Genomic DNA, 57091 nt, shown 5'->3' on the forward strand with positions numbered 1-57091 from the left:
GAAATGCCTAGGCGATCGCCTTCGAGGTCTTCCGTGCCTCGCGGCGGAGGTAGGCCGCGAGGATACCGAGTGCCGCCGGCGTCATGCCGTCGATCCGGCCGGCTTGGCCAACGGTGAACGGCCGCGCCTTCTCCAGCTTGGCACGGACCTCGTTGGAGAGACCCGGGACCTGCTGGTAATCGATGTCCGACAGCACCATCCCCTCGTCGCGCCGGAACGCTTCGACGTCGGCGCTCTGGCGCTCCAGATAGACGTCGTACTTCGCGTCGATCTCGAGATGGGTCGCAATGACGGGATCAATCGCCGCCAGCTCCGGCCAGATCGCGCGGACTTGGCTCCAGCCGATGTCTGGATACGCCATCAACTCGAAGGCCGACCGCCGCTGGCCATCCCGGTTCAGGGACAGGCCATGCTTGATCGCCTCGTTCGGAGTGATGCTCAGGGACTTCGACAGCATCCGGGCTGCGTTCAGGGCGTGCATCTTGGTACGGTGGTGCCGGATTCGAGCACTGCCGACACATCCCAAGGCGATTCCCTTCTCGGTCAGGCGCTGGTCCGCATTGTCGGCCCGCAACGTCAAACGATATTCAGCCCTGGAGGTGAACATCCGATAGGGCTCGCTGATCCCGCGGGTGACGAGGTCATCGATCATCACGCCGAGATAGCCGTCAGCCCGGTCGAACACCGTCAGCGCGGCCCCACTGGCGGAGAGCGCAGCGTTCAGGCCGGCCACGATGCCCTGCCCGGCGGCCTCTTCATACCCCGTGGTGCCGTTGATCTGCCCGGCCAGGAACAGACCACGCAGGCGCTTGGTTTGGAGGGTCGGATCGAGTTCACGGGGATCAATGTGGTCGTATTCAATGGCGTAGCCCGGGCGGACCATCTTCACCCGCTCCAGGCCTGGAATGCTGGCGACGATCGCAAGCTGGACCTCCTCCGGCAGCGAGGTCGAGATCCCGTTGGGATATACGGTCGTATCGTCGAGCCCTTCCGGCTCCAGGAAGATCTGATGGCCGTCGCGGTCGCCGAAGCGGACGATCTTGTCTTCGATCGAGGGGCAATAGCGCGGCCCGGAGCTCCTGATCTGGCCTGAGTACATCGGAGAACGATGGACATTGGCGCGGATCACCTCGTGGGTGGCGGCCGTGGTCCGGGTGATCCCGCACTGGATCTGCGGGGTCGTGATCCGCTCCGTCATAACCGAGAACGGCTCCGGGGGCTCGTCTCCGGGCTGCATCTCGACGGCGGCCCAGTCGATCGTGGTCCCGTCCAGACGTGGCGGAGTGCCGGTCTTGAGCCGTCCGAGGGTGAAGCCGGCACGCTCAAAGGAGCCGGAAAGACCCATGGCGGGCGCCTCGCCGACACGGCCGGCCGGCCAGCTCTTCTCGCCGAGATGGATCAGACCGCGGAGGAATGTGCCGGTGGTGACCACAACCGACCCTGCCCGAAGCTCCCGACCATCCGCCAGGCGAAGACCTGTGACGCGCCCTTCGCCCACGATCAGCTTGTCGGCCTCGCCTTCGATGACTGAAAGACCCTTGGTTTCCTGGATGGCGGTCTGCATGGAAGCCGCATAGAGCTTCCGGTCCGCCTGGGCGCGCGGACCACGAACAGCGGGCCCCTTGCGGCGATTGAGAACACGGAACTGGATGCCACCGGCGTCGCCAACCCGGCCCATCAGACCGTCGAGAGCGTCGACTTCGCGGACCAGATGACCCTTGCCGAGACCGCCGATGGCCGGATTGCACGACATCGCGCCGACAGTCGAGAAACGGTGCGTCACCAGAGCGGTCGTCGCACCCATTCGCGCGGCAGCAGCCGCGGCCTCACAGCCGGCGTGGCCGCCGCCAATCACGATGACGTCGAAACTCTCTCGCTCTGTTCGCATGGGCGGATTTCTAGCTCAGAGGCGAGAAAGCCGGAAGAGGAAACTGGGAAAGCGGGAGTGTTTCACGTGAAACACGGTTTCCTCGGCCCAATTCAATTTTGCGAAAACAACCCCATGCACAGTAGGGGAAGCGTTGAAAGGAAACTCGTTTCACGTGAAACAAAACGGCCCATTGACAGAAAACGGGCTCCCAAAAGCTGGGAGTGATCTTCCTAAGCCGATTACCTCAGCAGCGTCATCGCCGACTGGAACACGACGGCGTCACCTGCACCTGGAAGAGATAAGCTGGATTGCACCGCAAAGACGCGTTTCACGTGAAACGCAAACAATGGAACAAGAGCTAGTTCTACAATGAAGAACTAATGCTACTTTCCAATACAGAACTTCTGGAAGATGGCACCAAGGACGTCTTCGACGTCCACGCGGCCGAGCAGCCGGCCCAGGGCATAAGCAGCAGCACGCAGCTCTTCAGCGGCGAGCTCCTCACCGTTGTCTACAAGCTCAAGGCTCCGGCGCAAGCTGTTTGAGGCCCGGCTCAACACGTCGCGCTGGCGGGCCCGGGTCACCAGGGCACCCTCGGTAGTTCCGAAAAACTCCGAAGCGAATTTTACCAGCGCATCCATCAGTTCGGGGATCCCATCACCCCGGCTCGCCGAGATCCCGAACTCACCACTCGGCCGGATTCCCCCGCCCCCGCCAAGGTCGATCTTGTTGCGGACGATCCAGACCGCCCCTTCTGATCGATCGCCGCCTTCCGATTTCCGAAGTGACCGCACCGCGTCCGGATCGGGGGCTTGCTCCCCCTCGACCAGCCACAGCACGAGATCGGCATCCTCGGCTCGCGCCCGCGCCCGACGCACGCCCTCCTGCTCCACGGGGTCATCGGTCTCGCGAATGCCGGCGGTGTCGATGACGGTGACGGGATAGCCGTCGAGATCGAGCTGCACCTCGATGACGTCGCGCGTGGTGCCGGCATAGGGCGAGACGATCGCGACTTCGCGGCGGGCGAGCTGGTTGATCAGCGTGGACTTGCCGACATTCGGCTCGCCCGCGATCGCAACCACGAGGCCGTCGCGCAGGCGTTCAGAATGCCCCTGTGCCGCAAGGACTTTTGCGATTTCATCGTGAAGGGCCTCGATCGCCTTCACCGCCGGCGCCCTCAACTCCTTGGGCACGTCGCCCTCATCGGAAAAATCGATGCCGGCCTCGATCAGCGCGGATGCCTCGATGATCCGCTCGCGCCAGTCGCGCGCGCGATCCCCGAGCAGCCCCTGCAACTGGCGCAGCGCCTGGCGGCGCTGGCGGTCCGTGTCGGCATGAATGAGATCGTCGAGTCCCTCGACTTCAGTTAAATCAAGCTTGCCGTTCTCGAAGGCGCGCCGGGTGAACTCGCCCGGCTCGGCTGCGCGCGAATTCGGAATATTAGCAATTTGTTCAAAGAGCGCCGCCAGCACCGCCCGGCCGCCATGGACGTGAAATTCGGCGACGTCCTCGCCGGTCGCGCTGCCCGGTCCCGGAAACCAGAGCACGACGGCATAGTCGATCGCCTGGCCCGCGCCGTCGCGGAGCAACCGGCGGCTCGCCTGCCGTGGCGGCGGTAGCTCGCCCGCGAGCGTCGCCAGCACCGTACTGGCTTGCGACCCCGATACGCGCACCACAGCGATAGCGCTGGGCGCCCGGCCGGATGACAGCGCAAAAATGGTCTGGTCTCGCGGATGCATGGCCTATTTGTGCAGCTGTCAATGAAAAGGCAAATATCCATTTGCAGCCCGGCCGGCGGCGGGGTTTTGCTGCAGAAAATCCCGCAGCAATAGTCTTACTGCACCGCAACATAATCGCAGTATTTTGCTGCAGGAACGCCTGCCTGAACCAGGTTTCGGCTAGCGAAATTCAAGTATTATTTCTTTATATCACCACATTGGCAGACGCTGGCAACCCGTCGGCACGGCGCCCCATACTGCAATCTCGCCGCAGCAAAGCTTGCAACAAAAAGGCGCCCGAAGGCGCCCTCTGAACCTTTGCTGCACTGCACTCAGGTGTTCATGGAGTCGAAGAACTCCGAGTTGCTCTTGGTCGAGCGCAGCTTGTCGAGCAGGAAGTCGATCGCATCCATCGTCCCCATCGGGTTGAGGATGCGGCGGAGCACGTACATCTTCTTGAGCACCTGCGGATCGGTGATGAGCTCCTCCTTGCGGGTGCCGGAACGCGAGATGTCGATCGCCGGGAAGGTGCGCTTGTCCGAGACCTTGCGGTCCAGGATCAGTTCCGAGTTGCCGGTGCCCTTGAACTCTTCGAAGATGACTTCGTCCATGCGGCTGCCGGTATCGACCAGCGCGGTCGCGATGATGGTCAGCGAGCCGCCCTCCTCGATGTTGCGGGCGGCACCGAAGAAGCGCTTCGGGCGTTGCAGCGCGTTGGCGTCGACACCGCCGGTCAGCACCTTGCCGGATGACGGCACGACGGTGTTGTAGGCGCGTCCCAAGCGCGTGATCGAATCGAGCAGGATCACGACGTCGCGGCCATGCTCGACCAGGCGTTTTGCTTTTTCGATCACCATCTCGGCGACCTGAACGTGGCGCACAGCCGGCTCGTCGAAGGTGGAGGACACGACCTCGCCCTTCACCGAGCGCTGCATGTCCGTGACTTCTTCCGGACGCTCGTCGATCAAGAGCACGATCAGATAGCATTCGGGATGATTGTGCGTGATCGAATGGGCGATGTTCTGCATCAACACGGTCTTACCGGTGCGCGGCGGCGCCACGATGAGCGCGCGCTGGCCCTTGCCGATCGGGGCGACGATGTCGATCACGCGTGCAGACAGGTCCTTTCGCGTCGGATCGTCGATTTCCATGCGGAAGCGCTGGTTCGGAAACAGCGGCGTGAGGTTGTCGAAATTGACCTTGTGCTTGGACTTTTCCGGGTCCTCGAAATTGAGCGTGTTGACCTTCAGCAGCGCGAAATAGCGCTCGCCCTCTTTCGGGCTGCGGATATGGCCTTCGATGGTGTCGCCGGTGCGCAGGCCGAAACGGCGGATCTGCGAGGGCGAAACGTAGATATCGTCCGGGCCCGGCAGATAGTTCGCATCCGGCGAGCGGAGGAAGCCGAAGCCGTCGGAGAGGACCTCGACGACGCCCTCGCCGACGATGTCGGTCTCGGCGAGCGAGAGCTGCTTGAGGATGGCGAAGAGCAGCTCCTGCTTGCGCATGGTGCTTGCATTCTCGACCCCGTTCTCTTCCGCGAACGAGACGAGCTCAGCCGGGGTTTTCGACTTGAGGTCCTGGAGTTTGATTTCCCGCATTGGGGTGGTCCTGTGGGGTAACCTGAAAGAGGGGGGCGCGAGGAGGCTCTGAAATGCGGACGTGAGAAGGTAAGGTCCGCAGGACTGGCAAGGTTAAGTGCCGGTGAGGCTTCAAACCTGATGCGGTGTCCGGCCTCTGGAAAGCTCGGACACAACCACATCCGCCTGCGTTGGGTGGGATATCGACAATATAGAAAATCGCTCCCAGCTCCGCAAGCCGAAGCGCTGAGCTAATCGTCGCGCACCCTGCCTAGAACGGCTTCACGACCACCATGACGACGATGACGATCATCAGAACAGTCGGTACCTCATTGATTATTCGATAGAATTTCTGGCTCCGCGGCCGCCTGTCGGCGGCAAAATCCTTCAGCCAGCGGGAAAAAAAGCCGTGCACCGCCGACATCGCCAGAACCAGTGCCAGTTTTACGTGCAGCCAGCCGAACGAGAACCAGTGGCCGGACCATGCCAGATAGAGCCCGGCGAGCCAGGTGACGATCATGGCGGGGTTGATGATCGCCTTCAGCAGCCGACGTTCCATCACCTTGAAGGTTTCCGACTGCTTCGAGCCGATCTCGGCCTCGGAATGATAAACGAACAGACGCGGCAGATAGAGCATGCCCGCCATCCAGGAGATGACGGCGATCACATGCAACGCCTTGATCCAGAGATAGACGTCCTCGAACATTTTCTGCGCCCGGATTTGCGCCCAACGCTGGGAGCGCTGGGGATAGTAAGAACCCGTTAAGGTCTTACCCTGCACACATACCCGTCCGTAGCGCCTTCCTCAAATCTAGAATCTTAGATTCTTAAGGTTTGAGTCTTTGTGACCGTGGATTGGACTCACGCAATTCCGTCCGTGAGTTCACGCGCGCTTGTTCACATCCATCCACATATCCCGGATAGCTCTGGCGACTTCCGATAAGGCGGTCGGCTTCAAAGGCTTGTGCGTTTCTATCGGCAGCTTATCAAGGGGGTTGTCCGCGATATCCCGTTTCCATCTCGGCAGGGTGCCGGACTTGCCCTGACGGGCAGCGGTGTGAAGAAAATCGGCCGTTGTCCCGCCCCTGGTGTCGCACATCCCTTTCCGAGGGGTTAAGCTCCACAGAAATCCACAAACCACCCCAACGAAATTCAAAGGGTTTCGGTGCCGAGCTCGAACAATTATTTCCATCTCCACCTGGTCTCCGACTCCACGGGTGAGACGCTCATTACCGTGGCGCGCGCGGTCGCGGCTCAATACGCCAACGTGACGCCGGTCGAGCACGTCTATCCGCTGGTGCGCAGCCAGAAGCAGCTCGACCGCGTGCTCGACGAGATCGAGGAGGCGCCGGGGATCGTGCTGTTCACGCTGCTCGAGAAGGATCTGGTCGCCAGGCTCGAGGACAAGTGCAAGCAGATCAACGTTCCGAGCCTGTCGATCATCGGCCCGGTGATGCAGCTGTTCGAAGCCTATCTCGGCGCGGCGACCACGGGCCGGGTCGGCGCCCAGCACGTCCTCAACGCGGAATATTTCAAGCGTATCGACGCGTTGAACTACACGATGATTCATGACGATGGTCAGCATGTCGAAGGTCTCGACGAGGCCGACGTGGTCCTGGTGGGCGTGTCCCGCACCTCGAAGACACCGACCTCGATCTATCTCGCCAACCGCGGCATCCGCACCGCCAACGTGCCGCTGGTTCCAGGCATTCCGGTGCCCTCGCAATTGGAGACGTTGACGCGGCCGCTGGTCGTCAGCCTGCACGCGACGCCCGAACGCCTGATCCAGATCCGACAGAATCGCCTGCTGTCCATGGGGGCCGAGTCCGGCAGCGACACCTACACCGACAAGCAGTCGGTCACCGAGGAGGTCGCGTTCGCGCGAAAGCTGAGCGCCAAGCATGACTGGCCACTGCTGGACGTCACGCGACGTTCGATCGAGGAAACCGCGGCGGCGATCATGAAGCTCTACAGCGATCGCCAGCGCAACCGTCCCTCGGGCTAGTTTGCACGATGGGTGTGTGGCGCGGCAAATCTCCGTTGATCCTGGCCTCACAAAGCAGCGCGCGCAAAATGCTGCTCGCCAATGCCGGGCTCGAATTCGAGGCCGTGACAGCCGATATCGACGAGCGCGGCATTCAGGCCGAGTCGAGGCTTTCACACCCGCGCGAGATCGCCCTGTTGTTGGCGCGCGAAAAGGCCAAGGCTGTTTCGTCAGGTTATCCAGGAAGCTACGTGGTCGGCGCCGATCAGACGCTGGCCCTCGGCAACCGTCTCTTCAACAAGCCCGCAGGCCGCATGCAGGCGTTGGCGCAATTGCGCGATCTTGCCGGCAAGAGCCACGAGCTGAATTCCGCCGTAGCCGTGGCGCGCGACGGCAGGATCGTTTTCGAGGACGTCTCGGTCGCCCGCATGACCATGCGGGAGATGACCGAGGCCGAGCTTTCGGCCTATCTCGATGCTGCCGGCGATGCCGTCACGACCAGCGTCGGCGCCTATCAGCTCGAAGGCGTCGGCATCCATCTGTTCGAGCAGATCGAGGGTGATCATTTCACCATTCTCGGCCTGCCGCTGCTGCCGCTGCTTGCGTTCCTGCGCCACGAGCGGCTAGTTGCAGTGTGAATGACAGACTTGGCCATGGCTTGATGCGGATCCTCGGACTGACCGGCTCGATCGGGATGGGCAAATCCACCACCGCGAAATTATTCGCGGAGGCAGGTGTCCCCGTCTACGATGCCGATGCCGCCGTGCATCAGCTCTATGAGGGCGAAGCAGCCCCCGCGATCGAGGCCGCCTTCCCCGGCACCACCGTGAACGGCAAGGTCGATCGCCCCAAATTGTCGGCGCGCGTCGTACACGATCCCGCCGCCATCAAGCAGCTCGAGCAGATCGTCCACCCGATGCTTGGCGAGTCCCGGAAGAAATTCTTCGCCGATGCGGAAGCTGCCGGCGCGCCGGTCGTGGTGCTGGACATCCCCTTGTTGTTCGAGACCGGCGGCGAGAAGCGCATGGATGCCGTGGTCGTGGTCTCGACCTCGGCGGAACTCCAGCGCGAGCGGGTGCTGGCGCGCGGCACGATGGACGAGGCGAAGCTCGACGCCATCATCGCCAAGCAGATGCCAGATGCCGAAAAGCGTCGGCGCGCCGATTTCGTGGTGGATACGTCACACGGACTTGAACCGGTGCGGGCGCAAATCGCGCACATTCTGGCCGAGGTCGTTAAGATGCCGCAGCGGCGAGCCTGATTCGCCGTCCCACACGGCTTCCAAGACATGCGCGAAATCGTCCTCGACACCGAAACGACCGGCCTCGATCCCCTCCGCGGCGACCGACTGGTCGAGATCGGCTGCGTCGAGATCCTGAACCGCATGCCGACGGGACAGAGCTTTCACGTCTACATCAACCCTGAACGGGACATGCCGGCGGAAGCCTTCGCGGTGCACGGATTGTCGTCCGAATTCCTGGCGACGAAGCCTTTGTTCCACGAGGTCGCCGACGAGTTTCTTGCGTTCATCGGCGACGCCCCGCTGGTGATCCACAACGCCTCGTTCGACATCGGCTTCATCAATGCCGAGCTCGATCGCATTAAGCGTGCCGCGATCCCGCGCGAGCGGCTGGTGGACACGCTACTGCTGGCGCGCCGCAAGCATCCCGGCGTGTCCAATCGGCTCGACGATCTCTGCTCGCGCTATGCGATCGACAATTCACACCGTACCAAGCACGGCGCGCTGCTGGACGCCGAGCTGCTGGCCGAAGTCTATGTCGATCTGGTCGGGGCGCGACAGTCGCAGCTGCTGCTGGCTTCGGACACCCAGGAGATTCGCGTCAGTGCGGCCGGGGATGCGCCGCGGCGGCAGCGCCCGGTGCCGCTTGCGCCACGGATTTCGGAGGCCGAGCGCGAAGCCCATCGGGCCTTCATCGCGACACTTGGCGACAAGGCGATCTGGAACGAGTACCTGCCCGCTCCAGCCGCGGCGGCGGCCGGTCAGGCCTGACCAGCTTGACCCTGAGCGGCCATTTGCCGCTCCATGTTCTGGCGATAGAGGCCGACGAAGTCGACCGGATCCAGCATCAGGGGCGGGAACCCGCCGTCGCGCACCGCGGTCGCGATGATCTCGCGCGCGAACGGGAACAACAGGCGCGGACACTCGATCATGACCAGCGGGTGCAGGTTCTCCTTGGGCACGTTGACGATCCGAAACACGCCGGCATAAGCGAGCTCGAACGAGAACATCACTTTACCTGCGGTCTCGGCCTTGCCCTCGACCGACAACGTCACTTCGAACTCCTGTTCGCTGAGATTGTTGGCGCTGACGTTGATCTGGATGTTGATCTGCGGCGGCTGGCCCTGCTGCTGGAGCGAGCTCGGGGCGTTGGGATTTTCGAACGAGAGGTCCTTGGTATATTGCGCCAGCACGTTGAGCTGGGGAGCCTGGGCCGCCTCGGGAGGGGTGCCGTTACCATTGGTCATGAAAGTCTCTCCTTACCCGATTGGGGCTGAATTTCGCGGCGGTTGGCTAACATAGGGCCGCCTCGTTCCACAAGGACGAACGGTCCCGGATCGGGAATTCGGGCCGCGCCCGCGGCTTGGACGTACATCCTGCCTTTTCCGCGAAATTGCGCCTTAAACGATTGAAGATGCGCGATTTCCGGGCAGGATCGGGTTTCCCCTTAAGCATAAAACGCGCTACACTTGGTGCTGTGCCAAAAGGCGCCATTGGCCGGGCAAGATTTCGTGCCTACATCCCACGGACCAGACGCGGATCCAAAACGGTGATGTAGACTTGCCGTTTCCGTAGGGAACGGTCTACTGGCCGGATTGATTTTCCCGGCAACGACCCCTGAAAAGACCAGAAAGCGGATACGACGTGGACATCTACACCATCATATTCCTGGCGCTGGCAGTCTTTATTTTTCTGAGACTGCGTAGCGTGCTGGGGCAGCGCACGGGCAACGAGCGGCCGCCGTTCGATCGCACCGCCGCCCGCAATGCGCTGGGGGGTGCTCAGGACAACAACGTCGTGACCGTGCCGGGCAAGGTGATCGACCAGGCCCCGCTGGCGCCGACGGCCGAGCCGACCCCGCCCTCCGATCGCTGGAAGGGTCTGACCGAGCCGGGCACTGCGCTGGCGCAAGGCCTCGATGCCATCGTCGAGAGGGATTCCACCTTCGATCCGCGCCATTTCATCTCGGGCGCCCGCGGCGCCTACGAGATGATCGTGCTGGCCTTCGCCAATGGCGACCGCCGCGCGCTGCGCGACCTGTTGTCGTCGGAGGTTTATGAAAGCTTCGACGCCGCGATCAAGGAGCGCGAGAAGAACGAGCAGAAGACCGAGACGCGCTTCGTCTCGATCGACAAGGCCGAACTCGTCGGCGCCGAGCTGCGCGATCGTACCGCCCAGCTCACCGTGCGCTTCGTCTCGCAGATGATCTCGGCGACCCGCGACAAGGCCGGCAACATCGTCGACGGCAGCGCCGACACGGTCGCCGACATCACCGACATCTGGACTTTCGCCCGCGACACCTCCTCTCGCGATCCGAACTGGAAGCTGGTTGGCACCGGAAGCGCGAACTAAGGTCCTTCTCAAGAACAGCGCGACGGCGCTTTGCGCGTGTGCCGTCGTGCTGTCGTCGTTTTCGCTCGGTGCCGAGGCGGCGAGGCGCCACCATCGCAGCCATCATCATCACGCCCCGCAATCGCCTGCCGTCCCGCCGCGGGCCTTGCCCTATCCGCAGCTCCTCCTGCCGTTCGAAATTCCCGGCGCGCAATATCTGCCGCTGGCCTGGGCGGACGTGAAGGGTTGGGGCGACGACAATCATCTCGCCGCCTACAAGACGTTCCGTCTCAGCTGCCGGTCGATCAACGCGCAGAACGGTGCGGCCGAACCCAAGGCATTGGGTGCCTCGCTGAGCGAGCCTTGCCGGGCTGCCAAAACGCTCGATCTCACCGACGATGCCAAAGCGAAGAGCTTCTTCGAGGAGAATTTTGCGCCGCTGCGGATCTCGCGCCTCGGCGAGCCTGATGGTTTCGTCACCGGCTATTACGAGCCGGTGCTGGAGGGATCGCGCACGCAGACCGACGTCTACAACGTGCCGGTCTATCGCCGTCCCTCGAATCTGTTCGTGCGCGGCTACAGGCAGGATTCGGTCAGCCTGCCCAACAAGGGCCCGGTCTATCGCAAGATCGGCCGCCGCAAGCTGGTGCCCTATTACGACCGCGGCGAGATCGAGGACGGCAAGATCGCCGGCCGCGGACTGGAGATCGCCTGGCTGAAGGACCCGACCGATCTTCTGTTCGCACAGATCCAGGGTTCGGCGCGGATCAAGTTCGATGATGGCGGCACGGTTCGGCTCAATTACGACGCCTATAACGGCTATCCCTATACGGCCGTCGGTCGCATCCTGATCGAGCGCGGCATCATTCCGAAGGAAGAGATGTCGATGCAGAAGATCAGGGAGTGGATGGCGCAAAACCCCGACGGCGCCAAGGAGCTGCGCCGCCAGAACCGCGCCTACATCTTCTTTCGCGAGGTCAACCTCTCCGACAAGGACGAGGCGGTGGGCGCGCAGGGCATTCCGCTGACGGCGGGGCGCTCGATCGCGGTCGACAAATCGCTGCATGTCTACGGTACGCCGTTCTTCATCGAGGGCGAGCTGCCGATCGAGTCCGAACGCGCCAAGACGCCGTTCCACCGCTTGATGATTGCGCAGGACACCGGTTCGGCCATCATCGGGCCTGCGCGCGCCGATCTGTTTTTCGGTGCTGGCCAGGAAGCAGGCCGTATCTCCGGGCGGCTGCGCCATCCCATGCATTTCGTGATGCTGGTGCCGAAGAGCCTCGATCCCGGCCCGCGCGCGGCGAAGCTGCCGATACCGGACCCCAGGCCCTCGGAGAAGATCGCAAAACTGTTTCCGCAAACCGACCCGGCAAAGACGGGCACGCCTGCTGCCGCCGCGGCGCAAGGCAAGAACGAAACGGTTGCCATCGCCGGCCCTGTTCCGCTACCGGTGCCGCGTCCCGCGATCGACCCTGCCTTTGAGCCGCGTCGACCGGTGAAGAATCGTCCTCATCGGCAGCAATGAAACGATCGTCCCGTCCGCCCGTGCTGGAGCCCCGCCCCTCGCCGCGCCGTCGCCCGCTGAGCGAGGAGGAGCGCGAGCTGTGGGATACAGTCGCAAGACAGGTCAAGCCGCTGCGGAAACACCGCGTGCCAAAGGCGCACGCCGCGCCGCGCTCCGAGCCGTCACCCGCCGGTCCGGCCATGCGACCCGCGTCATCGCCGCGGCCCGTCGCCGCCGCGCCAGCGCCGCGCGTGACGAAGCCGACCGTTCCGCCCCTGGCGCCGCTCGGCAAGCGCGAGCGGACCAAGCTCTCGCGCGGCCGCAGCGAGATCGAGGCGCGGCTCGATCTGCACGGCATGACGCAGACGCGCGCCCATCGCGCGCTGACCGGCTTCCTGCACCGCGCCCATCATGACGGCCTCACCTTCGTGCTCGTCATCACCGGCAAGGGCCGCAGCGGCGGCGAAAGCGGCGTGCTTCGCCGCCAGGTGCCGGAATGGCTCAGCCTCCCGGAATTCCGCGCCTTCGTCGTCGGCTTCGAGACTGCGCACGTCGGACACGGCGGCGAGGGCGCGCTGTATGTGCGGATCAGGCGGGCGAGATTTTGAGAATCTCACGGAATGACCTCGACGCGCTCCGCGACGGAGGTGCGTTCCCTCCCCCCTTGTGGGGGAGGGCTAGGGAGGGGGGTAGCTCAGCAAAAGGTGCAGGCTGTTGATGATGCAGCGTAGGGACGCGCGATGGACAGAATCCCCGTGTGGCACCCCCCTCCCTGACCCTCGCCCACAAGGGGGGAGGGAACGGAGAGAGCTCATCTCTAAAACGGTCGGACAATGCCAACACGCGGGATCAAGGTGATGACCAAGCCGGAGATGTTGGTCTTCCGATCCTCCGCCGGGATCAGCTCTGTCTCTCGAGCGGCCGGCAGCATCTTCACCGCATGCAGGATCAGGAACATGCAGACCGCCCAGTTCGAGATCCAGCGCGAATAGTCGAACACCATCGCGAACATCACGAGATAGGCGAGGCTGATCCCGATCAGCGCGGCGATGACGAGCCGCTTGTGCAGATCGCTGGCGAGCGCGCCGATCAGGCTTGCGAAGAAGCGCCACAGCGGCGTGTGCAGCCAGATCAAGAGTGCGAACACGGGCACGCCGAGGATGTTGTGCGGCAGCCGGCCCCAGGTGTCCGAAATCTCCTTCGCCAGCGGCTGGTACCAGATGTAGGCGAATTGCAGCAGGTCTGTCCGCGACGGATCGGCCATCCGGGTCTTCAGATAGCCGACGAAATCCGCCTCGGGGATCGGCATCGTTCCCAGGAATTGCGCAGCAAGGAACAGCGCGGAGACGGCGACGAGGGCGATGGCGCCAAAAGCGATGTTGGTGCGGTTGCAGCCATGGGCGAGGTAGTGCCTGATCACGACGATGGTGACGATCGTCGGCACATACATCAGGAGATGAATGTGATGGATCAGCACGAGAATGATCGAGAACAGCGCGGCCGTGGCAACGAACAGCAGCGAGCCCGCGGTGAAGACGAAGAGCGGCAGCGTTCTCGCGGTGAAGCCAAAGGTGTTCTGAAACAGCCTTGCGTAAAGCGCTGATGTCGCCAGCCACGTCGCCCCGCCGAGCGCGAACACCAGCCAGACCGGCACCTTCGCCGTGAACAGTGCGACGACCGCACCGATCAGCGCGCGCTTGATGAAGCCGAAATGATAGTCGACGAGGAGGTGAATGTAGGGGACGTAAGGCGGCAGCTGGATCTTGTGGACGAACACGCCGACGATGACGACGGCATTGACCGCAAGCAGCAGACGCCAGGGGTTTTGCAGGATGCGTACGGTCACGCCGCATCAATAGCGTGACCGCCCGAAATCACAAAATGAACCGGCTCAGATCCGCGTTCTTGGCGAGGTCCCCGACGTGCTTCTGCACGAAATCGGCATCCACCTTGACCGTCTCGCCGCTGCGGTCGGGGGCGGTGAAGGAGATCTCGTCCAGCACCCGCTCCATCACGGTCTGGAGCCGCCGCGCCCCGATGTTCTCGACGGTGGAATTGACGGCGACCGCGACGTCGGCGAGCGCGTCGATCGCGCCGTCGGTGATGTCGAGCGTCACGCCCTCGGTCTGCATCAGGGCGACATATTGCTTGATCAGCGAGGCCTCAGGTTCGGTCAGGATCCGGCGCATGTCGTCGCGGGTCAACGCCTGCAACTCGACGCGGATCGGCAGGCGGCCCTGCAATTCCGGCAGCAGGTCGGACGGCTTTGCGACGTGGAAGGCGCCGGAGGCGATGAACAGGATGTGGTCGGTCTTGACCGCGCCGTGCTTGGTCGAGACCGTGGTGCCCTCGATCAGCGGCAACAGATCGCGCTGCACGCCCTCGCGCGAGACGTCGCCGCCCACGCGGCCTTCGCGCGCGCAGATCTTGTCGATCTCGTCCAGGAACACGATGCCGTTGTTCTCGACCGCGCTGATCGCCTCCAGCGTCAGCTGGTCGGCGTCGAGCAGCTTGTCGGATTCCTCGTTGACGAGGATTTCGTGCGAGCCCTCGACCGTGAGCCGCCGCGTCTTGCTGCGGCCGCCCAGCTTGCCGAAGATGTCGCCGATCGAGATCGCGCCCATCTGCGCGCCCGGCATGCCCGGGATTTCGAACATCGGCATGCCGCCGCCGGACGATTGCGTCTCGATCTCGATTTCCTTGTCGTTGAGCTCGCCGGCGCGCAGTTTCTTGCGAAAGGATTCCCGCGTCGCCGAAGAGGCATTGGCGCCGACCAGCGCGTCGAGCACGCGCTCCTCGGCGGCGAGCTGGGCGCGCGCCTGCACGTCCTTGCGCTTCCTCTCGCGCACCTGGGCAATCGCAACCTCGACGAGATCGCGCACGATCTGCTCGACGTCGCGGCCGACATAGCCAACCTCGGTGAACTTCGTGGCTTCCACCTTCAGGAACGGCGCATTCGCGAGTTTTGCGAGCCGTCTCGCGATTTCCGTCTTGCCGACCCCGGTGGGGCCGATCATCAGGATGTTCTTGGGCAGCACCTCTTCGCGCAGGGAGCCTTCGAGCTGCTGCCGGCGCCAGCGGTTGCGCAGCGCGATCGAGACGGCGCGCTTGGCGTCGCCCTGGCCGACGATGAAACGGTCGAGTTCGGAAACGATTTCGCGGGGGGAGAAGTCTGTCATGTGTGCTTAGCTAGGGTCAGATGCGGGCCGGGACAAGCCGCTTTTTTTGGCTGTCAGATGATCGGAGGGCCCGATTGCCATTGTTTCACGGTCTCGATCGGATGGATCAGCATCAGGACGTTGAGCGTCAGATTGTCGCGAATATGGAGCGCCAGCATGACCTCGAAGGCGAGGCCGAGCAGGACAGTGACCGGGACCGGCAGCACGCGCGCGGCGAGGAACCCCAGCACCATGAACAGCGTGTCCGAAGCCGAATTGACGACGCTGTCGCCATAATAATCCAGCGAGATCGTGCCGGCGCGATAGCGCTCGATGATGAACGGCGAGTTCTCGACGATCTCCCAGGCGCCCTCGATCAGCATCGCAATGATGAGGCGGGCGGGCCACGACAAGGTCAGGAACGGCGAACGAACGAACAGCAGCCAGGTCAAGCCGTAGAACAGGAAGCCGTGCAGCACGTGCGAAAAGCTGTACCAGTCGGCGATGTGCTGGGAATTCTCCGAGCTGTTCACCACGCCATGCCAGAGCTTGATGGTGCCGCAGGTGCAGATCGGCACCCGGCCCATTGCGAACAGGATCGAGGCTTGCAGCACGAGCAATAACAGCGCGACACCGGCCCAGGCGAGCGGCGGAAATGCGACCTTGCTCTTCTGCGCATGCGCCAGCCTCATGCTTCGCGCACCATCAACAGCGCCGGCCCGTCCGGCGTCTCGACCATGCGGTCGCGGACGAAGCCGGCCTTCTCGTATGCGCGTATGGCGCGCGCGTTGAGCGGATCCGGATCGGTGACGACGCGCGGCAGGCCCTGCCGCAATCGCCCGTCGACGAATGCGCGGATGAACGCCGAGCCGTGGCCGCGCGCGATCATGTCGCCGTCGCCGATGAACTGGTCGATGCCACGCGTGCCCTCCGGTTGCGGCCCGAAGCCCGTATTCCAGGCGGTCAGGCGGTAGCACTGAAGATAGCCGAAGGGCTTGTCGGCGGCCAAGACGATGAATTGGTCCATCGCCGGCTCGTCGAGATCGCCGCTCACCAGCGCCAACTGCTCGTCCGGATCGCCCCACCATTCCCGCACATGGGCTTCCCCCAGCCACCGCCGGATCAGTGGCAGGTCGGCTGCAGCCATCGGGCGGAAGGTGTAGGCGGGCACCGTCGCCTAGCCGGTCGCCAGGCTCTCGATCGTCACATTCCGGTTGGTGTAGACGCAGATGTCGGCGGCAATGTCGAGGGAGCGGCGGACGATGGTCTCGACGTCCTTGTCGGTGTCGAGCAGGGCCCGAGCCGCCGCGAGGGCATAGTTGCCACCGGAGCCGATCGCCATCACGCCGGCCTCGGGCTCAAGCACGTCGCCGGTGCCTGTCAGCACCAGGGAGACGTCCTTGTCGGCGACGATCATCATGGCCTCCAGCCGCCGCAGATAGCGATCGGTGCGCCAGTCCTTGGCGAGCTCGACCGCGGCCCGGGTCAGCTGTCCCGGATATTGCTCGAGTTTGGCCTCCAGGCGCTCGAAGAGGGTGAAGGCATCGGCGGTCGCACCGGCAAAGCCGCCGATCACGTCACCTTTGCCGAGCTTGCGGACCTTCTTGGCGTTGGACTTGATCACGGTCTGGCCGATCGAGACCTGGCCGTCGCCGCCGACCACGACCTTGCCGCCCTTTCGGACCGTCAAAATCGTGGTGCCGTGCCAGCCCGGCGAGCTGTTTTGGGAATTCTGCATGAGTACCTCGTTATCCGGCCTGATTTAGGCGGTCGGGGACGGGCGCACAACGGGCCGTTCCGGACCGAATTTCACTCACCATAGGCAGAAGTAGAGGTCCTTCCAGCCGTTCCCGCAGTAGCGAAGGCGTCATTTGGCTGTTAAAAGACCGCCGTTTTCGGCTCCGAGCATGGCCCGGAAAACCGGGTACCGGTTTTCCGAGAGGGTCATGCTCAAACGAAGGTGAAAGCCAGCTTTCAATGCGCACCGCGACGATCAAGCGCAAGACCAAGGAGACCGACATCGAGGTCACCGTGAACCTCGATGGCACCGGCGTGGCCAATATCGCGACCGGCATCGGCTTTTTCGACCATATGCTCGATCTCCTCGCCCGCCATTCCCGCATCGACCTCACGGTCAAGGCGGTGGGCGACCTGCACATTGACTATCACCATACCACCGAAGACACCGGCATCGCGCTCGGCCAGGCGGTCAAGCAGGCGCTCGGCAACATGGCGGGCATCACCCGCTATGCCGGCGTGCACATGCCCATGGACGAGACGCTGTCGCGCGTGGTCATCGACATCTCGGGCCGCCCATTCCTGGTGTTCAAGGCCGACTTCCCCCGCGACAAGATCGGTGAGTTCGACACCGAGCTGGTGCGTGAGTGGTTCCAGGCCTTCGCCATCAATGCCGGCGTGACTCTCCACGTCGAGACCCTATATGGCGATAACAGCCACCATATCGCCGAATCCTGTTTCAAGGGTCTGGCGCGGGCGCTGCGTACCGCCGTCGCGATCGATCCGAAGGCGGCGGGCGAAATCCCGTCCACCAAGGGCTCGCTCGGCGGCTGACGTCTTTTCGGCCGGCGGCGGCACGTGCCGCTTGCAACATCACTGAATCCTTGAGAACGGGGCATCACCATGCCTGTCTACACAGTTCATGCTCCCTCCCCCGCTGGAGCCGATCTGCGCGCGACCGACAAATTCGTGTTCGTGCGCGACGGTTTTCATTTCTGGGCGATGATCTTCGGCCCCTTCTGGCTGCTGTGGAATCGGCTGTGGCTGGCCCTGATTGGCTGGGTGCTCTTCACGGCGGCGTTCAGCGCGGGGCTGAACAGCCTCGGTGTCGGACGCTCTTCGATCGTCTTTGCCAATCTCGTCGTCGCGCTCTTGATGGGTTTCGAGGCCTCGAGCCTGCGTCGCTGGACGTTGTCGCGCGGCAATTGGCGGCAGCTCGACGTGGTGGTCGCCGCCGACGGCGACACCGCCGAGCGCCGCTTCTTCGAGCGCTGGAGCCAGAAGCAGCACGGCATCGCTGGCGATCAATGGGCCGTCGATCGCGGCGGTCCGCCGCCGACCCGCGGTGTGCCGGGTCAGCCATTCTCGAATCCGCCGCCCATTCCGGCCGGCGGCATCATTGGATTGTTTCCAGAGCCGGGAGGGTCAAGATGAGCGTCGCCATCATCGATTACGGTTCCGGCAATCTGCATTCCGCCGCGAAAGCTTTCGAGCGCGCCGCGCGCAGCCTGGAGACCCCGCAAAAGATCTTCGTCACCAGCGACCCGGATCAGGCCTATGAAGCCGATCGCCTGGTGCTGCCGGGCGTCGGCGCCTTCGCCGATTGCCGACGCGGGCTGGATGCCGTCAACGGCATGGTGGAGGCGATCACCGAAGCGGTGCGCGTCAAGGCGCGGCCGTTCTTCGGCATTTGTGTCGGCATGCAGCTGATGGCGAGCCGCGGCAAGGAGCATGTCATCACCGAAGGCCTGAACTGGATCGGCGGCGACGTCGAGAAGATCACGCCGCGCGACGAGAGCCTGAAGATCCCGCACATGGGCTGGAACACGCTCGACCTGCTGCAGGAGCATCCGGTGCTGAACAAGCTTCCGCTCGGCCCCAAGGGGCAGCACGCTTATTTCGTGCACTCCTACCACCTCAATGCCGCCAACGAGGCGGACGTGCTCGCGCGCGCCGATTACGGCGGGCCTGTCACCGCGATCGTCGGCAAGGACACCGCCATCGGCACACAATTCCACCCCGAGAAGAGCCAGCGTTTCGGTCTGGCCCTGATCTCGAACTTTTTGCGATGGAAACCGTGATTCTCTTTCCGGCAATCGACCTCAAGAACGGCCAGTGCGTGCGCCTCGAGCAAGGCGACATGGCGCGCGCGACCGTGTTCAACCTCAATCCGGCCGCGCAGGCGCAGAGCTTCGTCGAGCAGGGCTTTGAATATCTCCACGTCGTCGACCTCGACGGCGCCTTTGCCGGCAAGCCGGTAAATGCCGAGGCTGTCGAGGCGATGCTGAAGACGATCAAGATCCCGGTGCAGCTCGGCGGCGGCATTCGCGATCTCAAGACCGTCGAAGCCTGGCTCGACAAGGGCATCACCCGCGTCATCATCGGCACCGCCGCGGTGCGCGATCCCGAGCTGGTGAAGGCTGCCGCGAAGAAATTCCCTGGCCGCGTCGCGGTCGGGTTGGATGCGCGCGACGGCAAGGTCGCGGTCGAAGGCTGGGCCGAGACCTCGCAGGTGACGGTGCTGGAAATCGCACAGCGGTTCGAGGATGCCGGCGTCGCCGCCATCGTCTTCACCGACATCGCGCGCGACGGCCTGCTCAAGGGCCTGAACCTGGACGCGACCATCGCGCTGGCCGATGCCATCTCGATTCCGGTGATCGCCTCCGGCGGCCTTGCCTCGATCGAGGACGTCAAGGCGATGCTGACGCCAAGCGCCAGAAAGCTCGCCGGCGCGATCGCCGGCCGCGCGCTCTACGACGGCCGGCTCGATCCCGCCGCCGCCCTCACCTTGATCCGCAACGCGCGCGCTGCCTAGGAGACATCGGATGTTCAAGGTGCGCGTGATCCCCTGCCTCGACGTCAAGGATGGCCGCGTCGTCAAGGGCGTCAACTTCGTCGATCTGCGCGATGCCGGCGATCCCGTCGAAGCCGCGATCGCCTACGATGCCGCCGGCGCGGACGAGCTCACTTTCCTCGACATCACCGCGACCCATGAGAACCGCGGCATCATGCTGGACGTGGTCCGGCGCACGGCGGAAGCCTGCTTCATGCCTGTCACCGTCGGCGGCGGCGTACGTGAGGTCAACGACATCAAGACGCTGCTGCGCGCGGGGGCCGACAAGGTCTCGATCAACAGCGCCGCGGTGGCGCGGCGCGAGTTCGTCAAGGAAGCCGCCGAAAAATTTGGCGAGCAGTGCGTGGTGGTCGCGATCGACGCCAAGCGGGTCAAGCGCCCCGGCGGTGACCGCTGGGAGATCTTTACCCATGGCGGCCGCAACTCGACCGGCATCGATGCCATCGAATATGCCCAGGAGGTGGTCGCGCTCGGTGCCGGCGAAATCCTGCTCACTTCGATGGATCGCGACGGCACCAGGCAGGGTTTCGACATTTCGCTGACCCGGGCGATCGCCGACAGCGTTCCCGTTCCCGTGATCGCCTCCGGCGGCGTCGGCAATCTCGACCATCTCGTCGACGGTATCCGCGATGGGCATGCCACGGCCGTGCTGGCCGCCTCGATCTTTCACTTCGGGGAATTCACCATCCGCGAAGCCAAGGAGCACATGGCGCGGCGGGGGCTGCCGATGCGCCTCGATGCCTGACGACTCCCGCCTGCAAAAATGCTACAAAACAGGCTGGGAAATGGCCTCCGTGGCCTCATGTGTTTCTGAGTAGGTCCGATGCCGCGTTTCACGATCCACGATCTGGTCGAGACCATCGATGCCCGCGCTGCGGCTGGCGGCGAGGCCTCCTATACCCGCAAGCTTCTCGACAAGGGCGCCGAACATTGCGCCAAGAAGTTCGGCGAGGAAGCAGTCGAAACCGTAATCGCAGCAGTCGAAAACGACCGCGCGCATCTGATCGCCGAAAGCGCGGATCTGCTCTATCATTTCCTTGTGCTTTTGAAAGCACGCGGCATAAAGCTGGAAGAGGTCGAGGCTGCGCTCGGCAAGCGCACGTCGATGTCAGGGTTGGAAGAAAAGGCGTCGCGCAAGAGCGATTGATCGAAGCAACGGAAAGGCGGCGTCATGGATATCCGCGCACCCGAGCAGCAGTATAATCCGTACCGCGTCTATACGCGCGAAGAGTGGTCGCGACTGCGCGACGACACGCCGATGACGCTGGAGCCGGGCGAGTTCGATCGGTTACGCTCGCTGCATGACCGCCTTGACCTCCAAGAAGTCGAAGACATCTACCTTCCGCTGTCGCGCCTGCTCTCGATCTACGTCGATGCGACGCAGCGCCTGTATTACGCGGAGCGTCAATTCCTCAACATCCGCGACCGCAAGGTGCCCTACATCATCGGCGTCGCCGGATCGGTCGCAGTCGGGAAATCCACCACGGCCCGCGTGCTCCAGGCCCTGCTGGCGCGCTGGTCGCCGCGCCCGAAGGTCGAGCTGATCACCACCGACGGGTTTCTCTACCCCAACGCGGTGCTTGATCGGCAGGGAATCATGCAGAAGAAGGGTTTCCCCGAGAGCTACGACCTTCCGCTGCTGCTCAGCTTCCTCTCCGACATCAAGTCCGGTCGCCGCCACGTTCGCGCGCCTGTCTATTCGCATCTGACCTACGACATCGTGCCGAACCAGTGGGCCGAGATCGACCAGCCCGACATCCTGATCGTGGAGGGCGTCAACGTCTTGCAGACCGGCAAGCTGCCGCGCGACGGCAAGGCGGTGCCTGTCGTCTCCGACTTCTTCGATTTCTCGGTCTATATCGACGCCGACGAGGTGGCGCTGCGGCAATGGTACATCAAGCGCTTCCTGGCGCTGCGCGACACCGCATTCACCAACCCGAAATCCTACTTCAACCGCTACGCGCTATTGTCGGACGAGGAAGCCACCGCCACCGCGATCGCGATCTGGGAACGCACCAACCTTGCCAATCTCGAGGACAACATCCTGCCGACCCGCCCCCGGGCCACGCTGATCCTCAAGAAGGGCGCGGACCACACCGTGGAGAGCGTGGCGCTCAGGCGGCTATGATAGCGTCGTGAACGGGGCGTTGGCTGGTCCGAGCGATACGTATCTTTTGTTGCAGACCAACAATGGGTATTCCGCTATTCCTTTGAAAAAGGGCGGGAGGCTCGGAATGACGATCATTTCCGGCCCCCCTGTTGCGCCTTCGAGGCGACGAAGATGTGCCACGTCGTCAGAAACATCGCGGCGACGAGCGGGCCGATGACGAAGCCGTTCGCTCCGAAGGTCGCGAGGCCGCCCAGGGTGGCAAGCAGCACGACATAGCTCGGCATCTGGATCGACTGGCCGACCAGGATCGGGCGGAGAAAATTGTCCGCGAGGCCAATCACGAAGGTGCCGAAAGCGAGCAGAATGAGGCCCTTCGTGACTGCGCCCGCCACGAGCAGATAAAGCGCGGCCGGAACCCAAATCAGGGCGGAGCCGAGCACGGGCAGCAGCGAAACCAGCGCCATGAGCGCGCCCGCCAGCAGCGGCGCAGTCAAGCCGAGCAGCCAGAAGATGAGCCCGCCAAGCGCCCCCTGTATCAGGGCGACGAGAACGATCCCCTTGATCGTTCCGCGAACCGCGAGGGTGAACGCATCGAGGATCTCGGCGGTCTGGCTCGGGCGCAGCGGGAGTGCATCGCGAATGCGTGCGCTCAGGTCGTCGCCGTCGCGCAGCAGGAAGAACAGCAGGTACAGCATCACGAGCAGGCTTGCGACGAACTCCAGCGTCAACTGACCGATGTTGATCGCATGCCCGGCCAGCTGTTGGCCGGCTGGGACGACCAGGCCCGACAGGCGTTCCTTCAGGGCCGAAAGATCCATGCGGGCCAGGCGATCTGACAGCGAAGCAGTCCAGCCAGGCAATGCGGATCTCAATTGCTGCAGCGGGTGAGCGAAACTGATCTCTCCGCTCTGAACGCGCTGATACAGCTCCCCGCCCTGGTCGATGAGCGAAGCGATGACGATCCCCACCGGGATCAGGACCATGACGATCACAACGGCGAGCGTGAAGAGTGCGGCAAGGTTGTGCTTTCCACGGAGGGTTTCCAGGGCGCGCCGATAGAGCGGTGCGAAGATGATGGCTAGCAGCAAAGCCCACAACAACGCGCCGGAGAATGGCCAGAGCACCCACCCGAACGCAACGGAGATCGCGGCGAGTAAAATGAGGAATGAGCGGTCTTCGGATGTTCTCACGTGTTCGCCAGCCTTTCAGTCGCTCGTCGCAGGACGTCGATATCACAACATCGCGGCGGAGCGGCAAGTCACGCCGGGCCGATCACCCCGCCACGTCGCGGCAACGCGGTGGGTTTCAGTTACGATTGCCGGCCGAGATCAGGTTCCCGTGACATCCGGGACTGTCTGATGCCGGGAGGCGGCCAGCCCGGCCAGCGCCTCGTCAAGCTTCTCCCGGTCGAGCGGCTTGATCAGAAATCCGTTCATGCCCGCTTCGAAGCAGGCATAGCGATCCTCGACCAGCGTGTTGGCGGTGAGCGCCAGGATCGGTGTGTGATGACCGCCGGTGGCTGTCTCTTGCGCGCGGATGCGCTTTGTCGTCTCGATGCCGTCGAGCTGCGGCATCTGGATGTCCATCAGCACGAGATCATAGGGCGTGCCGGCCGATGAGGCGGCGAGCCAGGATTCCAGCGCGGCCTCGCCATGGACGGCGATGACGACGCGGTGGCCGAGCTTGGTCAGCAGCGAACGCATCAACAATGCGTTGATCTCATTGTCTTCGGCGACGAGGATCGACAGGCCCTTCGGTGCCGTGCTGATGGATGCCGCCGGCGGCTCCGGCGCGAGATCGGGCGAGGCGACCTCCGGTGTCAGGGCGAGGCGTGCTGCGAGCGAAGCTGCGCGCAGCGGCTTCATGAGAAAACCGGTGAATGCCGGCGGCAGCTCTTCGTGGCGCGAGCTCGACGTCAGCAGCACGAGGCGCTGGTGTGCATGCGCGCGGGCCGCTTCGCCGAGATGGTCGGCCAAGACAGGACCGATCGCGCGATCGATCAGCACCGCGTGCCAAGAGCGTTCCGGCAGCAGCGCTTCGGCTACCGCCGCGTCCGCGACCATGCAGGTCTGGCCGCCCCAGCGCTCGAGGCGCCGCGCGATCAACGAGGCCTCGATGCCGTCGGCGACGAGGAGCAACGACTTGCCGGTGAGGTCGGGGCTCGGAAATGGCGTCTGTCCGGCGCCGGCTTGCGACGGCGGAAGCGGCACCGCGACCTCGAAGGTCGAGCCCCTGCCCGGCTCGCTCGTGAGCGTGATCCGGCCGCCCATCCGCTTGACGATGCGCTCGCTGATGGCGAGGCCGAGCCCGGTGCCGCCATAAGTGCGGGCGACGCGCTCATCGGCCTGCTCGAACTCGCAGAAGATGCGTTGCTGGGCTTCGGCCGCGATGCCGATGCCGGTATCCCGGACCAGGAAGCTGATCTCGTTCGGCCAGATTCCGGGCTCGACGATCAGCGCGATGCCGCCGCTCGCGGTGAACTTGATGGCGTTGCCGGCGAGGTTGAGCAGCACCTGGCGCAGCCGCGCGGCGTCGCCGACCACTTCGAGCGGCAGGCGCTCGTCGACATAGGCGGCGATCTCGAGCGTCTTCGCCTGCGCGCGCGGCGCGAGCAGCTCGGTGATCTCCTCGACCAGGGTCGAGAGCGCGAACGGATGCTGATCGAGGTCGAGCTTGCCGGCCTCGATCTTGGAATAGTCGAGCAATTCCTCGATCAGCGCCATCAAGGCTTCGCCCGAAGTCTTCACCGCCCTGGCATAGGTGGCCTGCTCCGGCGTCAGTGCGGTGTCGAGCAGGAGGCCGCCCATGCCGATGATGCCGTTCAGGGGGGTACGGATTTCGTGCGAGGCCATCGCGAGGAAGCGCGACTTGGCGCGGTTGGCGGCATCGGCCTGGTCGCGCGCATCGGACAGTGCGCGTTCGGTCTCGGTACGGTCGGTGACGTCGCGTCCCACGCTCTGCAATTCGGCGGGCTGTCCGGCATCGAGGCGGACATAGCCCTCGCGCCAGGCGATCCAGCGCGTGCCGAGCGGAGTTGCGATCTTCTGGTCGTGGATGCGCGTGCCGTTGCTCTCGCGGGCGCTGTCGCCCTGCTCCAGCACGTCGAAATCGAAATGCGTGCCGACCAGCGCGCTGCGCTTCTGTCCCGCGAGCGCGCAATAGGCGTCGTTGGCAAAGGTGATGCGGCCATCGGTAGCGCGCAGCACGATGAGATCGCCCTGCTGTTCAAACAGGCTGCGGGCGCGTTCTTCCGCCTCCTTCAGCTCCCAATTGCGGTCGATCAACGCCTCATTGTGGGCAGCGAGCTTGCGCAGCCGCTTGTTGACGAAGCGCAGGCGCATGCTCAGCGTCGCAAGGCCGAGGCAGGCGAGCGCGAACAGGAAGCTCGCACCGATCGCAAAGGCGTGGGGATCATAGCCGGAGGTGTCGGACCGGCTGCCGGACACGAAACCATAGGCTCCCCCGAACGTCGCCGAGAAGATCATGAAGGAGCGGATCGCGAAGGCGATGCGAGGGTGCTGCCGCTTGAAGCGGCGCATGCGCACCTTGATCCGGAACGTCCGACCCATCGCCACCGACCCTTGCCTGAAACCCGCCGCCGCGTGCGACGATGGCCCGCTGACCTTGCGAACAGCTTGAGGCTTTGGCCCTGCCTCCAAACAGGGTTGACGAGATGTTAATGCGTCAGAGCGAAGCGGCCTGGAGATGACGGTGGCTGCCGCGGGCGCCGACGATCAGCGCCGCCGCCTCGCGCGGCGAGAACGACTTCGAGCGCACGTAGATGCGGTAGTCCGCCGGACCTTCGGTGGAGAGATAGATCACCTGGCCGCCGTCGACAGGCTGGGCGGCAATCGAGACGAGGCGCGTCGAGGGATTGGCCTGACAGGAATCCGGCTCGGAACCGAGACCGTCGTCGACCACGGTGAAGTCCGCGGCGTCGGCATCGTCGGTGACCTGAACCCGCACCGTGGCCCGAGCGGGATCTTCGGTGAAGGCGACACGCACGCCGGCGGTCCAGAACAGCGACGTGAGCTCGACCGATGTTTCGCCCACCGCGATGCAGGGATGCGAGACCGATCCGATCTCGGCGCGGGCAAACACCGCAGCCGCCAGCAGGGGAACAACCGAGGCCAGGATATTGAAACGCAACATGACACTCTACTCGCCGGGCCCTCGGGAACTCGGAACCGAAATGAGCGACCCTTATGGTTTGCAGAGCGTAAAGGAAACTCGTTACCGCCGGGTTGACGCGCGGCGCGCTTACGCCATCTGCCGCACATCCTCCGCGAGTGCGCGGTAGGACAGCGCTTCGGCGAGGTGCAGCCGGCCGATCTTGTCCGCGTTGTCGAGGTCGGCCAGGGTGCGCGCCACCCGCAGCACGCGGTGATAGCCGCGCGCCGACAGCCGCATGGTCTCGGCGGCATCCCGCAGCAGCTTGGCGCCTTGCGCATCCGGCTTTGCGATCTCTTCCAGCACCGAGGCGGGCGCCTCGGCATTGGTGCGGACATTTGGCAGGCCAGCATTCGCATAGCGCGCGAGCTGGATGTCGCGCGCCGCCGCCACGCGGGCGGCGACCTCGGCCGAGCCCTCCGCCGGCGGCGGCAGGATCAGGTCGGCCGCGGTCACGGCCGGCACCTCGATGCGCAAATCGATGCGATCCATCAGGGGACCGGAGATGCGCGCCTGGTAGTCGCCGGTGCAACGGTCGATGCGGCCGCGCTTGCAGGCATAGCCGGGCTCGAACGCATTGCCGCAGCGGCAGGGATTCATCGCCGCGACCAGCATGAAGCGGGCAGGGTAGGTGACGCGGTGATTGGCGCGCGACACCGCGACCTCGCCGTTCTCCAGCGGCTGGCGCAGCGAATCCAGCACGCGCGGATCGAACTCCGGCAGCTCGTCGAGGAACAGCACGCCCTGATGCGCCAGCGAGATCTCGCCGGGCTTGGCGCGCGCGCCGCCGCCGGTGAGCGCGGCCATGCTGGCGGAATGATGCGGCGAGCGGAACGGCCGCCGCGCCGTCAGCGCGCCGCCCTCGATCTCGCCGGCGACGGACGCGATCATCGAGACCTCGAGCAGCTCGCCCGGCGACAGCGGCGGCAGGATCGAGGGCAGGCGCGCCGCCAGCATCGATTTGCCGGCGCCAGGCGCGCCGATCATCAGCAGGTGATGCCCGCCGGCGGCCGCGATCTCCAGCGCGCGCTTGGCGCTTTCCTGGCCCTTGATGTCGCGCAAATCGAGCGTGAAGGCGGCGGCCTCGTGCACCTTCGGCGAGGGCCGCGACAGCACCTGCGTGCCCTTGAAATGGTTGGCGATCTGGATCAGCGAACTTGCTGCGATGATCTGGATGTCCGGGCTCGCCCAGGCCGCTTCGGAGCCACAAGCCGCCGGGCAGATCAGTCCTTCCTCGCGCATATTGGCGCCGATCGCGGCGGGAAGAACGCCGGCCACCGGCGCGATCGAGCCGTCGAGGCCGAGCTCGCCGAGAACGGTGAAGCCGGCCAGCGCATCCGGCGGGATCGCCCCGATCGCCGCCATCAGGCCGAGCGCGATCGGCAGGTCGTAATGGCTGCCCTCCTTGGGCAGGTCGGCCGGTGCCAGATTGACGATGATCCGCCGCGCCGGCAGCGCCAGCCCCGAGGCGATCAGGGCCGAGCGCACCCGCTCGCGCGCCTCCGACACCGCCTTGTCCGGCAGGCCGACGATGGCGAAGGCCGGCAGTCCCGGCGCGACCTGCACCTGCACGTCGACCGCGCGGGCCTCGATCCCCTCAAAGGCGACGGTAGAAACCCGCTGAACCATGCTCGAACCAGCCTGCCCCTTTCGTGCAATTAGCGGTAGCAGAGCGAGGCCGTGTACGCAAGAACAATACGGGAACATTGTCTGGTGCCCGCGCAAGTCCTAACCGGCCGTAAACGCGACGCGAACACTACGCCTCGAATGCGACCGGCTGTCCTCAGCACATCCCAACGAATGTCCGTTACTCCTGAAGCTGCGGGATGGGCCGTGGTCTAACGGGTGAACAGTTCAAATGCTTGCAAATCGCCGGAGAAGCGAACGTCGGGTGTGCAGCCGGCTCGCCAAGATTCATTTTGGCGCGGGCTCGCTGCCGCGGGACTGCACGATCACGGATATTTCGGATGGGGGCGTGAAAGTGGTGGCGGAATTCCTAGAAGTGCCCCCCCAATTCACCATCATCTTCGCGCCCGACTATTCCCGCCAGTGCCGCCTGCGCTGGCGCATCGGCTGCGAATTCGGCGCTGAGTTCGTCGATTAGAGCGCAATCCGGATCGAAGGCCGCGCGTCCTTAACCGGACTTTAGCGTTAATGGGTCAGCATCTCTGATCAGTTGCCGAGTGATCAGAGTATGTCCAAGCGTTCGTGCCTCGCCTCTCCGGCGAGATTCCTGCTTCCCGCACTCCTGGTGCTCGGCCTCGGCGGCTGTCAGACGACGGGCCTCGAAGACGTCACCGGCGCGCTCGGTGGCAAACCGGAAACAGTCGGCAAGGCCGATGCCAGGCCGGACATGGACGCTTTGCGCGAGCGCTATCGTGCCAAGCCCGGCGATCCCGCCATCGCGCTCGCCTACGGCAAGGCGCTGCGCGAGACCGGTCAGCGCGCGCAGGCGGTCGCGGTGCTGGAGCAGGCCGTGCTCGGCCATCCCAGCAACAAGGCGCTGCTCGCCGGCTATGGCCGCGCGCTCGCCGACAACGGCAATTTCCAGCAGGCCTTCGACGTCCTCAGCCGCGCGCATACGCCCGAGGATCCGGACTGGCGCATCCTGTCGGCGCAGGGCGCGGTGCTCGATCAGCTCGGCCGCAACGAGGAGGCGCAGCAATATTACGCCGCGGCGCTGAAGATCGTGCCCGACGAGCCGACCGTGCTGTCCAATCTCGGCCTGTCCTATGTGCTGCAAAACAATCTGCCGAAGGCCGAACAGGTGCTCGGCCGCGCCTATCAGCGCAATCAGAACGATCCACGGGTTCGTGCCAATCTCGCGCTCGTGCTGGGATTGCAGGGCCGCGAGGCCGAGGCTGAAATTCTCGTGAAGGCAGATTTGCCGCCGGACCAGGCCGCGGCCAAGGTCACGGCGCTGCGGCAGCTGCTGGCTAAGAAGCAGCAGAGGGCGGACAAGTAATCCGCCCTTTGGTGTGCGCTTACGACGCCTTGCGATGCGGCGGGGAGTTGCGGCTTGACCGGCCCTTCAGCTTTTTCAGGAGCGGCTCGAGCAGCGAGCGCTTCGGCTTCTTCACTTCGCCGCGGCCGGCGAGGCGGTTTGCCATGTTCTGGAACAGAAGGGTGGTGCGATGGGTCTTGGAGACCTCCGCGATCATCTGGCCGTTATTGGCCGCGGTCGAGAACAGTTTCGAATCGAACGGGATCACCGCGATCGGCTGGCTCTCCATGGTCTTGGCGAACGCCTTGACATCGATCTCCGCGCGCTTGTGCATGCCGACCTGGTTGAGGCAGTACAGCGGCGGGCGATCATTGGGGCGTGCCGCTTTCAGCACGGTCAGCATGTTCTTGGTGTTGCGCAAATTGGCGAGATCGGGCTCGGCCACGATCACGATGTCGTCGGCGTTCACCAGCGCGCGCCGCGTCCAGCCGGACCATTGATGGGGAACGTCGAGCACGATGCAGGGCGTCGTCATGCGCAGCGTGTCGAACACCGCATCGAAGGCTTCGGCACCGAAATCGTAGACGCGGTCGAGGGTGGCAGGCGCAGCGAGCAGGCTGAGGCGCTCGGTGCATTTGGCGAGCAGGCGCTCCATCAGCGCCGTGTCCGGCCGGTCCTGCGACAGCACCGCGTTGGCGATGCCCTGCACCGGGTCCTGGTTGTAGTCGAGGCCCGCCGTGCCGAAGGCGAGGTCGAGATCGATCACGACGGAATCGAGCGCGAGGTCGCGGGCGATGGTCCAGGCCAGATTGTGCGCGACGGTGGACGCACCGACGCCGCCCTTGGCGCCGACCACCGCGATGACGCGGCCGGTGATGATGGCCTCGGAGGCCGAGAACAGGCTGCAGATCGAGCGGACGACGTCGAGGGTTTCGACCGGCCCGACCACGTAATCGTTGACGCCGCGGCGCACCAGCTCGCGATAGGGCGCGGTGTCGTTGGGGTTGCCGATCACGACCACACGGGTGCCGGGATCGCAGACGCCGGCGAGATCGTCCAGGCCCTCGAGGATGTCGCGCGTGCCGTCGGACTCGATGACGATCACGTTCGGCGTCGGCATCGATTCATAGACTTCGATCGCCGCGGCGAGGCCGCCGTCCCTGGCGGTGAGATGCGCCTTGGCGAGCCGGCGATCCTGGCCCGCCGCGGTCACCGCCTTGAGCGTCTGCTCGGTCTCGCAAAAGGCTTGCACCGAAATGCGAGGAACCGGCGCAATGTGTTCCTCGGGGTGTCGCGGATCGTCCGCGTCTTCGTCGTGGAGACGTGTCATCTGCCGGTATCGCTGAGTTTGGCCTTGTCGGCGTCGGGGTTGGGAGTCGCGATCGCGGTGCCCTTGCGATAGCGCTCGAAGGCGATGTCGCGCCGTGCGGTATAGGCCGGTGTCTCGGCGCGCGGCTGCTCGAGGTCGGCCGGGTTGTCGATCATCGCCGCGAGATTGCGCTGGCTGGCGCAGCCCAGATTGAAATAGGGCCGATTCTCGTTGTAGCCGGGGTCGAGGATGTTCGGACCAACGTCTTCCGGCCACAGCCCGCAGGGGCCGGCCACTGCGCTGATCTTGGAATAGCTCAGCCGGATCGTCGGCAGCAGCCCGGGATCCTCGGGACGATAGGGATGCTGGACGATGGCACGCGACGGCACGCCGCCGGCTGCGAGCACGGAGCGGATTTCCTGATAGGTTGCCGCCGCAGCGCGCGAATTCGTGGTGTCGACAGGCACGTCGACGACGACGGAGCCGGTGCCTTCGCGCACCCAGTCCCGGGCGATGCCCGCGACGTCCGCATGCTGTGCGGCCGAGAGGCCGCCTCTCGACTTGCCGACGAAGATCACGATCGACTTCCTGCCTTCCTGCACCGCGATCGGGTGGCGCTGGCGATAGTCGGTCGGCACCGTCTGGGTGACGATCTCGGTCGTGTTGCAAGCGCCGAGCATGACGGAGAGCCCCGCCAGTGCCAGCGCGATCCGCAAATTGCGACGTCGATCGGCTGATGTTGTCGTCATCGCCTGGTCCCCTCTTGCCCGTTTCTTGCCCGTTTCCCGCTCGGTCCCCAAACCGTTCACTTCAGTCGATGATGAAGCCGAAATCACCGGGCGCGCCGTTGATCGGATCGACCCGGCGCGCGATGCCATAGAGGCGGTTCATGCGGCCGAGCAGCGCCGTCTGCGCGTCCGAGGCCGGCGCGAAGCCGTCGTCGGGCCGGGACAATTCCTTCTGGGCGACCGCGCGCACCACATAGGGCGTCACGATCACCATCAGCTCGGTCTCGTTGTTGACGAAGTCCTGGCTGCGGAACAGCGCGCCGATGATCGGCACCTGGTCGACGCCGGGCAGGCCGTTGATCGCCTGCTTGGTCTGCTGCTGGATCAGGCCGGCCATCGCCATCGAGCCGCCCGAGGGAATTTCCAGCGTGGTCTCGGCGCGGCGGGTCTGGATCGAGGGAATGGTGATCGAACTGGTCTGGCCCGCGGACACCGCCTGCGTCACGGAGATGGCGTTCTGATTCGACAGCTCCGAGACTTCGGTCATCACGCGCAGGCTGATACGTCCCTCGCTGAGCACGACCGGCGTGAAGTTCAGGGAGATGCCGAACTTCTTGTAGGTGATCTGGGTGGTGCAGACGTGGGTGACCGGATCGCAGGAATAGCCTGCAGGGATCGGAAATTCGCCGCCGGCGATGAAAGTCGCTGATTCGCCGGAGATCGCCGTCAGGCTCGGCTCGGCCAGCGTCCGCATCACACCGGCGCTTTCCATCGCGCGCATCGTGGCGTTGACGGTGGCCACGCCTTTTGCGAGCCCGGTTACACCGAGCCCGTTGCTGCTGACGAGCGGGCCGCCGGAGACCGAGAACGGGTTGGAGTTGTTGAAATTCACCACCGCGGTGCCGGCGTTGAGGCTGGCGCTGAGATCGACGCCGAGCTGCTTGACGATGTCGCGGCGCACTTCGCCGACGACGACCTTGAGCATCACTTGGTCGCGGCCGCGCACGACGATGTTGTTGACGACCTTGTCGGAGCCGCCGACGAGCTTTGCGGCGACGTCGCCGGCCTGCTGGGCCTCGACCGGGCTCGACACCGAGCCGGTCAGCATCACGCTTTCGCCGACGCCCTCGATCTGCACGCCCGGCAAGGACTGGCGCAGCGCCGCGCGCATGCCGTTGAGATCGCGCTTCACCGCGATGTCGTAGGAGGCGACCTGCTGGCCGTCGGCGGTGAAGAATACGACGTTGGTCTGGCCGACCTGGCCGCCGATGATATAGGCGCGCTGGGCCGAGCGGATCACCGCATTGGCGATCTTGGGATCGGCCACCAGCACGTCCTTGACCTCGCGCGGCAGGTCGATGACGACTGATTTGCCGACACCAAGCGAGAGAAAACGCGTCCTCGCCGGTGCGATCGTCGCGACCGGGGACACGCCGAGGTCCGGCGCTTGCATCGGCGCCTGGTCGCCGACCGGCGCATCCGCAGCGCCGACGACGTCCGCGGCTGCAAGCAGCCCCAGCATCAACATCGTCCCCGCCAAGAACGACCGCGCGCGCTTCCCCCGAAGGCGCAGGCCCGTCCGATCTCCCCCGTAGTTCATGCTATCCCCATCACTTCTGTGACGTCAGTTGTCGTGCCGGCACGCCGTAACGAATCACGTTGACGCCGCCCGGACGCTTGACCGCCTGGTCCTCGGGCGTGCCGTCGACTGCGTTGGCATCGACGATGCTGCGCAGCGCGAGTGTCAGCGTGCCGCCCTGGCGTGCGGCCGAGAGCGTGGCGACCTGGTCGGGCCTGAGCTCGAGCGTGACGGTCTTGCCGACCACGGCGTTCTGGCCGTCCTTTTCCTTCGGCGCCTGGTCGATCGCGAGCACGCGGATGTTGGCGAGAATGATTTCGGACAGGATGAGGTCGTTGCCGCCGGCCGGACCGTTAGGGTTGGCGCCGTCGGGATTCTTCAGGCGGCGGGTCAGGACGATGTCGACGCGATCGTTCGGAAGGATGAAGCCGCCGGCGCCGGTTTCGGCCGAAATCTCGGTGGAGACCGCGCGCATCCCGGAGGGAAGGATCGCCGCCATGAAGCCGGAGCCTTCGGCCCTCACCAGCTTCTGCTCGCGGATCGGCTCGCCCTGCATCAACGGCACGCGCGCGATCGAGCCGGCGATCTGGGTCTGCGCGTCGGGCCGGCTGTCGCGGCGGATGAAGGCGCTGCTCGCGGTCGCGGCCGGCCAGGACTGCCATTGCAGGTCGTCGGGCTTGACGGCCTGGCCAAGCTGGACATCGTTCTTCGCGACGAGGACCTCGACCGTCGGCAGCTTCTCGGCGACGGGAAGGGCAGGCGCGGGATTGTTGTCGAAGCCGCTCGCCAGATAGGCGGCGACGCCGCCGGCGCCGAGAGCGATGACGAGAACGACAATGCGTGCGGTGTTCATACGCTTCTACTCTTACGCGGGGCACTCGAACCGCACCTGGCGTGTTCCCCCGCGTCGATGAGTAGGGAGCAAAGGTATAAGGGGTGTTGCGAGGCCGAATGCGATGGCCGGCCGCGATGCCGGATTTCGGCAGATGGTGAACGCGGCGTTATTAGATCGCCCAGCAGCCCCGTAGATTCACGTAAGCGCGCTCGTGCGTTCGAACGACGCTCGGCGCGCTATGGTGAACGGGTGGTTAGTAATGGTCCCATGACGATGCGAGTGAGACCGCGCAGCGCATCACAATATCGCTGTCGTCCCTGCGAACGCAGGGACCCATAACCCCAAGGAGAAGTTTGGCGAAGACTGGTCGTTCGGGACTTCGACCAGCCGCAATCGATGGATTCCGCGGTATGGGTCCCCGCGTTCGCGGGGACGACGTGGGAGAGATTGCGGGACTCCAGTACAATTGTTGCGGTGAGCTACTTCTTCCGCTTCTGCTCGATCACGTCCCAGATCCTGGCCGCGACGTCAGGGCCGCCGAGCCGCGAGATGGCGCGGATGCCGGTCGGCGAGGTCACGTTGATCTCGGTGAGGTTGCCGTTGATGACGTCGATGCCGACGAAGAGGAGGCCGCGCTCGCGCAGCGCCGGGCCGACCGTGGCGCAGATCTCGCGTTCGCGCGGGGTGAGCTCGGTCTCCTGCGCCGCGCCGCCGCGGACCATGTTGGAGCGGAGGTCGTCCGTGGCCGGCACGCGGTTCACCGCGCCGGCGAACTCGCCATTCACCAGGATGATGCGCTTGTCGCCGTGCTTCACCTCGGGGATGAACTGCTGGATTACCCAGGGCTCCCTGAACGTCACCGAGAACATGTCGAAGAGCGAGCCGAAATTCATGTCCTGCGGCATCACGCGGAACACGGCCGCGCCGCCATGGCCGTGCAGCGGCTTCATGACGACGGCGCCGTGCTTGTCGCGAAACGCGTTGATCTCATCCAGGTCGCGCGAGATCAGCGTCGGCGGCATCAGCTGCGGAAAATTCATCACGAACAGCTTTTCCGGCGCGTTGCGCACCGAGGCGGGATCGTTGACCACAAGCGTCTTGGGATGGATGCGCTCCAGCAAATGCGTCGAGGTGATGTAGGCGAGGTCGAACGGCGGGTCCTGGCGGAGAAGCACCACGTCGAAACCATTCAGCGCCTCGCGCCTGGGCTCGCCCAGAGTGAAGTGGTCGCCGGGCTCGTCGCGCACGGTCAGGAGCTGAACCGGCGCGACCAGCGCGTCGCCGACCATCGAGAGCTTGTCGGGCGTGTAGTAGGACAGGCCATGGCCGCGCTTCTGCGCTTCCAGCAGCAGCGCAAAGGTGGAATCGCCCTTGATGTTGATGCGGGCGATGGGGTCCATCTGGACGGCGACGTTGAGTTTCATGATCTGCCTTTCAGGTCGAGGCGTCGAATGCCGCCAACACATGGCGCGGAAGTCGCTTCGGCGCAATCAGCATGGCGTCGAATCGCAATTCGAATTCGGCATGCTCGGGATGCGCTGCGAGCCAGCCCTGCGCCGCGTCGATGATGCGCCGTTGCTGGCGCGGCGTCACGGCGAAAGCGGCCTCATCCAGCGTCGCCCGCGCCTTGACCTCGACGAAGGCGATCAAATTGCGGCGGCGCGCCACGATATCGATCTCGCCATGCGCCGTGCGGTAGCGCTTGGCGAGAATGCGGTAGCCCTTGGCCATCAGATAGGCAGCGGCGCGGCTCTCCGCGGAAATGCCGGTGCGGAACGCGGCGACACGCTCGGGCGAGGCGACCTTCGGTTCCGCCGGGATATCAGTCTTCGCCATCGCCGCCTCGCAGATCCCTTGCGAGCTCGAGTGCGCGGGCATAGACCTCGCGGCGCGGTCGGCCCGAGAGTGCGACCGCATGCGCCACGGCATCCTTGACGCTGTTGGCGGCAAGCTGCTCGCGCAGGAGACCGTCGAGCGCATCCGATGCCAGCATATCGGCGTCGGCTGCAGGCGGGCCGATCACCAGAACGAACTCGCCGCGCGTCTCCGGCGCGTCGGCTTGCCGCGCGAGTTCGGCGAGGGGCGCACGCCTGATCTCCTCGTGCAACTTCGTCAGCTCGCGGCAGACCGCGGCCTCGCGTTCACCCATGATTTCGCCGAGATCGGTCAAGGTAGCCTGCATCCGATTGCCCGATTCGAACATCACCAGCGTCGCGTCGATGCGCGCAAGCTCGGCCAGGCGTGCGCGGCGCGCCGCGGATTTTGCCGGCAAGAAACCCTCGAAGAAGAAGCGGTCGGTCGGCAGCGCGGCGACCGACAGAGCTGCCAGCACCGAGGAGGGGCCGGGCAGCGCGTGCACCGGATGGCCGGCGGCGCAGACCTCGCGCACCAGCTTGAAGCCGGGATCGGAGATCAGTGGCGTACCGGCATCCGACACCAGCGCGACCGAGCCGCCTTGCGCCAGCGCCTCCAGGATCTTCGGGCGCGCCGCTTCCGCGTTGTGCTCGTGATAGGGCCTGAGCTGCGCCGCAATCGCATAGCGCTCGGTCAGGCGGCGCGTGATGCGGGTGTCCTCGCAGGCGATGACATCGACGCCGGCGAGGGTCTGAAGCGCCCGCAGGGTGATGTCGCCGAGATTGCCGATGGGTGTGGCGACCAGATAGAGACCCGGCGCGGCCTTCGGCACCGCGAGCCGATGGGCATCGATGGAGAAACCGCGCGAGGCGGCGTCTTGAGCTTCAGACGTATTTATCGGGACCGGCTTTGCGCGCATAATGAAGCCAACTTAGGCACGATCCGGAGGGCTGGGAACCGGCTGGTCGAAAAAGATCGCGCCAAGGTGAGGGGTGGCGAACGGACGGGAATGTGATCAATCCAGCATCACGGCGAGAGGGAATGAAGGCCCTCGCGCCATATTCACGACGGAAACGCCGCCTTGATGCTCGATGAGCGACGGCGAACGGCTGCTGGGACGGGGAAGGCGGCTGCGTTAAGCGGCTGTTATCCTTTTGTTTTGGTTAACTGTTTGCCGACAATATGCCCGAATCCGCGGCCCATGTCGTGGAAGGAATGTCGTGATCGGCCGGCAGCGGCCGGTCAGAAGAGAATTTGCCCATGGTACGCGCGCGTTATCCAAAGTCTCCCGTTCCGGGGTCCCGATCGTCGGCGACCCGTCGGAGTGCGCTCGGCCTGTTGCTCAGTGCGCCCCTGCTGTCGGCCTGCGCCGGCGTGCAGCAAAGTCTCAGCCAGTTCTCCGCACCGCCGGCTCAGCCGGCAGGTCCGCAGCAACAGGCCACGACCGCCGGCACCGGCGGCGTGAAGGTCGGCCTGATCCTGCCGCTTTCGGCCGCCGGCAATGCCGGTCTCGCCGCGCAATCCATGCGCAACGGCGCCGAGATGGCGCTGGCCGAGTTCCAGAACCCGAACATCCAGCTCCTGATCAAGGACGACAATGGTAGCCCGCAAGGCGCGCAAGCCGGCGCGCAGCAGGCGGTCGACGAGGGCGCCGAGATCATCCTCGGACCGCTGTTCGCACAGTCGGTCCCGGCAGTGGCGCAGGTCGCGCGCACGCGCGGCATTTCCGTGATCGCGTTCTCGACCGATTCCAGCATCGCCGGCCGCGGCGTCTATCTGCTCTCGTTCCTGCCGGAGTCCGACGTCAACCGCATCGTTGAATATTCCGCCAGCATCGGAAAGCGCTCGCTCGCCGTGCTGGTGCCCGACAATGCCTATGGCAATGTCGTCGAGGCGGCGGTGAAGGCAGCGGCGCCGCGGCGCGGCGGGCGGATCGTCGCCTTCGAGAAATATGGCGCCGATCGCGCCACGCCGGCGCGCACCGTGGCGCAACAGCTCGGCAGCGCGGACGCGCTGTTCATCGCCGATGACGGCGATGCCGTCGTGTCGGTGGCGGACGCGATGACAGCCGCAGGCGCGAATCTGCGCAACATCCAGCTGCTCGGCACCGGCCTGTGGGACAATCCGCGCGTCTATGCCAGCGCCGCGCTGCAGGGCGGCCTTTATGCCGCGCCCGACCCGGCCGGCTTCCGCGCCTTCTCCGGCCGCTATCGCACCAAATATGGCGGCGAGCCGGTGCGCACGGCGACATTGGCCTATGATGCGGTCGCCCTCGTCGCCGCGCTGGCGCGCACGCAAGGCACCACGCGCTTCTCGCCCGATGTGCTCACCAACCCCTCGGGCTTTGCCGGCATCGACGGCCTGTTCCGCTTCCGCGCCGATGGCACGAATGAACGTGGTCTCGCCGTGATGAAGGTGACGCAGGGTGGCGGCGTTGCGGTCGCGGGCTCGCCGAAGAGCTTTGGAGCGTAGCGCGCTGCCCTAAAGCATGATCCGGAAAAGTGCGCAGCGGTTTTCCGAAAAGATCATGCTTAAACAACAACCTACAGCGCGGTGACGATTCATCCTGATTGCATCGCGCTTTAGGGTGGGCAAAGTCCTGTCGGGTGGGTTAGCCGAAGGCGTAACCCACCTCTTGTCTCTTTGCGGAAACGGACAGTGGTGGGTTACGCGTCGCTAACCCACTCTACGAGAGCTCGCTACGCCGCCAGATCTGCGACCACTGCATCCAGCACCGGGAATCCGCTGCTGGTCACGCGCAGCCGTCCCGTCGCATCCACGGTGATCGCGCCTTCCTCGCGCAGCAACGCGATGCGGCGGGGGTCGAGCGGGCGACCCGAGAGCGCCTTGTAACGCTCGGGGTCGATGCCCTCGGCAAGGCGCAAACCCATCAGCAGGAATTCGTCGGCGCGCTCCTCGCTGTTGAGGATCTCGTCGGTGACGATGCCGTCGCCATTGGTCTCGACCCGCATCAGCCAGGCCTCGGGACGCTTCTCGGTGGCGGTGGCGTGGCGCACGCCGTCGATGTCGAGGCGGCCATGCGCGCCGGGCCCGATGCCGGCATATTCCTCGCCGCGCCAGTACACCAGATTGTGCCGGCACTCGGCGCCGCGCCGCGCGTGATTGGAGATCTCGTAGGCGGGCAGCCCCAGCTTGTCGCAGGTCTCCTGCGTGACGTCGTAGAGCGCGCGTGCGACCGCTTCGTCCGGCGTCTTCAATTTGCCGGCCTGGTGCAGGCCGAAGAACGGCGTGCCTTCCTCGATCGTCAGTTGATAGAGCGACAGATGCTCGGCCGCTTCATCGATGGCGAGACGCAACTCGTCGGCCCACATCGCCGGCGTCTGGTCCGGGCGGGCGTAGATCAGGTCGAACGAATAGCGGTCGAACGAGCGGCGCGCGATGGCGACGGCATCGAGCGCCTCGCGCGCGCTGTGCATGCGGCCGAGCGCCTTCAGCGAGGCGTCGTCGAGCGCCTGCACGCCGAGCGAGACGCGGTTGACGCCGGCGGCGCGATAGCCGGCGAAGCGCGTGGCTTCGACGCTGGTCGGGTTCGCCTCCAGCGTGACTTCGACGTCGCCTGCAACGGTCCAGTGCTTGCCGATCGCATCGAGCACCGCGCCGACGGTTGCGGGCTGCATCAGGGACGGGGTGCCGCCGCCGAGGAAGATCGAGGTGACCTCACGCCCGGGGGCGCGCGCGGCGGTCGTTGCGATCTCACGCGCGAAGGCCGAGGCGAAGCGCGCCTCGTCGGTCGCGGCGTGGCGGACATGGCTGTTGAAGTCGCAATAGGGACATTTCGACAGGCAGAACGGCCAGTGCACGTAGACGCCAAAGGCTTTAGATTCGTGTTTTGACGCGTTTTCCTGGCGCGAACCGGTATCCACTTCGCTCGAAAACGCTCTAGCGCGGCTCAAGGCAGATCTCCGCCAGTTTCACGAAGGCGCGGGCGCGGTGCGACAGGCCGAGGCCGAGCGGCGGCAGGCCGTGCTTCTCGATGCTCTCCATCTCGCCGAAGGTGCGGCCGTGGCCGTCGGGCAGGAACATCGGGTCGTAGCCGAAGCCGGCATTCCCGCGCGGAGGCCAGACCAGCGTGCCATGAACGTGCGCCTCGACCTCTTCGAGATGATCGTCGGGCCAGGCGACGCAGAGCGCGGAGACGAAGTGCGCCTTGCGCTGGTTCGGCGTGGTGGCGCCGCGCTCCTGCAGCAGGCGCTCGATCTGCGCCATCGCCGCGTTGAAATCCTTGGACGGGCCGGCCCAGCGCGCGCTGTAGATCCCGGGCGCGCCGTCGAGCGCGTCGACCACGATGCCGGAATCATCGGCGAAGGCGGGAAGTCTCGTCGCCCGCGCTGCCGCGATCGCCTTGATCGCGGCATTGCTGCGGAAATCGCTGCCCGTCTCGTCCGGCTCGGACAGGCCGAGGTCGCCGGCCGACACCGCCTCGATGCCGTACGGCGCAAGCAGCTCCCGCATCTCGGCGAGCTTGCCGGGATTGTGGGTGGCGATGACCAGCTTGTCCGTGATTCGGCGGTGCATGGGCCTATTGACTACGCCACAGCCAGTTTCTGCAAGTCCACCAGACGCGCGACGCCCTTGCGGGCCAGCGCCATCAGCGCCAGGAACTCGGCTTCCGTGAACGGCTCGCGTTCCGCGGTGCCCTGCACCTCGATGATACGGCCATCGCCCGTCATGACGAAATTGGCGTCGGTCTCGGCCTCGGAATCCTCAGCGTAGTCGAGATCGAGCACCGGCGTGCCGTTGTAGATGCCGCAGGAGATCGCGGCGACGTTGTCGCGCAGCACGTTGGCCTTGACCATGTTGCGCGCCTTCATCCAGTTGACGCAATCGGCGAGCGCGACCCAGGCGCCGGTGATCGAGGCCGTGCGCGTGCCGCCGTCGGCCTGAAGCACGTCGCAATCGACCGTGATCTGGCGCTCGCCGAGCGCTTCGAGATTGATGATGGTGCGAAGCGAGCGGCCGATCAGGCGCTGGATCTCGACGGTGCGGCCGCTCTGCTTTCCGGCGGAGGCCTCGCGGCGGGTGCGCTCGGAGGTCGCGCGCGGCAGCATGCCGTATTCGGCGGTGACCCAGCCGCGGCCCTGGCCCTTTAGCCACGGCGGCAGGCGGTCCTCCAGCGTGGCGGTGACCAGCACGTGAGTGTCGCCGTATTTCACCAGGCATGAGCCTTCCGCATATTTGACCACGCCGCGCTCCAGTGTCACGGGGCGCAATTCGTCGGGCGCACGGCGGCTTGGCCGCATGGGAAATCCTCCAAAACTCACGGGAAAAGGCTGTTCGCGGTGCTTGTAGGTGGGGCGGGGGTGGGCGGCAAGGCCTTTTCACCCGCTGTTTTCGAGGCCGCGAACGCCGCGCTTGTCAGAAGCCCCAGGGATGGACAAATTATGAGCATCTGAGAGGAGTTACCGTCTGTGGCACATCACGATCCGATCCATCTGATCGCGCCGCGCGCAGGCCTCGCCCAGCTCAACGAGCGCTCCCGCGACATCTTTCGTCAAATTGTCGAAAGCTATCTCGCGACCGGTGAGCCCGTCGGCTCGCGCAACATTTCCCGCCTGATCGCCATGCCGCTGTCGCCGGCCTCGGTCCGCAACGTCATGGCCGATCTGGAACAGCTCGGCCTGATCTATGCCCCCCACACCTCGGCCGGCCGGCTGCCGACGGAACTCGGCCTGCGCTTCTTCGTCGATGCCCTGATGCAGGTCGGCGACCTCAACGAGGCGGAGCGGCAGGCGATCCAGAGCCAGCTCTCCTCCGTCGGTGAGGCGCAGTCGGTCGAGGCGGCGCTGGACCAGGCCTTGATGCGGCTCTCGGGCCTCACCCGGGCCGCCGCTGTCGTGTTGACGCCAAAATCCAATGCGCGGCTGAAGCACATCGAATTCGTCCGCCTGGAACCGGAGAAGGCGCTGGTGATCCTCGTCGGCGAGGACGGCCAGGTCGAAAACCGCGTGCTGGCGCTGCCGCCCGGGGTTCCCTCCTCGGCGATCGTCGAGGCCGGCAATTTCCTCAATGCCCGCATCCGCGGCCGCACGCTGGCCGAGGCGCGGCTCGAGCTGGAGACGGCACTTGGAGAGGCCCGTGCCGAGCTCGATCAGCTGACGCAGAAGGTGATCTCGGCCGGTATCGCCAGCTGGTCCGGCGGCGAGAACGAGGATCGCCAGCTCATCGTTCGCGGCCATGCCAATCTGCTCGAAGATCTGCATGCGCTGGAGGATCTGGAGCGGGTGCGCCTGTTGTTCGACGATCTCGAGACCAAGCGCGGCGTGATCGACCTGCTCGGACGCGCCGAGACCGCCGAGGGCGTCCGCATCTTCATCGGCAGTGAGAACAAGCTGTTCTCGCTCTCGGGGTCCTCCACCATCATCTCGCCCTATCGGGATGCCGCCGGCCACATCGTCGGCGTTTTGGGCGTGATCGGGCCCACGCGATTGAATTATGCCCGCGTGATCCCGACCGTGGATTACGCCGCCCGCATCGTCAGCCGCCTTCTGGGGGGCTGACCGGCGTTTCCTCCGATCACGGGCGCTTGATTTTCGGCGTCCGAAGCACGATATCCGGGCCAGAAAAATCCCTTGAAACGAGTTCGAGAACAGAGCCGATGACCGATCGCGACCGGCAACCCGAAGACACGACCCAGCCGAACGGCGAGCCCGTGGTGTCAAAACCCTACATCATGCCCGATGATCCCGAGCCCGGCTCGGTCGAAACCTTGCAGAAGGAAGCCGCCGAGGCGCGCGATCGCATGCTGCGGACGCTGGCCGAAATGGAGAATTTGCGCAAGCGCACCAGCAAGGAGGTCGCCGACGCTCGCCTCTACGGCATCACCGGCTTTGCCCGCGACGTGCTCGACATTGCCGACAATCTTCAGCGCGCGCTCGACGCCGTTCCGGCCGAGGCCCGTGCCGCAGCCGATCCCGGTCTGACCTCGCTGATCGAGGGTGTCGAGCTCACCGAACGCTCGCTGCTTAACGCGCTGGAAAAGCACGGTGTGAAGAAGTTCGACCCGCAGGGCCAGAAGTTCGACCCGAACTTCCAGCAGGCGATGTTCGAGGTGCCCGATGCGTCGGTGCCGTCGGGCACTGTGGTGCAGGTCGTGCAGGCCGGCTACACCATCGGCGAGCGCGTGCTGCGCCCGGCGCTGGTCGGTGTTGCGAAGGGCGGCGCCAAGGCCGCGCCCGCGGCGAACAACAACGAGTCGAGCGGCGCGGCGAACTGAGTGTCGGTGTCATTCCGGGGCGGCAGAGCCGAACCCGGAATCTCGAGGTTCTCAGGTGCGCAATTGCGCACCGTAGTTCGATGCTTTGCATCGCCCCGCAACGACTGATCGTAAATCTTACGCGCTCGTCGCGATATCCGCAGACTGAATCCGCTTCACGCCGGCCTCGGCCATGTCGACGCCATGTCGGCCCGGGCCTTTGCCAGTGAGCCTGCGTGTCGATGCCGCGGCAGGCATCCTCGGTTACATAGACCTCGAAACCCGTCTTGCGCGCGTCGAGCGCGGTTCAGGCGACGCAGAAATCTGTCGCCAGCCCTGCGACGATCTTGCGTCCCTTCAGATAACCCGCAAGCCACGATCGCCAGATCACGCGGTATGTGTCCCTTGCGTTCGCAAGGACGACACCAGGCGTGCAGCTACCCCTTCGGCTGAATCCCATCGCGCACCGCGCGGAAGCGGGCGAAGGCGGGCAGCCACTGGTCGCGCGGGGCGCTGGCGATGATGCGCAATGATGCGCCGCCGCTCGAGAAGCGGATCCACTGCACCACGGTCACCGGGACCTTGTCCTTGCCGCTGACGCCGTCGATCCGGGTCTCGAAACCCTGCTGGCCGTTGATGCGGATCGGCTCGGACATGGTGACGCGCGACTCGCGCACGCCGGGAATCTGGAGCGCCGCCTCCTGGGCGAAGCGGGCGCGGTCGTCGGCCTGCTGCGGGGTGGCGCCGATCAGACCGAGGATCATGAACGGCCTCGACTCGTAGCCCGTGCTCTCATCGCCGTCGGCCAGGATGATGCTCGAGCCCGGCGCCAGGGTCCGGATATCCTTGAAGTCGGCCAGATTCGTGATCTTGAACGGCATCAGCGCGATCTGCTCTTCGGCCGAGACCTGCTTGCGGGTCACGGTGCTCGCAAACATCTGCCGCACCGCTTCATCGCTGTAGATCCTGGTCGCATTCTCCGGGATCTGCACCGCGACATAGCCGGAGAAGCCGGCGCCGGGCACTATCATCGAATAGCGCTTCACCGGGGTATCGCCCGCCTTGCCGCTTTCGGTGGTGAAATAGGCAAGACCCGCGGGGGTTTCGATCTTGTCCTGCTTGACGCCGTTGGCCCCGGCGGGGTTCGAATTGAAGGCGCTCACGACCTCGCCATAGGCGGCCGGCGGCAGCTCGGTGATCAGCACCTTGACGCTGCCGTCCTCGCTCTCGAAGCCCGGAAAGGTCTTTGCCGTGCTGAGGCCTACCAGGGGCACCATGCCAAGGCGCAAGCCGGGCGGGTAGACGACATCGGCGGCAAGGGCCGGAAGCGCGGAGGCAATGAGGAGGGCGAGCGCGGCGAGGGGGCGGATCAGCTTCATGGGCACTCTGATTGGTTCACATTGAGGCCGTTCGATGGTCGGCCACCGGGCCGCTTTGTCGCGCGAAGCAGCTGTGCTGCGGTTGCCGGCCGGTCGCCTTTTAGCGGGTTTGGCCCTGCCGTAACAGGGTGGGGCAGATTGCCGTGGCGGGGCCTGCCGAGGCCCGAACCCGTTAATAACTCCTCACCCGCAAGGGCGGTCGAGCCCGGATATGATCCGCCAAAACCCAATGTTTTCACGGCCGAAACGTTGCTTCGGTCCTTGCGGGCCCCTCCCCCCCTCCTATATGAGCCTCAATCATCGCAATATCGCGGATGTTTGATCTTAGGGGGTTTCGGTTTGGGTGCCTTCTGGGCCCAGCCAACCTGCCGCAAAAAGAAGGATATCAGGACCATGGGAAAGGTCATTGGGATCGACCTCGGCACCACGAATTCGTGCGTCGCCGTAATGGATGGCAAGAACGCCAAAGTCATCGAGAATTCCGAAGGCATGCGCACGACGCCTTCGATCGTCGCCGTCACGGATGACGGTGAGCGCCTCGTCGGCCAGCCGGCCAAGCGCCAGGCCGTCACCAATCCCGAGCGCACCTTCTTCGCAGTGAAGCGCCTCATCGGCCGCCGCTACGACGACCCGATGGTCGAGAAGGACAAGAAGCTCGTCCCGTACAAGATCGTGAAGGCCTCCAACGGCGACGCCTGGGTCGAGGCCGACGGCCAGACCTACTCGCCCTCGCAGGTCTCGGCGTTCATCTTGCAGAAGATGAAGGAGACCGCGGAAGCCCATCTCGGCCAGAAGGTCGATCAGGCCGTCATCACCGTTCCCGCCTACTTCAACGACGCCCAGCGCCAGGCGACCAAGGACGCCGGCAAGATCGCGGGCCTCGAAGTGCTGCGCATCATCAACGAGCCGACTGCGGCCGCGCTCGCCTATGGCCTCGACAAGACCAAGGCCGGCACGATCGCCGTTTACGACCTCGGTGGCGGCACCTTCGATATCTCCATTCTCGAAATCGGCGACGGCGTGTTCGAGGTGAAGTCGACCAACGGCGACACCTTCCTCGGCGGCGAAGATTTCGACATGCGCCTCGTCGGCTATCTTGCCGACGAGTTCCAGAAGGAGCAGGGCATCAACCTGCGCAACGACAAGCTCGCTTTGCAGCGCCTGAAGGAAGCCGCTGAAAAGGCCAAGATCGAGTTGTCCTCGACGACGCAGACCGAGATCAACCTGCCCTTCATCACCGCGGACCAGACCGGCCCGAAGCATCTGACGATGAAGCTCACCCGCGCCAAGTTCGAGGCGCTGGTCGACGACCTCATCCAGAAGACCGTCGAGCCCTGCCGCAAGGCGCTGAAGGATGCCGGCGTCACCGCCGGCGAGATCGGCGAAGTCGTGCTGGTCGGCGGCATGTCGCGGATGCCGAAGGTGCAGGAAGTCGTGAAGCAGCTGTTCGGCAAGGAGCCGCACAAGGGCGTCAACCCGGACGAAGTCGTGGCGATCGGCGCCGCGATCCAGGCCGGCGTGCTTCAGGGCGACGTCAAGGACGTGCTGCTGCTCGACGTGACCCCCCTGTCGCTGGGCATCGAGACGCTGGGCGGCGTGTTCACCCGCATCATCGACCGCAACACCACGATCCCGACCAAGAAGAGCCAGGTGTTCTCGACGGCTGAAGACAATCAGAATGCCGTCACCATCCGCGTCTTCCAGGGCGAGCGTGAAATGGCGGCCGATAACAAGATGCTCGGCCAGTTCGACCTGATGGGCATTCCGCCGGCTCCGCGCGGCATGCCGCAGATCGAGGTGACCTTCGACATCGACGCCAACGGTATCGTCAACGTCTCGGCCAAGGACAAGGCCACGGGCAAGGAGCAGCAGATCCGCATCCAGGCCTCGGGCGGTTTGTCGGAAGCCGACATCGAGAAGATGGTCAAGGACGCCGAGGCCAATGCCGAGGCGGACAAGAAGCGCCGCGAGGCCGTGACCGCCAAGAACGAGGCCGATGGCCTGGTGCATTCGACCGAGAAGGCGCTGGCCGAGCACGGTTCGAAGGTCGCCGAGAGCGAGCGCCGCGCCATCGAGGATGCCGTCAGCGACCTCAAGGAAGCGCTGAAGGGCGACGATGCCGAGGCGATCAAGGCCAAGACCCAGACGCTGGCCCAGGCTTCGATGAAGCTCGGCGAGGCCATGTACAAGCAGCAGGCCGAGGCCGACGCCAAGAAGGACGCGGCCAAGGACGACGTCGTCGACGCGGAATTCACCGAAGTCGACGACGACAAGAACAACAAGAAGTCCGCTTAAGCCCCAAGAGGGTGATGATGCGGACGGCTTGGACCCCACACGCGCTAACGGCCTCCTCCCTAAAGGGGGAGGCCGTTATGTCGGGACGGACGGGCCAAGACTCTTCTAAAATCGGCCCCGTTACGATCGATCAATCCCCAGCCGTTATTCTCAGCGCTGCCATGCAGCCCTCTGCCGCGAGGTCGAAGGGCGCTTATATCGTTCCGTGTCAACGTTGTTTCGCCTCAACTTGAATCGCGATTGGATAGACCGAGCTCAGCATGTCCACGTCCACCAAGCGCTGCTACTACGAGACCCTGGAAGTCGAACGCGATGCCGATGAAGGCAAGCTGAAGTCGTCGTTCCGCAAGCTGGCAATGAAGTTCCACCCCGACCGCAATCCCGGGGATGAGACCAGCGAAGTCAAGTTCAAGGAAATCAACGAGGCCTACGAGGTCCTGAAGGACAAGGACAAGCGCGCCGCCTACGATCGGTACGGCCACGCCGCCTTCGAGCAAGGTGGCGGCTTTGGCGGCGGCGCCGGTTTCGGCGCGGGCTTCGCCTCCTCCTTCTCCGATATTTTCGAAGACCTGTTCGGCATGGCCGGACAGCGCGGCCGCGGCGGCCGCGAGCGCGGAGCCGACCTGCGCTACAACATGGAAATCACCCTCGAGGAAGCTTTCGGCGGCAAGACCGCGCAGATCGAGATTCCGGTCTCGGTCACCTGTGAGGCCTGTTCGGGCATTGGTGCCAAGGCCGGCACCAAGCCGAAGACCTGCTCGAGCTGCGGCGGCGCCGGCCGCGTGCGGCAGTCGCAGGGCTTCTTCACGCTGGAGCGGACCTGTCCGGGCTGCCAGGGGCGCGGTCAGATGATCGAGGACGCCTGCCCCTCCTGCGCGGGCCAGGGCCGCGTCGCCCGCGAGCGGACGCTGTCGGTCAACATTCCGCAAGGCGTCGAGGACGGCACACGGATCAGGCTCGCCGGCGAGGGCGAGGCCGGCGTCCGCGGCGGTCCACCCGGCGACCTCTACATCTTCCTGTCGCTGGCCCAGCATCAGTTCTTCCAGCGCGACGGCGCCGATCTGCACTGCCGCGTGCCGATCTCGATGGTGACCGCTGCGCTCGGCGGCGAATTCGAGGTGCCGACCATCGAGAAGGGCAAGAGCAAGGTGAAGGTACCGGCGGGAACCCAGTCGGGCCGTCGGTTTCGCATTGCGTCAAAAGGCATGCCGGTGCTGCGGTCGCGCCAGATGGGTGACATGTACGTTCAAGTCGTGGTCGAGACCCCGCAGAACCTCACCAAGAAGCAGCAGGAATTGCTGGCCGAGTTCGATAAGCTCTCCTCCGGCAACACTCAGCCGGAATCCGAGGGCTTCTTCGCCAAGGTCAAGGATTTCTTCGGTAATCGGACGAATTGACCCGTCTTGACCGTACCGCGTTCGGCCTATACGTCTTTGTGACCATTTTCTGACACGCCGCGGTCCCGCGGTCCCGTCCGGTCCCGACATGCCATTGCCATCGTCCGCGCGTGCGTTGAAGAAGCCTCGTCTCGATGACGAGGTGCGCTTTCTCAGGTCGTGGATCGAAAAGCCACTGCACATGGGCGCAGTAATGCCGTCGGGCAAGCTCCTGGCCCGGACCATGGCCCATTACGTCGATGTCGACTCGGACGCGCCAGTGGTGGAGCTCGGACCCGGCACCGGCGCCATCACCTCCGCGCTGATCGAGCGCGGTATCGACCAGAAGCGTCTCGTCCTCGTCGAATACAATCCCGGCTTCTGCGCGCTGCTGCGCGACCGCTACCCACAGGCCAAGGTGGTACAGGGCGATGCCTACCGCCTGCGCGACACGCTCTGGAACGTCTTGAGCGCGCCGGCCAGCGCAGTCGTTTCGGGCCTGCCGCTCGTCACGAAACCGATGCTGACGCGGCTGCGGCTCATCCGCGACGCCTTCACCGCGCTCGCGCCCGGTGCGCCGTTCATCCAGTTCACCTATGCGGTGGTGCCGCCGATCCCGAAATCGCTGCCCGGCGTGTCCACAGAGGCCTCGGAACGGATCTGGATGAATCTTCCGCCGGCCCGCGTCTGGGTGTATCGCAAGGACTAAGTCCGCCGGCTCCTCCTTTTGCGCGGCGGGCTGGTTTCGCCGAACGCATTGGATTGGATGTCAGCTCCCAAGATTCTGGTCATTCCGGGTTCGCTGCGCACCGGCTCGCACAACGCGAAGCTGGCGGCGGTCGCCGCGTATGAATTCGCAAGGGCAGGCGTGGACGTCACCCGCATCTCGCTCGCCGATTTTCCGCTGCCGATCTACGACGGCGATCTCCAGGCCAAATCCGGCGTGCCCAAGCACGCCATCAATCTCAAGCGCATGATCGGCGCCCATCACGGCGTTCTCATCGTATCGCCCGAATACAACGCCTCGGTGCCGCCGCTACTGAAGAACGCGATCGACTGGGTCAGCCGCGTGCACGAGCTGCACGAGGCGCGCGGCGAGGTGTTCCGCAACCGCGTCTTCGCGCTCGCCGGCGCATCGCAGAGCCGGCTCGGCGCGGCCCGCGCGCTCCAGGCCTTGCGGCTGATCCTGACCTCCTGCCACGCCAATGTGATTGCAAGCCAGCTCACGCTCGCCTTTGTCGACCAGGCCTATGACGATATGGATAGGCTGAAGAACGAGGGCGATATCGCCGCGCTGAAGGAGCTGGTAGCGCAGTTGATCGACGTTTCCCAACGTATGATGTGAGGTGACATGACGCCAGCCGAGATCGCCCCCAAGGACCGCCTGATCGTTCCGCTCGATGTGTCGAGCCCGGAGGCTGCCGAGGCGATGGTCGCAAGGCTCGGCGACAGCGTCACGTTCTACAAGATCGGCTATCAGATCGCCTATGCCGGCGGCCTGCCGCTGATCGGCAAGCTCGCCGGCAAGGGCAAGAAGGTGTTCGCCGATCTCAAGATGCACGACATCGGCAACACCGTGATGCGCGGTGTCGAGAGTGTCGCCAAGTTGGGGGCGACTTTCCTCACCGTTCACGCTTATCCGCAGACCATGAAGGCGGCGGTCGAAGGGCGCGGTAAGTCGAGCTTGAGGATTCTCGCGGTCACCGTGCTGACCTCCTACAATGACGACGATCTGCACGCGGCAGGATATCGGCTCGGTGTCTCCGAACTGGTCGAGGCGCGCGCGCAGCAGGCGCAGGTGCTTGGCATCGATGGACTCGTCTGCTCGCCGGAAGAGGTGGGTGCCCTGCGCAAGATCGTCGGCCATCAGATGAGCCTCGTCACACCCGGTATCCGTCCCGCGGGCACGCCGACCGGCGACCAGAAGCGCGTCATGACGCCGGGTCGTGCGATCGCTGCGGGCGCCGACTATCTCGTCGTCGGACGGCCGATCCTCGAGGCCGCTGACCCCAAGGCGGCGGCCGACGCAATCCAGGCCGAGATCGCTCAAGCACTCGGCTAATCACAAGGGAGAACGACAATGGCGAAAGGCTACTGGATCGGACGCGTCGACGTGAGCAATGACGAGGGCTACAAGCCCTATGCCGTCGCCAACGGTCCGATCTTCAAGAAATGGGGCGGCCGTTTCGTCGTACGTGCCGGTAAATTCACCATCGTCGAAGGCGCCAGCCGCAACCGCAACGTCGTGATCGAATTCCCCGACTACGAGACTGCGCTCGCCTGCTACAACTCGCCGGAATACCAGGCCAACATCAAGGTGCGCCAGCCGCACTCGGTGGCCGACCTCATCATCATCGAAGGCTATGAAGGTCCGCAGCCGTCGTAAAAAGGAACGCGCGGTCGTCAATTCATGAGTGTGGATTGCTGATCAGCGAGCGCCCCTTCGCCCGAGCGGCTGTCTCGCCAAATTGTGGCGAGATCGGCCGCGAGGTAAATCTCGCCTGATGCAGCCGAGCGGTTCCAGGACTTCCCTGAAGGGGGGGATTGGCCGCTCCACCTGCCTCCGTCGCGTTACTCACCCAGCTTCTTTGCAACAATTCTTTTGTCCCCAAATGGGGATTGCGACGCTGCCCAATTTTCATTCAAGGTTGCTTTGTTCGAACTGTACAACAGGGGCGATGGAAGGTCACCCAAGCAAAGCACTACGTCCCTCATCGGAGGCAAGCCTACCCGCATCACGAAAACCTTGAATCAAGGAGCGGAAATCATGGCACTCATCAATGGAACGGCAGGCGACGATATCCTTCCCGGAACGGCAGCTGACGACGAGATCAACGGGCTGGCAGGCAACGATACGATCACCGGGTTGGATGGCAACGACCTCGTGAACGGAGGCGCGGGTGACGACAACATCGATGGTGGTGCTGGTAACGACACTCTGAACGGCAATGCCGGTGTGGATACGATCGCCGGCGGCGACGGTGACGATGCCATCAGCGGTGGTGCCGGAGACGACAATCTTTCGGGCAATGACGGCCTCGACACGATCCACGGCAACGCCGGCGACGACACGATTGACGGCGGCCTGGGTGACGATCAGCTCTTTGGTGACGCGGGTGCCGACTCCATTCACGGCGGAGATGGCGATGATGCCATCCACGGTGGCGCCGGAGCCGATACCCTCTGGGGAGACGCAGGCAATGATACGCTGAGTGGTGATGCCGGCAATGACACCTTGAACGGCGGTCTTGGCGACGACACGTTGAGCGGAGGCGTCGGCGACGATGTCATCAACGGCGACGAGGGCAATGACACGCTGAACGGCGGCCTCGGAAACGACACGCTCAATGGCGGTGCGGACGACGACGTCTTGAATGGGGGTGCCGGCAATGACACGCTGAACGGGGATGCTGGCAACGACACCATGCATGGAAACGCCGGAGCCGACCTTATGGATGGCGGTGCCGGTAACGACACGATGTTCGGCGACGCCGGAGACGACACTATGTCGGGCGGAGCCGGGGATGACACCGTGAATGGCGGTGACGGCGCGGACGAACTCAGCGGCGGCACGGGCAACGATACGCTAAACGGCGACGCGGGCGACGATACGCTTGCCGGCGGCGACAATAACGATACGCTAAACGGCGGAGACGGAGCCGACACGCTCGCGGGCGGAAATGGCAACGATACGCTCGCCGGCGGCGCAGGCGATGACGAGCTGAATGGCGGTAACGGCAACGACGTCCTCGACGGGGGTACGGGAGACGACGTGCTGACGGGTGGTGCGGGCGCCGACACCTATAATTTCGGTGACGACACCGCCACCAACTTCGGTGATGACGAGATAACGGATTTCAGTCTCACCGATGGTGATCTGATACACGTCGATGCTGCGCCGGGATTCGATCCGAACTCGATCGTAGTCGACGACGATGGCACCAATACCGTGCTCGACTTCGGCTTCGGAACGATTCAACTCGACGGCGTCACGGGAGGCGCAACGCCATTCACGACGATCGACGACATCAACGTGGCTGCGGGGGCCACGGTCATCGAAGTCGTGTGAGGCCCGTTCGGCGGGGCGGCTACCGGTCCGCCCCGCCGTTGCATTTCTGCAATCCGTACTAGTCAGTCGGTAACATTGCCTGCCGGTCATGTATTTGCGTCCGCCTGAGAGCCCAGCGACAGGGAAGAGATCGCTGTTCGGATTGATTCCGGGACGGCATGCTTTCGCGTGGGTGGTGGCCTTCAGCATCTCGGTGAACCTGCTGCTTCTGGTCGTTCCCTTCTATTCGATCGAGGTGTTCGACCGGGTGATCAGCAGTGGTAGCGTTGAAACGCTTGTCGGTCTTACGGCCATCGCCGCAGCGGCTCTCGTCTTTAGCGCCGTTTTCGATATCTTGCGTAGCCGGCTCCTCAGTCGGTTCGCCGTTGGGTTCGAGAGGTGCGTCGCCCCAATCGTTCTCGAAGGCACCATCGTGGACGCGGCAAGTCGCGGCGATGGGAGGACGCACGATCTCGTCAAGGTTCGTGAGCTGAGGACCTTTCTGTCAAGCGGCACCGTTACAACGCTGATCGACGCTCCGTTCCTCCCTGCCTTCATCCTCATTCTCTTCTTCCTCCACGTTTGGTATGGCGCCATCGCTCTGGTCGGGACGGTGATTCTGCTGGTGATGGGCGTCATCAGCCGCCGGATCGCGCGCACCGAAACCGCCGACGCTTCGGGAGCCGCCCTGCGGACGCAGGCCGCCCTGGATGGGATCGTCCGGCATGCCAGCCTCGTGCGCGCGATGGGGTGGACTCTCGGCGCGGTCAGCGAATTCATGCGGCTCAACGACCAGGCAATGGCGCCCGTCGTCCGGGCCAGTGAACGTGTCTACGCGATTGGCGCTGCCGCGCGCATGGTCAGAACAATCCTGCAGATTGCCGCGATCGGAGCGGGTGCCTGGCTGGTGCTTCAAAATGAGGTGTTGTCGGGCAGCCTGATTGCGAGTTCGCTGCTGGTGGCGCGCACGCTCCAACCCATGGAAGGGCTGATCACGGCCTGGCGCGCGCTCGCATCCGCGCAGGAGGCTTGGACACAGGTCCAGGCCGCCGCCGCGCCGGTATTGGCGCGAAAGAGAAAGACCTTGCTTCCGATGCCGTCCGGCAGGGTGGTCATCGATCGCGTGGCTTATCGGCCACCTGGAGCCAAACGTGCCGTCCTCGCAGGTATAAGCTTTGAGTGCCGCCCCTCGCAAATCGTGGTTGTCATAGGTCCAACGGGGGCTGGGAAGTCGACCCTGCTGCGGCTGATGGCTGCCCTTGAGCCGCCGAGTAGCGGCACGATCCGACTGGATCACGCCGCTCTCCACAATTGGGATGCCGATCAACTCGGCAAGTTCGTCGGATATCTTCCCCAGGACGTGCAGCTCGTTGGCGGTACCGTCGCAGAAGCGATCGCCGGATTCGACGAAAACGCGCGCGACGAAGACATCACCGCGGCAGCGATGCTCGCGCAGGCGCATGATATGATCCTGTCCCTGCAATCCGGCTATCAGACCGAGATCGGGCGCGACGGCAGCAAGCTCTCAGGTGGCCAGCGCCAGCGGATCGGCCTTGCACGAGCGTTCTACGGCGACCGCAAGTTGATGCTGCTGGACGAACCAAATGCCAATCTCGACCCGGACGGCGAGGAAGCGCTCTGCTCTGCGGCTTTGCAGGTCAAGGCGCGCGGCGCAACGCTGGTCATCGTGACGCACAGGCCCCGCCTCCTGACGATCGCAGATGCCGTATTGCTGCTCAGAGATGGCATTCAGCTCGCGTTTGGTCCGCCCAGAAAAGTTCTGCCCCTCCGCATATCCGAGGTCACGCCGATGGCGAAGTCGACCGACATCGATCGCGAAGGAGAATCCCGGCTGCCTAGGACCCGAGGAGCAGGTCGATGACGTCGCAAGGTCATGGTCGCAACGTCGTCATCTCCCGCCATGCGGCGACTGGCGATCGGCGGGCAGCATTCAGCGAACCACGCTCCGACATGCGGCGCATCGTGGCGTGGGGGTGTGTGTTGCTCGTTCTGCAGTTCTGCTGCATCGGCGTCTGGGCGACCACCGTACCGCTCCGCAGCGCTGTCGTGGCGTCCGGCTTCATCAAGGTGCATTCGAAACGGAAGGCCGTGCAGCATCTCGAGGGAGGTATCATAAAGTCGATCCTGGTCAGAGAAAATGATCGTGTCCAGGCCGGTCAGGTCATTGCGCGGCTCGACACCACGCAGATCGAGGCGATGCTTGGCTCGCTTGAGACGAAATTGTTTGCGGATCTTGCGATGGAAGCACGATTGACCGCCGAACAGGCCGGCAAAAAAGCAATACGATTTCCGGATGAACTGCGAACGAGCTCCGCTGCGGCCGCGGGCATTGCCGTACAAACCCAGCAAGCCGAATTTGCGGCGCGCTTGACGGCGATCGAGGGTGAGCGACGGCAGATCGATCAGCAGATGCTGCAATCGAAGGACACCATTCGTGGCCTGGAGGGCGACACGAATGGGGCAGAGCAGCAACTTGCCCTTCTGAAAGAGGAAATCGCGGACACGAGCTCCTTGCTCGCGAAGGGCCTCGCGCGCAAGCCGCGTCTACTGGCTCTGCAACGTAGCCAGGCTGAAACGGAAGGGCAGATCGCCCGCAATGCAGCATCGATCTCGCAGGCACGAGCCAAGATCGCCGAATTGGACGATAGGCGTCGGCAGCTGGAGCTGGACCAGAAGCGGGATATCGCGAAGCAGCTGCACGCCACAAGCGAAGAGATTGGCGCTCTTCGACATCGAATTGCCGCGTTGCGTGATCAGATTGTACGGTCCGAATTGCGTGCACCTGAAGGTGGAAAAGTCGTCGGCCTCAACAGCAGGGACCTCAGTGCCGTGCTTGCACCTAGGGAAACTCTCCTGGAAATCGTGCCTCTCCAAGACCGGCTTGTCATCGAGGCAACGCTGAAGCCGACGGATCGACAAGAGGTTTATGTGGGACAGACGGCGCGCGTGCGCGTCCTCGCGTTGAACATCCGGCGAATACCCATGCTGGAAGCGAAGGTCGTTGCGGTTGCCGCAGATGCTCTGAATGACCCGAAGACGGGAGCGGCCTCCTACATGGCGGAACTGGAGTTAAGCACCGCTACGCCGACTGCATATTACCTTTCGTCGTTGTTGCCCGGAATGCCCGTCGAGGTGTTCGTTGAGACGGGAGAAAGAACCTTTGCGGAGTATTTGCTGCAGCCCATGGTGCTGCGGATCCACCGCGCTTTCAGGGAGAGTTAGGCCGCTGGCGCAAGGCTGGCTGCATCGATATTGCGGGAGGAGCACTTGCACCAGAATGGCAAGGTACTGCCCCACTGGCAGAACAGGGTTGGCTTTTGTCATACCGACAGCGCACGTTCGACGATTGATGCGGAAGGCCTGGTCGAACAGTCCGCGGAACCTGCTGATCAGAGCGTCGGCCGTACGACGATGGAGTATTTTGGTAGGGGGATTGCGAAGCTCCTCGAATGCCGCAGCTGCTACGTCGCGGCGGCAATACGTCGGCCTTCCTGCCAGGAACTGCTACAGGTGCGGATCGGGCAGGCGACCATCGATCCCTCGTGCACGGCCATGGTGGCGCGGATTGTCGGCAAGGGCGCTAGTACAGGTTGTACGCTGCTCGAACCCGTCCATACGCGCACTACCTTCGTGCGAAGGCTGATCGGACCCGAACCGGATCTGAAAGGTCATTCTGTGATAGGAAGGTTCGCCGCTTGCGACGGCATGACCGTCGTCTTTGTCGCGGGATGGCGTTCAGTGGGACTTACTCGGGCAGAGGTTCCGTGCCTGGTGCGTGCGGTGCGTGCGATCTGGGAGACTGCAAGCGATCTGGTACGGTTGCAGCAACGCCAGGAAGATGCCGCCGCCTGGCTTGGAGTTCTGGCATTTCCCGCCCTCATCGTTGACGAAGATCTTCACGTTCACGAAATCAACGGCAGCGCGCAATCGCTGATGGCCAAGGGCGAACTCCTCAAGGCGAATGGAGACCGGTTGGCGGGGCGTAGCAGTTCGGTAACGGCCGCCTTGAGGGAGGCGATTCGCGAATCATTGAGTTCGCGCGCCGATCGGGAGTGGTTGGATACAACCGTGCCTCTTTCAACCGAGCGCGAGCGGTTTGCCTTTGCCAGAATCGGAGCTGCGCCGCCGCCTTGCGATAGCGGAAAAGCGCTTGTCATCGTGCCGCAATTCGATGAGGTGTCGGGAGCGCACCGTATCGCCGCGGCTTTCGGCCTGAATTTCGCCGAAGAGCGGATCGTTACTCGGATCCTTCAAGGCAAGTGTCCGCGACAGATCGGTGCTGACCTCCGGCTGACCGAAGCAACAGTGAGAACCTACACCAAGCGCATTATGCTCAAACTGGGAATCAACCGGCAATCCGAGTTCTTTGTGCTTCATCATCTCACGCAATCGCCGTTCGGTTCGGGCCTGCGTTCGAAGCGTTCATGATGACACCAGTCCGTCCGCTCGCAGCGATCTCTTTCCGTCTTTCGCCTGTGATTGCGGTCCTTGTGTTCGCTGTCCCTGGAAATGCCCTTGCCGAACCCATCCAACTGGGGATGCCGATCGCCTGCGAGCCCGGCAGGACGTGCTACATTCAGAATTATACGGATCGCGATCCTTCGCCGGCAGCAAGGGACTACAAGTGTGGCACGCTGACATACGATGGGCACAACGGAACTGATTTTCGGCTCCCCTCGCTGCAGGCGCAACGGGTTGGCGTTGACGTTCTCGCGTCCGCAAGCGGGCGCGTCGTTCGAACTCGGGAAAATCTGCCGGACGGCGCGTTTCGCAAATCCGCCCGCGAGGCTGTGCGTGATGTCGAATGTGGCAATGGCGTTTTGATCGAACACGACGGCCACTGGGAAACGCAATATTGTCATTTGGCAACGGGTAGTCTTCAGGTGAAGCCCGGCGACTCCGTAACACGAGGGCAGCCGCTCGGCCGAGTAGGTCTATCGGGTTTGACCGAGTATCCTCACCTCCACTTCACGGTCCGGCACAACGGTTCGATCATAGATCCTTTTGCCTACGGCTCGAGCCCGGAATCCTGCGGCGGAGGAGAGATGCTCTGGGATCCCGCACTCCAGGCGCGGCTCCGCTATCAGGATCGGGCGGTCCTGAACACGGGTTTTGCGAGTGCCCCGGTGACGATGGAATTCATCGAGGATGGAAGAACGGACGTGGAATTGCCTTCCGCGACCTCGGCGGCCATTGTCGCTTTTGTCCGCATCATCGGTTTGAAATCGGGCGACCTGCAGCGACTTGTCGTCAG

The 57091-nt window shown here is 64.4% G+C and carries 55 protein-coding genes (1 of these 55 running past the window's edge); 30 read left to right on the forward strand and 25 right to left on the reverse strand.

Annotated elements, in window-relative coordinates; all coding sequences use genetic code 11:
• Positions 1-7: 7 nt before the first annotated feature.
• The 4 genes from mnmG to hemJ all read right to left on the reverse strand — a co-directional run bounded on the left by mnmG (position 8) and on the right by hemJ (position 5871).
• Entirely contained in the window at positions 8-1888 is a 1881-nt protein-coding gene (gene mnmG, locus XH87_RS15005; RefSeq protein ID WP_271587889.1) for a tRNA uridine-5-carboxymethylaminomethyl(34) synthesis enzyme MnmG, read from the reverse strand.
• Positions 1889-2253: 365 nt separating this feature from the next.
• A complete protein-coding gene (gene mnmE, locus XH87_RS15010) occupies positions 2254-3609 on the reverse strand; it encodes a tRNA uridine-5-carboxymethylaminomethyl(34) synthesis GTPase MnmE (protein WP_271587890.1) in 1356 nt (451 codons plus the stop codon).
• Positions 3610-3920: 311 nt separating this feature from the next.
• Positions 3921-5186: a transcription termination factor Rho gene (rho, locus tag XH87_RS15015; protein WP_061880048.1), complete on the reverse strand. Its 1266-nt coding sequence runs from the start codon at positions 5184-5186 to the stop codon at positions 3921-3923.
• A gap of 250 nt (positions 5187-5436) precedes the next feature.
• The gene (gene hemJ / locus XH87_RS15020) at positions 5437-5871 is read right to left on the reverse strand and encodes a protoporphyrinogen oxidase HemJ (protein ID WP_158669355.1); all 435 of its coding nucleotides are present in this window, start codon (positions 5869-5871) and stop codon (positions 5437-5439) included.
• Positions 5872-6330: 459 nt separating this feature from the next.
• Between hemJ and XH87_RS15025 the strand changes: the two genes are divergently transcribed.
• From XH87_RS15025 to dnaQ, 4 genes are read left to right on the forward strand one after another with little or no spacing between them, the layout of a single operon-like run.
• Positions 6331-7170, forward strand: a complete 840-nt coding sequence (locus tag XH87_RS15025) for a pyruvate, water dikinase regulatory protein (protein WP_035712018.1) — start codon at positions 6331-6333, stop codon at positions 7168-7170.
• 8 nt (positions 7171-7178) lie between these two features.
• Entirely contained in the window at positions 7179-7787 is a 609-nt protein-coding gene (locus XH87_RS15030) for a Maf family nucleotide pyrophosphatase (RefSeq protein WP_271587891.1), read from the forward strand.
• A 23-nt stretch (positions 7788-7810) separates the two neighbouring features.
• Complete coding sequence (coaE, locus tag XH87_RS15035; protein WP_035712022.1) at positions 7811-8410, forward strand: dephospho-CoA kinase; 600 nt, start codon at positions 7811-7813, stop codon at positions 8408-8410.
• Positions 8411-8437: 27 nt separating this feature from the next.
• Entirely contained in the window at positions 8438-9160 is a 723-nt protein-coding gene (gene dnaQ, locus XH87_RS15040; protein ID WP_271587892.1) for a DNA polymerase III subunit epsilon, read from the forward strand.
• Here the strand turns inward: dnaQ and secB are convergent.
• Positions 9151-9636 carry a protein-export chaperone SecB gene (secB, locus tag XH87_RS15045; RefSeq protein WP_100233246.1) on the reverse strand — a complete coding sequence of 162 codons (486 nt, stop codon included), beginning with the start codon at positions 9634-9636 and terminating at the stop codon, positions 9151-9153. The genes dnaQ and secB overlap by 10 nt on opposite strands.
• A gap of 397 nt (positions 9637-10033) precedes the next feature.
• Between secB and XH87_RS15050 the strand changes: the two genes are divergently transcribed.
• Genes XH87_RS15050 through XH87_RS15060 form a run of 3 tightly spaced genes read left to right on the forward strand, consistent with a single transcriptional unit; the run spans position 10034 to position 12835 of the window.
• A complete protein-coding gene (locus tag XH87_RS15050; protein ID WP_035712030.1) occupies positions 10034-10741 on the forward strand; it encodes a Tim44/TimA family putative adaptor protein in 708 nt (235 codons plus the stop codon).
• Positions 10719-12248: a murein transglycosylase A gene (gene mltA / locus XH87_RS15055; RefSeq protein WP_271587893.1), complete on the forward strand. Its 1530-nt coding sequence runs from the start codon at positions 10719-10721 to the stop codon at positions 12246-12248. The genes XH87_RS15050 and mltA overlap by 23 nt, the downstream gene beginning before the upstream one ends.
• Positions 12245-12835, forward strand: a complete 591-nt coding sequence (locus tag XH87_RS15060) for a Smr/MutS family protein (RefSeq protein WP_271587894.1) — start codon at positions 12245-12247, stop codon at positions 12833-12835. The genes mltA and XH87_RS15060 overlap by 4 nt, the downstream gene beginning before the upstream one ends.
• Positions 12836-13044: 209 nt before the next feature.
• Here XH87_RS15060 and XH87_RS15065 read toward each other — a convergent pair whose 3' ends face one another.
• The 5 genes from XH87_RS15065 to hslV are packed head-to-tail and all read right to left on the reverse strand — an operon-like array spanning position 13045 to position 17123.
• Positions 13045-14073 (reverse strand): hypothetical protein, encoded by a 1029-nt coding sequence (locus XH87_RS15065; RefSeq protein WP_271587895.1) that lies wholly within the window; start codon positions 14071-14073, stop codon positions 13045-13047.
• A gap of 28 nt (positions 14074-14101) precedes the next feature.
• Positions 14102-15406 (reverse strand): ATP-dependent protease ATPase subunit HslU, encoded by a 1305-nt coding sequence (hslU, locus tag XH87_RS15070; RefSeq protein ID WP_035712039.1) that lies wholly within the window; start codon positions 15404-15406, stop codon positions 14102-14104.
• A 53-nt stretch (positions 15407-15459) separates the two neighbouring features.
• Entirely contained in the window at positions 15460-16077 is a 618-nt protein-coding gene (locus XH87_RS15075) for a DUF2585 domain-containing protein (RefSeq protein ID WP_271587896.1), read from the reverse strand.
• Positions 16074-16532 (reverse strand): GNAT family N-acetyltransferase, encoded by a 459-nt coding sequence (locus XH87_RS15080; RefSeq protein WP_271587990.1) that lies wholly within the window; start codon positions 16530-16532, stop codon positions 16074-16076. Before XH87_RS15080 ends, XH87_RS15075 begins: the two co-directional genes overlap by 4 nt.
• 30 nt (positions 16533-16562) lie before the next feature.
• Positions 16563-17123 carry an ATP-dependent protease subunit HslV gene (gene hslV / locus XH87_RS15085; RefSeq protein WP_271587897.1) on the reverse strand — a complete coding sequence of 187 codons (561 nt, stop codon included), beginning with the start codon at positions 17121-17123 and terminating at the stop codon, positions 16563-16565.
• Positions 17124-17362: 239 nt separating this feature from the next.
• Here hslV and hisB point away from each other — a divergent pair, with 239 nt between their 5' ends.
• The 7 genes from hisB (at position 17363) to coaA (ending at position 22104) form a co-directional block, all read left to right on the forward strand.
• Positions 17363-17956: an imidazoleglycerol-phosphate dehydratase HisB gene (gene hisB / locus XH87_RS15090; protein WP_271587898.1), complete on the forward strand. Its 594-nt coding sequence runs from the start codon at positions 17363-17365 to the stop codon at positions 17954-17956.
• 69 nt (positions 17957-18025) lie between these two features.
• A complete protein-coding gene (locus XH87_RS15095; RefSeq protein WP_271587899.1) occupies positions 18026-18556 on the forward strand; it encodes a DUF2628 domain-containing protein in 531 nt (176 codons plus the stop codon).
• A complete protein-coding gene (gene hisH / locus XH87_RS15100) occupies positions 18553-19203 on the forward strand; it encodes an imidazole glycerol phosphate synthase subunit HisH (RefSeq protein WP_035712054.1) in 651 nt (216 codons plus the stop codon). Before XH87_RS15095 ends, hisH begins: the two co-directional genes overlap by 4 nt.
• Positions 19200-19937: a 1-(5-phosphoribosyl)-5-[(5-phosphoribosylamino)methylideneamino]imidazole-4-carboxamide isomerase gene (gene hisA / locus XH87_RS15105; RefSeq protein WP_271587991.1), complete on the forward strand. Its 738-nt coding sequence runs from the start codon at positions 19200-19202 to the stop codon at positions 19935-19937. The genes hisH and hisA overlap by 4 nt, the downstream gene beginning before the upstream one ends.
• A 10-nt stretch (positions 19938-19947) precedes the next feature.
• The gene (hisF, locus tag XH87_RS15110) at positions 19948-20721 is read left to right on the forward strand and encodes an imidazole glycerol phosphate synthase subunit HisF (RefSeq protein ID WP_035712057.1); all 774 of its coding nucleotides are present in this window, start codon (positions 19948-19950) and stop codon (positions 20719-20721) included.
• 78 nt (positions 20722-20799) lie between these two features.
• On the forward strand, positions 20800-21123 hold the full coding sequence (locus tag XH87_RS15115; RefSeq protein WP_035712060.1) for a phosphoribosyl-ATP diphosphatase: 324 nt from the start codon (positions 20800-20802) through the stop codon (positions 21121-21123).
• 24 nt (positions 21124-21147) lie between these two features.
• Entirely contained in the window at positions 21148-22104 is a 957-nt protein-coding gene (gene coaA, locus XH87_RS15120) for a type I pantothenate kinase (RefSeq protein WP_035712064.1), read from the forward strand.
• Between the two features lie 113 nt (positions 22105-22217).
• Here the strand turns inward: coaA and XH87_RS15125 are convergent, their stop codons facing one another.
• From XH87_RS15125 to XH87_RS15140, 4 genes are all read right to left on the reverse strand, one after another.
• On the reverse strand, positions 22218-23276 hold the full coding sequence (locus XH87_RS15125; protein WP_035712067.1) for an AI-2E family transporter: 1059 nt from the start codon (positions 23274-23276) through the stop codon (positions 22218-22220).
• Positions 23277-23414: 138 nt separating this feature from the next.
• Positions 23415-25655, reverse strand: coding sequence for a PAS domain-containing hybrid sensor histidine kinase/response regulator (locus tag XH87_RS15130; RefSeq protein ID WP_271587900.1), 2241 nt, complete (start codon positions 25653-25655; stop codon positions 23415-23417).
• A 115-nt stretch (positions 25656-25770) separates the two neighbouring features.
• Entirely contained in the window at positions 25771-26238 is a 468-nt protein-coding gene (locus XH87_RS15135) for a hypothetical protein (RefSeq protein WP_271587901.1), read from the reverse strand.
• Between the two features lie 108 nt (positions 26239-26346).
• Complete coding sequence (locus tag XH87_RS15140; protein WP_271587902.1) at positions 26347-27885, reverse strand: YifB family Mg chelatase-like AAA ATPase; 1539 nt, start codon at positions 27883-27885, stop codon at positions 26347-26349.
• 229 nt (positions 27886-28114) lie between these two features.
• Here XH87_RS15140 and XH87_RS15145 point away from each other — a divergent pair, with 229 nt between their 5' ends.
• Both XH87_RS15145 and XH87_RS15150 read left to right on the forward strand, forming a co-directional pair.
• Complete coding sequence (locus tag XH87_RS15145) at positions 28115-28360, forward strand: PilZ domain-containing protein (protein ID WP_018644993.1); 246 nt, start codon at positions 28115-28117, stop codon at positions 28358-28360.
• Positions 28361-28450: 90 nt separating this feature from the next.
• Positions 28451-29221, forward strand: a complete 771-nt coding sequence (locus tag XH87_RS15150; RefSeq protein ID WP_271587903.1) for a tetratricopeptide repeat protein — start codon at positions 28451-28453, stop codon at positions 29219-29221.
• A 19-nt stretch (positions 29222-29240) separates the two neighbouring features.
• Here XH87_RS15150 and XH87_RS15155 read toward each other — a convergent pair whose 3' ends face one another.
• The 7 genes from XH87_RS15155 to rsmI form a co-directional block, all read right to left on the reverse strand.
• Positions 29241-30530, reverse strand: coding sequence for an AAA family ATPase (locus tag XH87_RS15155; protein WP_271587904.1), 1290 nt, complete (start codon positions 30528-30530; stop codon positions 29241-29243).
• Complete coding sequence (locus tag XH87_RS15160; RefSeq protein ID WP_271587905.1) at positions 30527-31258, reverse strand: CpaD family pilus assembly protein; 732 nt, start codon at positions 31256-31258, stop codon at positions 30527-30529. The genes XH87_RS15155 and XH87_RS15160 overlap by 4 nt, the downstream gene beginning before the upstream one ends.
• A gap of 61 nt (positions 31259-31319) precedes the next feature.
• Positions 31320-32837 carry a type II and III secretion system protein family protein gene (locus XH87_RS15165; RefSeq protein WP_271587906.1) on the reverse strand — a complete coding sequence of 506 codons (1518 nt, stop codon included), beginning with the start codon at positions 32835-32837 and terminating at the stop codon, positions 31320-31322.
• A gap of 10 nt (positions 32838-32847) precedes the next feature.
• Positions 32848-33669 carry a Flp pilus assembly protein CpaB gene (gene cpaB / locus XH87_RS15170; protein WP_271587907.1) on the reverse strand — a complete coding sequence of 274 codons (822 nt, stop codon included), beginning with the start codon at positions 33667-33669 and terminating at the stop codon, positions 32848-32850.
• Between the two features lie 461 nt (positions 33670-34130).
• Complete coding sequence (gene gshB, locus XH87_RS15175; RefSeq protein ID WP_271587908.1) at positions 34131-35075, reverse strand: glutathione synthase; 945 nt, start codon at positions 35073-35075, stop codon at positions 34131-34133.
• Positions 35076-35085: 10 nt separating this feature from the next.
• Positions 35086-35487 carry a YraN family protein gene (locus XH87_RS15180; protein WP_271587909.1) on the reverse strand — a complete coding sequence of 134 codons (402 nt, stop codon included), beginning with the start codon at positions 35485-35487 and terminating at the stop codon, positions 35086-35088.
• Positions 35474-36424, reverse strand: coding sequence for a 16S rRNA (cytidine(1402)-2'-O)-methyltransferase (gene rsmI, locus XH87_RS15185; protein ID WP_271587910.1), 951 nt, complete (start codon positions 36422-36424; stop codon positions 35474-35476). Before rsmI ends, XH87_RS15180 begins: the two co-directional genes overlap by 14 nt.
• A 341-nt stretch (positions 36425-36765) precedes the next feature.
• Here rsmI and XH87_RS15190 point away from each other — a divergent pair, with 341 nt between their 5' ends.
• The gene (locus XH87_RS15190; protein WP_271587911.1) at positions 36766-37977 is read left to right on the forward strand and encodes a penicillin-binding protein activator; all 1212 of its coding nucleotides are present in this window, start codon (positions 36766-36768) and stop codon (positions 37975-37977) included.
• Between the two features lie 227 nt (positions 37978-38204).
• Here the strand turns inward: XH87_RS15190 and hemW are convergent, their stop codons facing one another.
• From hemW to rph, 3 genes are read right to left on the reverse strand one after another with little or no spacing between them, the layout of a single operon-like run.
• A complete protein-coding gene (gene hemW / locus XH87_RS15195; protein ID WP_271587992.1) occupies positions 38205-39389 on the reverse strand; it encodes a radical SAM family heme chaperone HemW in 1185 nt (394 codons plus the stop codon).
• Positions 39390-39405: 16 nt separating this feature from the next.
• A complete protein-coding gene (gene rdgB, locus XH87_RS15200) occupies positions 39406-40041 on the reverse strand; it encodes an RdgB/HAM1 family non-canonical purine NTP pyrophosphatase (RefSeq protein WP_271587912.1) in 636 nt (211 codons plus the stop codon).
• Positions 40042-40052: 11 nt separating this feature from the next.
• On the reverse strand, positions 40053-40766 hold the full coding sequence (gene rph / locus XH87_RS15205) for a ribonuclease PH (RefSeq protein ID WP_035712116.1): 714 nt from the start codon (positions 40764-40766) through the stop codon (positions 40053-40055).
• Positions 40767-40934: 168 nt separating this feature from the next.
• On the opposite strand from rph, the gene hrcA reads away from it, so the two are divergent.
• Together hrcA and grpE are read left to right on the forward strand one after the other, a co-directional pair.
• The gene (gene hrcA / locus XH87_RS15210) at positions 40935-42023 is read left to right on the forward strand and encodes a heat-inducible transcriptional repressor HrcA (RefSeq protein WP_271587913.1); all 1089 of its coding nucleotides are present in this window, start codon (positions 40935-40937) and stop codon (positions 42021-42023) included.
• A gap of 98 nt (positions 42024-42121) precedes the next feature.
• A complete protein-coding gene (gene grpE / locus XH87_RS15215) occupies positions 42122-42739 on the forward strand; it encodes a nucleotide exchange factor GrpE (protein ID WP_271587914.1) in 618 nt (205 codons plus the stop codon).
• A 416-nt stretch (positions 42740-43155) separates the two neighbouring features.
• On the opposite strand, the gene XH87_RS15225 is transcribed toward grpE, so the two are convergent.
• Positions 43156-44097, reverse strand: coding sequence for a hypothetical protein (locus XH87_RS15225; protein ID WP_271587915.1), 942 nt, complete (start codon positions 44095-44097; stop codon positions 43156-43158).
• Positions 44098-44490: 393 nt separating this feature from the next.
• On the opposite strand from XH87_RS15225, the gene dnaK reads away from it, so the two are divergent.
• The 11 genes from dnaK to XH87_RS15280 all read left to right on the forward strand — a co-directional run.
• A complete protein-coding gene (gene dnaK / locus XH87_RS15230) occupies positions 44491-46392 on the forward strand; it encodes a molecular chaperone DnaK (protein WP_025033017.1) in 1902 nt (633 codons plus the stop codon).
• Positions 46393-46652: 260 nt separating this feature from the next.
• On the forward strand, positions 46653-47789 hold the full coding sequence (dnaJ, locus tag XH87_RS15235; RefSeq protein ID WP_271587916.1) for a molecular chaperone DnaJ: 1137 nt from the start codon (positions 46653-46655) through the stop codon (positions 47787-47789).
• 88 nt (positions 47790-47877) lie between these two features.
• Entirely contained in the window at positions 47878-48477 is a 600-nt protein-coding gene (locus XH87_RS15240; protein ID WP_035712128.1) for a class I SAM-dependent methyltransferase, read from the forward strand.
• 57 nt (positions 48478-48534) lie between these two features.
• The gene (locus tag XH87_RS15245; RefSeq protein WP_035712131.1) at positions 48535-49113 is read left to right on the forward strand and encodes an NADPH-dependent FMN reductase; all 579 of its coding nucleotides are present in this window, start codon (positions 48535-48537) and stop codon (positions 49111-49113) included.
• A gap of 6 nt (positions 49114-49119) precedes the next feature.
• Positions 49120-49830 (forward strand): orotidine-5'-phosphate decarboxylase, encoded by a 711-nt coding sequence (pyrF, locus tag XH87_RS15250; protein ID WP_271587917.1) that lies wholly within the window; start codon positions 49120-49122, stop codon positions 49828-49830.
• An 18-nt stretch (positions 49831-49848) separates the two neighbouring features.
• Positions 49849-50154 (forward strand): DUF1330 domain-containing protein, encoded by a 306-nt coding sequence (locus tag XH87_RS15255; protein ID WP_271587918.1) that lies wholly within the window; start codon positions 49849-49851, stop codon positions 50152-50154.
• Between the two features lie 381 nt (positions 50155-50535).
• Positions 50536-51837, forward strand: coding sequence for a calcium-binding protein (locus XH87_RS15260; RefSeq protein ID WP_271587919.1), 1302 nt, complete (start codon positions 50536-50538; stop codon positions 51835-51837).
• A gap of 175 nt (positions 51838-52012) precedes the next feature.
• Positions 52013-53698, forward strand: a complete 1686-nt coding sequence (locus tag XH87_RS15265) for a type I secretion system permease/ATPase (protein ID WP_442868275.1) — start codon at positions 52013-52015, stop codon at positions 53696-53698.
• Positions 53695-55059 carry an HlyD family type I secretion periplasmic adaptor subunit gene (locus tag XH87_RS15270; protein WP_271587921.1) on the forward strand — a complete coding sequence of 455 codons (1365 nt, stop codon included), beginning with the start codon at positions 53695-53697 and terminating at the stop codon, positions 55057-55059. The genes XH87_RS15265 and XH87_RS15270 overlap by 4 nt, the downstream gene beginning before the upstream one ends.
• 45 nt (positions 55060-55104) lie before the next feature.
• Positions 55105-56265 carry a helix-turn-helix transcriptional regulator gene (locus XH87_RS15275; protein ID WP_271587922.1) on the forward strand — a complete coding sequence of 387 codons (1161 nt, stop codon included), beginning with the start codon at positions 55105-55107 and terminating at the stop codon, positions 56263-56265.
• On the forward strand, positions 56262-57091 hold the 5' portion of the coding sequence (locus XH87_RS15280) for a M23 family metallopeptidase (protein ID WP_271587923.1). Its footprint extends 199 nt past the window's final position; only the first 830 of its 1029 coding nucleotides appear in the window; the start codon lies at positions 56262-56264; the stop codon falls past the right edge of the window. Before XH87_RS15275 ends, XH87_RS15280 begins: the two co-directional genes overlap by 4 nt.

Origin of the sequence: Bradyrhizobium sp. CCBAU 53415 (assembly GCF_028128735.1) — a bacterium.
Taxonomy (GTDB): Bacteria; Pseudomonadota; Alphaproteobacteria; order Rhizobiales; family Xanthobacteraceae; genus Bradyrhizobium.

Coding starts and splice junctions, on each gene's coding strand:
- mnmG (WP_271587889.1), bottom strand. CDS start 1,888: ATGCGAACAGAGCGAGAGAGTTTCGACGTCATCGTGATTGGCGGCGGC.
- mnmE (WP_271587890.1), bottom strand. CDS start 3,609: ATGCATCCGCGAGACCAGACCATTTTTGCGCTGTCATCCGGCCGGGCG.
- rho (WP_061880048.1), bottom strand. CDS start 5,186: ATGCGGGAAATCAAACTCCAGGACCTCAAGTCGAAAACCCCGGCTGAG.
- hemJ (WP_158669355.1), bottom strand. CDS start 5,871: ATGTTCGAGGACGTCTATCTCTGGATCAAGGCGTTGCATGTGATCGCC.
- XH87_RS15030 (WP_271587891.1), top strand. CDS start 7,179: ATGGGTGTGTGGCGCGGCAAATCTCCGTTGATCCTGGCCTCACAAAGC.
- coaE (WP_035712022.1), top strand. CDS start 7,811: ATGCGGATCCTCGGACTGACCGGCTCGATCGGGATGGGCAAATCCACC.
- dnaQ (WP_271587892.1), top strand. CDS start 8,438: ATGCGCGAAATCGTCCTCGACACCGAAACGACCGGCCTCGATCCCCTC.
- secB (WP_100233246.1), bottom strand. CDS start 9,636: ATGACCAATGGTAACGGCACCCCTCCCGAGGCGGCCCAGGCTCCCCAG.
- XH87_RS15060 (WP_271587894.1), top strand. CDS start 12,245: ATGAAACGATCGTCCCGTCCGCCCGTGCTGGAGCCCCGCCCCTCGCCG.
- hslU (WP_035712039.1), bottom strand. CDS start 15,406: ATGACAGACTTCTCCCCCCGCGAAATCGTTTCCGAACTCGACCGTTTC.
- XH87_RS15075 (WP_271587896.1), bottom strand. CDS start 16,077: ATGAGGCTGGCGCATGCGCAGAAGAGCAAGGTCGCATTTCCGCCGCTC.
- XH87_RS15080 (WP_271587990.1), bottom strand. CDS start 16,532: ATGGCTGCAGCCGACCTGCCACTGATCCGGCGGTGGCTGGGGGAAGCC.
- hslV (WP_271587897.1), bottom strand. CDS start 17,123: ATGCAGAATTCCCAAAACAGCTCGCCGGGCTGGCACGGCACCACGATT.
- hisB (WP_271587898.1), top strand. CDS start 17,363: ATGCGCACCGCGACGATCAAGCGCAAGACCAAGGAGACCGACATCGAG.
- XH87_RS15095 (WP_271587899.1), top strand. CDS start 18,026: ATGCCTGTCTACACAGTTCATGCTCCCTCCCCCGCTGGAGCCGATCTG.
- hisH (WP_035712054.1), top strand. CDS start 18,553: ATGAGCGTCGCCATCATCGATTACGGTTCCGGCAATCTGCATTCCGCC.
- hisF (WP_035712057.1), top strand. CDS start 19,948: ATGTTCAAGGTGCGCGTGATCCCCTGCCTCGACGTCAAGGATGGCCGC.
- XH87_RS15115 (WP_035712060.1), top strand. CDS start 20,800: ATGCCGCGTTTCACGATCCACGATCTGGTCGAGACCATCGATGCCCGC.
- coaA (WP_035712064.1), top strand. CDS start 21,148: ATGGATATCCGCGCACCCGAGCAGCAGTATAATCCGTACCGCGTCTAT.
- XH87_RS15130 (WP_271587900.1), bottom strand. CDS start 25,655: ATGGGTCGGACGTTCCGGATCAAGGTGCGCATGCGCCGCTTCAAGCGG.
- XH87_RS15135 (WP_271587901.1), bottom strand. CDS start 26,238: ATGTTGCGTTTCAATATCCTGGCCTCGGTTGTTCCCCTGCTGGCGGCT.
- XH87_RS15140 (WP_271587902.1), bottom strand. CDS start 27,885: ATGGTTCAGCGGGTTTCTACCGTCGCCTTTGAGGGGATCGAGGCCCGC.
- XH87_RS15145 (WP_018644993.1), top strand. CDS start 28,115: ATGCTTGCAAATCGCCGGAGAAGCGAACGTCGGGTGTGCAGCCGGCTC.
- XH87_RS15150 (WP_271587903.1), top strand. CDS start 28,451: ATGTCCAAGCGTTCGTGCCTCGCCTCTCCGGCGAGATTCCTGCTTCCC.
- XH87_RS15155 (WP_271587904.1), bottom strand. CDS start 30,530: ATGACACGTCTCCACGACGAAGACGCGGACGATCCGCGACACCCCGAG.
- XH87_RS15160 (WP_271587905.1), bottom strand. CDS start 31,258: ATGACGACAACATCAGCCGATCGACGTCGCAATTTGCGGATCGCGCTG.
- XH87_RS15165 (WP_271587906.1), bottom strand. CDS start 32,837: ATGAACTACGGGGGAGATCGGACGGGCCTGCGCCTTCGGGGGAAGCGC.
- cpaB (WP_271587907.1), bottom strand. CDS start 33,669: ATGAACACCGCACGCATTGTCGTTCTCGTCATCGCTCTCGGCGCCGGC.
- gshB (WP_271587908.1), bottom strand. CDS start 35,075: ATGAAACTCAACGTCGCCGTCCAGATGGACCCCATCGCCCGCATCAAC.
- XH87_RS15180 (WP_271587909.1), bottom strand. CDS start 35,487: ATGGCGAAGACTGATATCCCGGCGGAACCGAAGGTCGCCTCGCCCGAG.
- rsmI (WP_271587910.1), bottom strand. CDS start 36,424: ATGCGCGCAAAGCCGGTCCCGATAAATACGTCTGAAGCTCAAGACGCC.
- XH87_RS15190 (WP_271587911.1), top strand. CDS start 36,766: ATGGTACGCGCGCGTTATCCAAAGTCTCCCGTTCCGGGGTCCCGATCG.
- rdgB (WP_271587912.1), bottom strand. CDS start 40,041: ATGCACCGCCGAATCACGGACAAGCTGGTCATCGCCACCCACAATCCC.
- rph (WP_035712116.1), bottom strand. CDS start 40,766: ATGCGGCCAAGCCGCCGTGCGCCCGACGAATTGCGCCCCGTGACACTG.
- grpE (WP_271587914.1), top strand. CDS start 42,122: ATGACCGATCGCGACCGGCAACCCGAAGACACGACCCAGCCGAACGGC.
- XH87_RS15225 (WP_271587915.1), bottom strand. CDS start 44,097: ATGAAGCTGATCCGCCCCCTCGCCGCGCTCGCCCTCCTCATTGCCTCC.
- dnaK (WP_025033017.1), top strand. CDS start 44,491: ATGGGAAAGGTCATTGGGATCGACCTCGGCACCACGAATTCGTGCGTC.
- dnaJ (WP_271587916.1), top strand. CDS start 46,653: ATGTCCACGTCCACCAAGCGCTGCTACTACGAGACCCTGGAAGTCGAA.
- XH87_RS15240 (WP_035712128.1), top strand. CDS start 47,878: ATGCCATTGCCATCGTCCGCGCGTGCGTTGAAGAAGCCTCGTCTCGAT.
- XH87_RS15245 (WP_035712131.1), top strand. CDS start 48,535: ATGTCAGCTCCCAAGATTCTGGTCATTCCGGGTTCGCTGCGCACCGGC.
- pyrF (WP_271587917.1), top strand. CDS start 49,120: ATGACGCCAGCCGAGATCGCCCCCAAGGACCGCCTGATCGTTCCGCTC.
- XH87_RS15255 (WP_271587918.1), top strand. CDS start 49,849: ATGGCGAAAGGCTACTGGATCGGACGCGTCGACGTGAGCAATGACGAG.
- XH87_RS15260 (WP_271587919.1), top strand. CDS start 50,536: ATGGCACTCATCAATGGAACGGCAGGCGACGATATCCTTCCCGGAACG.
- XH87_RS15270 (WP_271587921.1), top strand. CDS start 53,695: ATGACGTCGCAAGGTCATGGTCGCAACGTCGTCATCTCCCGCCATGCG.